Annotated in this window: 49 protein-coding genes (1 of these 49 running past the window's edge); 28 read left to right on the top strand and 21 right to left on the bottom strand. The window is 33.4% G+C overall.

Features of this window, described 5'->3' with window-relative positions:
• The 3 genes from ICJ83_RS15825 to ICJ83_RS15815 all read left to right on the top strand — a co-directional run.
• On the top strand, positions 1 to 889 hold the 3' portion of the coding sequence (locus ICJ83_RS15825; protein ID WP_188231383.1) for an acetyl-CoA C-acyltransferase. It extends 290 nt beyond the left edge of the window; 889 of the gene's 1,179 nt are visible here — the last part of the coding sequence; its start codon lies off the left edge, out of view; it ends in the stop codon at positions 887 to 889.
• 5 nt (positions 890 to 894) lie between these two features.
• Positions 895 to 1,644 carry a C40 family peptidase gene (locus tag ICJ83_RS15820; RefSeq protein WP_188231382.1) on the top strand — a complete coding sequence of 250 codons (750 nt, stop codon included), beginning with the start codon at positions 895 to 897 and terminating at the stop codon, positions 1,642 to 1,644.
• Positions 1,645 to 1,705: 61 nt separating this feature from the next.
• Entirely contained in the window at positions 1,706 to 2,878 is a 1,173-nt protein-coding gene (locus ICJ83_RS15815) for an MFS transporter (RefSeq protein WP_188231381.1), read from the top strand.
• A 9-nt stretch (positions 2,879 to 2,887) separates the two neighbouring features.
• On the opposite strand, the gene ICJ83_RS15810 is transcribed toward ICJ83_RS15815, so the two are convergent.
• Positions 2,888 to 4,465: a BCCT family transporter gene (locus ICJ83_RS15810; RefSeq protein WP_188231380.1), complete on the bottom strand. Its 1,578-nt coding sequence runs from the start codon at positions 4,463 to 4,465 to the stop codon at positions 2,888 to 2,890.
• A 491-nt stretch (positions 4,466 to 4,956) separates the two neighbouring features.
• On the opposite strand from ICJ83_RS15810, the gene ICJ83_RS15805 reads away from it, so the two are divergent.
• Positions 4,957 to 7,005 carry a glycoside hydrolase family 2 protein gene (locus ICJ83_RS15805; RefSeq protein WP_188231379.1) on the top strand — a complete coding sequence of 683 codons (2,049 nt, stop codon included), beginning with the start codon at positions 4,957 to 4,959 and terminating at the stop codon, positions 7,003 to 7,005.
• A complete protein-coding gene (locus ICJ83_RS15800; RefSeq protein WP_223154814.1) occupies positions 6,990 to 8,450 on the top strand; it encodes an alpha-L-fucosidase in 1,461 nt (486 codons plus the stop codon). The genes ICJ83_RS15805 and ICJ83_RS15800 overlap by 16 nt, the downstream gene beginning before the upstream one ends.
• A 71-nt stretch (positions 8,451 to 8,521) precedes the next feature.
• Here the strand turns inward: ICJ83_RS15800 and ICJ83_RS15795 are convergent, their stop codons facing one another.
• The gene (locus tag ICJ83_RS15795) at positions 8,522 to 9,694 is read right to left on the bottom strand and encodes a DUF4998 domain-containing protein (RefSeq protein WP_188231378.1); all 1,173 of its coding nucleotides are present in this window, start codon (positions 9,692 to 9,694) and stop codon (positions 8,522 to 8,524) included.
• Between the two features lie 261 nt (positions 9,695 to 9,955).
• Between ICJ83_RS15795 and ICJ83_RS15790 the strand changes: the two genes are divergently transcribed.
• Together ICJ83_RS15790 and ICJ83_RS15785 are read left to right on the top strand one after the other, a co-directional pair.
• Positions 9,956 to 10,783 (top strand): universal stress protein, encoded by an 828-nt coding sequence (locus ICJ83_RS15790; RefSeq protein ID WP_188231377.1) that lies wholly within the window; start codon positions 9,956 to 9,958, stop codon positions 10,781 to 10,783.
• A gap of 270 nt (positions 10,784 to 11,053) precedes the next feature.
• Positions 11,054 to 11,905: a hypothetical protein gene (locus tag ICJ83_RS15785; RefSeq protein ID WP_188231376.1), complete on the top strand. Its 852-nt coding sequence runs from the start codon at positions 11,054 to 11,056 to the stop codon at positions 11,903 to 11,905.
• Positions 11,906 to 11,911: 6 nt separating this feature from the next.
• Here the strand turns inward: ICJ83_RS15785 and ICJ83_RS15780 are convergent, their stop codons facing one another.
• The 3 genes from ICJ83_RS15780 to ICJ83_RS15770 all read right to left on the bottom strand — a co-directional run bounded on the left by ICJ83_RS15780 (position 11,912) and on the right by ICJ83_RS15770 (position 14,805).
• Positions 11,912 to 12,931 (bottom strand): DUF481 domain-containing protein, encoded by a 1,020-nt coding sequence (locus ICJ83_RS15780; RefSeq protein ID WP_188231387.1) that lies wholly within the window; start codon positions 12,929 to 12,931, stop codon positions 11,912 to 11,914.
• 96 nt (positions 12,932 to 13,027) lie between these two features.
• Complete coding sequence (locus ICJ83_RS15775; RefSeq protein ID WP_188231375.1) at positions 13,028 to 13,726, bottom strand: porin family protein; 699 nt, start codon at positions 13,724 to 13,726, stop codon at positions 13,028 to 13,030.
• Positions 13,723 to 14,805, bottom strand: coding sequence for a hypothetical protein (locus ICJ83_RS15770; RefSeq protein ID WP_223154813.1), 1,083 nt, complete (start codon positions 14,803 to 14,805; stop codon positions 13,723 to 13,725). The genes ICJ83_RS15775 and ICJ83_RS15770 overlap by 4 nt, the downstream gene beginning before the upstream one ends.
• Positions 14,806 to 15,131: 326 nt before the next feature.
• Between ICJ83_RS15770 and ICJ83_RS15765 the strand changes: the two genes are divergently transcribed.
• On the top strand, positions 15,132 to 16,820 hold the full coding sequence (locus ICJ83_RS15765; protein ID WP_188231374.1) for a histidinol-phosphatase HisJ family protein: 1,689 nt from the start codon (positions 15,132 to 15,134) through the stop codon (positions 16,818 to 16,820).
• Between the two features lie 384 nt (positions 16,821 to 17,204).
• Positions 17,205 to 18,335, top strand: coding sequence for a hypothetical protein (locus ICJ83_RS15760; RefSeq protein ID WP_188231373.1), 1,131 nt, complete (start codon positions 17,205 to 17,207; stop codon positions 18,333 to 18,335).
• Positions 18,336 to 18,408: 73 nt separating this feature from the next.
• Here ICJ83_RS15760 and ICJ83_RS15755 read toward each other — a convergent pair whose 3' ends face one another.
• From ICJ83_RS15755 to ICJ83_RS15740, 4 genes are read right to left on the bottom strand one after another with little or no spacing between them, the layout of a single operon-like run.
• A complete protein-coding gene (locus ICJ83_RS15755; protein WP_188231372.1) occupies positions 18,409 to 19,866 on the bottom strand; it encodes a lipopolysaccharide biosynthesis protein in 1,458 nt (485 codons plus the stop codon).
• Position 19,867: 1 nt separating this feature from the next.
• Positions 19,868 to 21,145: a glycosyltransferase family 4 protein gene (locus tag ICJ83_RS15750; RefSeq protein WP_188231371.1), complete on the bottom strand. Its 1,278-nt coding sequence runs from the start codon at positions 21,143 to 21,145 to the stop codon at positions 19,868 to 19,870.
• Positions 21,138 to 23,579 (bottom strand): YfhO family protein, encoded by a 2,442-nt coding sequence (locus ICJ83_RS15745; protein WP_188231370.1) that lies wholly within the window; start codon positions 23,577 to 23,579, stop codon positions 21,138 to 21,140. The genes ICJ83_RS15750 and ICJ83_RS15745 overlap by 8 nt, the downstream gene beginning before the upstream one ends.
• A gap of 31 nt (positions 23,580 to 23,610) precedes the next feature.
• A complete protein-coding gene (locus ICJ83_RS15740) occupies positions 23,611 to 23,892 on the bottom strand; it encodes a DUF4834 family protein (protein ID WP_188231369.1) in 282 nt (93 codons plus the stop codon).
• 245 nt (positions 23,893 to 24,137) lie between these two features.
• Between ICJ83_RS15740 and ICJ83_RS15735 the strand changes: the two genes are divergently transcribed.
• Together ICJ83_RS15735 and ICJ83_RS15730 are read left to right on the top strand one after the other, a co-directional pair.
• Positions 24,138 to 25,139, top strand: coding sequence for a transporter (locus ICJ83_RS15735; RefSeq protein ID WP_188231368.1), 1,002 nt, complete (start codon positions 24,138 to 24,140; stop codon positions 25,137 to 25,139).
• A 23-nt stretch (positions 25,140 to 25,162) separates the two neighbouring features.
• A complete protein-coding gene (locus ICJ83_RS15730; RefSeq protein WP_188231367.1) occupies positions 25,163 to 26,284 on the top strand; it encodes a GTP cyclohydrolase in 1,122 nt (373 codons plus the stop codon).
• A 69-nt stretch (positions 26,285 to 26,353) separates the two neighbouring features.
• On the opposite strand, the gene ICJ83_RS15725 is transcribed toward ICJ83_RS15730, so the two are convergent.
• The 3 genes from ICJ83_RS15725 to ICJ83_RS15715 form a co-directional block, all read right to left on the bottom strand.
• The gene (locus tag ICJ83_RS15725; RefSeq protein WP_188231366.1) at positions 26,354 to 27,613 is read right to left on the bottom strand and encodes an aminotransferase class I/II-fold pyridoxal phosphate-dependent enzyme; all 1,260 of its coding nucleotides are present in this window, start codon (positions 27,611 to 27,613) and stop codon (positions 26,354 to 26,356) included.
• A gap of 256 nt (positions 27,614 to 27,869) precedes the next feature.
• A complete protein-coding gene (locus ICJ83_RS15720) occupies positions 27,870 to 28,910 on the bottom strand; it encodes a PLP-dependent cysteine synthase family protein (RefSeq protein ID WP_188231365.1) in 1,041 nt (346 codons plus the stop codon).
• Between the two features lie 78 nt (positions 28,911 to 28,988).
• A complete protein-coding gene (locus tag ICJ83_RS15715) occupies positions 28,989 to 31,061 on the bottom strand; it encodes a S9 family peptidase (RefSeq protein WP_223154812.1) in 2,073 nt (690 codons plus the stop codon).
• Positions 31,062 to 31,195: 134 nt separating this feature from the next.
• On the opposite strand from ICJ83_RS15715, the gene ICJ83_RS15710 reads away from it, so the two are divergent.
• A complete protein-coding gene (locus ICJ83_RS15710) occupies positions 31,196 to 31,516 on the top strand; it encodes a YbaB/EbfC family nucleoid-associated protein (protein ID WP_188231363.1) in 321 nt (106 codons plus the stop codon).
• 9 nt (positions 31,517 to 31,525) lie between these two features.
• Here ICJ83_RS15710 and ICJ83_RS15705 read toward each other — a convergent pair whose 3' ends face one another.
• Positions 31,526 to 32,542, bottom strand: a complete 1,017-nt coding sequence (locus tag ICJ83_RS15705; RefSeq protein WP_188231362.1) for a threonine aldolase family protein — start codon at positions 32,540 to 32,542, stop codon at positions 31,526 to 31,528.
• 145 nt (positions 32,543 to 32,687) lie between these two features.
• Between ICJ83_RS15705 and prfB the strand changes: the two genes are divergently transcribed.
• From prfB to ICJ83_RS15685, 4 genes are all read left to right on the top strand, one after another.
• A protein-coding gene (prfB, locus tag ICJ83_RS15700) for a peptide chain release factor 2 (RefSeq protein WP_188231361.1) occupies positions 32,688 to 33,798 on the top strand; the annotation gives its coding sequence in 2 pieces (ribosomal slippage) (positions 32,688 to 32,750 and positions 32,752 to 33,798; 1,110 coding nt in all).
• Positions 33,795 to 34,415, top strand: coding sequence for an HAD family hydrolase (locus ICJ83_RS15695; protein WP_188231360.1), 621 nt, complete (start codon positions 33,795 to 33,797; stop codon positions 34,413 to 34,415). Before prfB ends, ICJ83_RS15695 begins: the two co-directional genes overlap by 4 nt.
• Entirely contained in the window at positions 34,412 to 34,753 is a 342-nt protein-coding gene (gene arsC, locus ICJ83_RS15690; protein WP_188231359.1) for an arsenate reductase (glutaredoxin), read from the top strand. Before ICJ83_RS15695 ends, arsC begins: the two co-directional genes overlap by 4 nt.
• A gap of 88 nt (positions 34,754 to 34,841) precedes the next feature.
• Positions 34,842 to 37,376, top strand: a complete 2,535-nt coding sequence (locus ICJ83_RS15685) for an outer membrane beta-barrel family protein (RefSeq protein ID WP_188231358.1) — start codon at positions 34,842 to 34,844, stop codon at positions 37,374 to 37,376.
• Positions 37,377 to 37,463: 87 nt separating this feature from the next.
• Here the strand turns inward: ICJ83_RS15685 and ICJ83_RS15680 are convergent, their stop codons facing one another.
• Positions 37,464 to 37,631, bottom strand: coding sequence for a hypothetical protein (locus ICJ83_RS15680; protein ID WP_188231357.1), 168 nt, complete (start codon positions 37,629 to 37,631; stop codon positions 37,464 to 37,466).
• A gap of 184 nt (positions 37,632 to 37,815) precedes the next feature.
• Positions 37,816 to 38,457 (bottom strand): peroxiredoxin, encoded by a 642-nt coding sequence (locus tag ICJ83_RS15675; RefSeq protein ID WP_188231356.1) that lies wholly within the window; start codon positions 38,455 to 38,457, stop codon positions 37,816 to 37,818.
• Between the two features lie 173 nt (positions 38,458 to 38,630).
• On the opposite strand from ICJ83_RS15675, the gene fumC reads away from it, so the two are divergent.
• Positions 38,631 to 40,028 (top strand): class II fumarate hydratase, encoded by a 1,398-nt coding sequence (fumC, locus tag ICJ83_RS15670; RefSeq protein WP_188231355.1) that lies wholly within the window; start codon positions 38,631 to 38,633, stop codon positions 40,026 to 40,028.
• A 164-nt stretch (positions 40,029 to 40,192) separates the two neighbouring features.
• Here the strand turns inward: fumC and ICJ83_RS15665 are convergent, their stop codons facing one another.
• Positions 40,193 to 40,768 (bottom strand): Crp/Fnr family transcriptional regulator, encoded by a 576-nt coding sequence (locus tag ICJ83_RS15665; protein ID WP_188231354.1) that lies wholly within the window; start codon positions 40,766 to 40,768, stop codon positions 40,193 to 40,195.
• A 386-nt stretch (positions 40,769 to 41,154) separates the two neighbouring features.
• Positions 41,155 to 42,039 carry a chromosome partitioning protein ParA gene (locus ICJ83_RS15660; protein WP_188231353.1) on the bottom strand — a complete coding sequence of 295 codons (885 nt, stop codon included), beginning with the start codon at positions 42,037 to 42,039 and terminating at the stop codon, positions 41,155 to 41,157.
• A 104-nt stretch (positions 42,040 to 42,143) separates the two neighbouring features.
• On the opposite strand from ICJ83_RS15660, the gene ICJ83_RS15655 reads away from it, so the two are divergent.
• A complete protein-coding gene (locus ICJ83_RS15655) occupies positions 42,144 to 43,169 on the top strand; it encodes a formimidoylglutamase (protein WP_188231352.1) in 1,026 nt (341 codons plus the stop codon).
• Between the two features lie 6 nt (positions 43,170 to 43,175).
• Here the strand turns inward: ICJ83_RS15655 and ICJ83_RS15650 are convergent, their stop codons facing one another.
• Positions 43,176 to 43,754 carry an NUDIX domain-containing protein gene (locus ICJ83_RS15650; RefSeq protein WP_188231351.1) on the bottom strand — a complete coding sequence of 193 codons (579 nt, stop codon included), beginning with the start codon at positions 43,752 to 43,754 and terminating at the stop codon, positions 43,176 to 43,178.
• Between the two features lie 326 nt (positions 43,755 to 44,080).
• Here ICJ83_RS15650 and ICJ83_RS17075 point away from each other — a divergent pair, with 326 nt between their 5' ends.
• A complete protein-coding gene (locus tag ICJ83_RS17075; protein WP_262891565.1) occupies positions 44,081 to 44,209 on the top strand; it encodes a hypothetical protein in 129 nt (42 codons plus the stop codon).
• Between the two features lie 125 nt (positions 44,210 to 44,334).
• Here the strand turns inward: ICJ83_RS17075 and ettA are convergent, their stop codons facing one another.
• Entirely contained in the window at positions 44,335 to 46,026 is a 1,692-nt protein-coding gene (ettA, locus tag ICJ83_RS15640; protein ID WP_188231349.1) for an energy-dependent translational throttle protein EttA, read from the bottom strand.
• Complete coding sequence (locus ICJ83_RS15635) at positions 46,026 to 46,208, bottom strand: CAL67264 family membrane protein (RefSeq protein ID WP_188231348.1); 183 nt, start codon at positions 46,206 to 46,208, stop codon at positions 46,026 to 46,028. The genes ettA and ICJ83_RS15635 overlap by 1 nt, the downstream gene beginning before the upstream one ends.
• A gap of 377 nt (positions 46,209 to 46,585) precedes the next feature.
• Here ICJ83_RS15635 and ICJ83_RS15630 point away from each other — a divergent pair, with 377 nt between their 5' ends.
• The 9 genes from ICJ83_RS15630 to ICJ83_RS15590 all read left to right on the top strand — a co-directional run bounded on the left by ICJ83_RS15630 (position 46,586) and on the right by ICJ83_RS15590 (position 56,974).
• Positions 46,586 to 47,191: a tRNA (guanine-N1)-methyltransferase gene (locus tag ICJ83_RS15630; protein WP_188231347.1), complete on the top strand. Its 606-nt coding sequence runs from the start codon at positions 46,586 to 46,588 to the stop codon at positions 47,189 to 47,191.
• A 170-nt stretch (positions 47,192 to 47,361) separates the two neighbouring features.
• Entirely contained in the window at positions 47,362 to 48,039 is a 678-nt protein-coding gene (gene trmD / locus ICJ83_RS15625) for a tRNA (guanosine(37)-N1)-methyltransferase TrmD (protein ID WP_188231346.1), read from the top strand.
• A gap of 215 nt (positions 48,040 to 48,254) precedes the next feature.
• Positions 48,255 to 48,605 (top strand): 50S ribosomal protein L19, encoded by a 351-nt coding sequence (gene rplS, locus ICJ83_RS15620; protein WP_188222437.1) that lies wholly within the window; start codon positions 48,255 to 48,257, stop codon positions 48,603 to 48,605.
• Positions 48,606 to 49,439: 834 nt separating this feature from the next.
• Positions 49,440 to 51,650, top strand: a complete 2,211-nt coding sequence (locus ICJ83_RS15615) for an NADP-dependent isocitrate dehydrogenase (protein WP_188231345.1) — start codon at positions 49,440 to 49,442, stop codon at positions 51,648 to 51,650.
• 140 nt (positions 51,651 to 51,790) lie between these two features.
• Entirely contained in the window at positions 51,791 to 53,035 is a 1,245-nt protein-coding gene (locus ICJ83_RS15610) for an efflux RND transporter periplasmic adaptor subunit (protein WP_188231344.1), read from the top strand.
• Position 53,036: 1 nt separating this feature from the next.
• Positions 53,037 to 54,389 carry an ABC transporter permease gene (locus tag ICJ83_RS15605; protein WP_188231343.1) on the top strand — a complete coding sequence of 451 codons (1,353 nt, stop codon included), beginning with the start codon at positions 53,037 to 53,039 and terminating at the stop codon, positions 54,387 to 54,389.
• Positions 54,390 to 54,439: 50 nt separating this feature from the next.
• Entirely contained in the window at positions 54,440 to 55,903 is a 1,464-nt protein-coding gene (locus tag ICJ83_RS15600) for a TolC family protein (RefSeq protein ID WP_188231342.1), read from the top strand.
• Positions 55,904 to 55,932: 29 nt separating this feature from the next.
• Positions 55,933 to 56,754, top strand: a complete 822-nt coding sequence (murQ, locus tag ICJ83_RS15595; protein WP_188231341.1) for an N-acetylmuramic acid 6-phosphate etherase — start codon at positions 55,933 to 55,935, stop codon at positions 56,752 to 56,754.
• Positions 56,741 to 56,974 carry a DUF6095 family protein gene (locus ICJ83_RS15590; protein WP_188231340.1) on the top strand — a complete coding sequence of 78 codons (234 nt, stop codon included), beginning with the start codon at positions 56,741 to 56,743 and terminating at the stop codon, positions 56,972 to 56,974. Before murQ ends, ICJ83_RS15590 begins: the two co-directional genes overlap by 14 nt.
• 14 nt (positions 56,975 to 56,988) lie before the next feature.
• On the opposite strand, the gene ICJ83_RS15585 is transcribed toward ICJ83_RS15590, so the two are convergent.
• On the bottom strand, positions 56,989 to 57,492 hold the full coding sequence (locus ICJ83_RS15585) for a DinB family protein (protein ID WP_223154811.1): 504 nt from the start codon (positions 57,490 to 57,492) through the stop codon (positions 56,989 to 56,991).
• Positions 57,493 to 57,671 lie beyond the last annotated feature (179 nt).

The raw sequence follows: 57,671 nt of genomic DNA, 5'->3' as shown, positions 1-57,671 counted from the left end.
GCAGGGGGCGCAAGCTATTGCTCTTGGTGATGCTGAAATTGTAGTTGCTGGAGGTATGGAAAACATGAGTTTAATACCGCATTATTTACATGCTCGAACAGGCACTAAATTTGGTCCAGCCAGCTTAGTTGATGGCATGCAAAAAGATGGCTTAGTTGACGCTTACGACCAAAACGCTATGGGCGTTTGCGCCGATGCGTGTGCTATAGAATATAATTTTAGTCGAGAAGAACAAGACGCTTTCGCTATTCAATCTTACAAACGCTCCGCTGAAGCTTGGGATACAGGAAAATTTGATAATGAGGTGGTTCCTGTTGAAGTACCTCAGCGACGCGGAGATGCCATAACCGTATCTAAAGACGAGGAATACACTAATGTAAAACTCGAAAAAATACCACAATTACGTCCAGCTTTTAGTAAAGAAGGAACGGTAACGGCCGCGAACGCTTCAACCATTAACGATGGTGCCGGTGCTGTTATTTTAATGAGCGCAGAAAAAGCAAAGCAGTTAGGCTTAACCCCTTTAGCTACAATAAAGAGTTATGCCGATGCTGCACAGGAGCCAAAATGGTTTACCACAGCACCTGCAAAAGCTTTACCTAAAGCCTTGGAAAAAGCTGGTATTACATTAAAAGATGTTGACTTTTTTGAATTTAATGAAGCGTTTTCTGTTGTTGGCTTGGCCAATATGAAAATTCTTGGTTTAAACGATGCTAATGTTAATGTTAACGGTGGTGCTGTTTCTTTAGGTCATCCTCTTGGGTGTTCTGGAGTTCGAATTATCATTACATTATTAAATGTTTTACAACAAAACGATGCTAAAATTGGTGCAGCCGCTATATGTAACGGCGGCGGAGGTGCATCAGCAATTATCATAGAACGTAATTAAGTTTAATGCAATACGGAATTTGTAATTTAAGCATTGTTCCTTTAAGAAGAGACCCGTCTGATGCCAGCGAATTGGTTACTCAGGTACTATATGGTGACTTTTTTAAAGTCCTAGAACAACGCAAAAACTGGAGTAAAATAAGATTATCTTTCGATAAGTATGAAGGTTGGATCGATAACAAACAATATGTTTCAATATCGGCTACCGATTACAACAATTTACAAAAAGCCCACCCCAGACTTTCTGTTGATTTGGTGGAATTTATTCAAGATCCTAACCATCAATTACATCCCATACTTTTGGGGTCTTCATTAAATGGTTTACCCATATTAAATCACACTCACGACGGAAATACTGTTTCTGGTAAAATGCCAAAAGAACACCTTATTGAAACAGCTTTCTTATATTTAAATTCCCCGTATTTATGGGGAGGCAAAACACCATTTGGCATCGATTGTTCAGGTTTTACTCAAATGGTATATAAACTTAATGGCTATAAATTATTACGAGATGCTTCACAACAGGCTACTCAAGGAGAACCTTTAAGTTTTATTGAAGAAAGTGAACCTGGGGATCTGGCATTTTTCGATAACCAAGAAGGTATCATAACTCATGTTGGCATTATTATGAGCGACAACTACATTATTCATGCGCATGGTAAAGTAAGAATTGACCGTTTGGATCATACAGGTATTTATAATGTCGATAAAAGAATGCATACGCATAAGCTTCGAGTTATAAAGAAAATTATATAAATTACAGATTTGATTACCAACAAATAAAGTTTAAGTTTATGGTTTCGTTATAATTCCTGAAATGAAACCAGTAAAATTTATTTTACCCATTATTGTAATTGCACAGTTTTTTTGCACATCGTTATGGTTTGCAGGAAATGCTGTTTTGGGTGATTTGGTAAAAAGTTTTAATCTTGACACTACTGTAGTCGGCCATTTAACATCAGCTGTGCAATTTGGTTTTATTATTGGCACACTCATATTTGCATTATTTACAGTATCAGATAGATATTCTCCTTCAAAAGTTTTTCTGTTTTGCGCCTTACTAGGGGCGTGTTTTAATTTAGGGACTACTTTAAATGGAAACAGCTTTATAAATATTGTACTTTTTAGATTTTTAACTGGATTTTGTCTTGCCGGAATTTATCCCGTAGGAATGAAAATCGCCGCAGATTATTTCGAAAAAGGACTAGGCAAATCCCTGGGGTTTTTAGTTGGTGCTCTTGTTTTAGGAACCGCATTGCCTCACCTATTAAAAGACTTAACACATGTGTATTCGTGGAGAGTTGTAATGTTATCTACATCATTGTTGTCTGTAATTGGTGGATTACTTATGGTTGTTTTTGTTCCCGACGGTCCTTTTAGAAAACCTGGAACAAAACTGGATTTAACAGCCACATTTAGTGTTTTTAAAAATACAAATTTCCGAGCTGCAGCATTTGGGTATTTTGGCCATATGTGGGAACTTTATACCTTTTGGGCCTTTGTACCATTCATAATTCAAACCTATATTAATATTAATCAAACCACCTCTTTTAATATTTCTTTGATTACCTTTTTTGTTATTGGAATTGGTAGCTTGTCTTGTATAATTGGTGGCTATATTTCTAATAATAAAGGTTCACAATATGTGGCCTTCCATTCCTTACTTTGTTCTGGATTATGTTGTTTGCTTAGCCCCTTCATATTTATGCTAAATGAATATTTATTTATTATCTATCTACTATTCTGGGGCATTGTTGTTATTGCCGACTCCCCACAGTTTTCAACTTTAGTAGCACAAAATACATCTTACGACACTAAGGGTACAGCCCTTACCATTGTTAATTGTATTGGTTTTGCTGTTACCATAATAAGTATTCAATTAGTTAGTAGTTTACAAAACACAATCAATCCAAAATTCATTTATTTAATTTTAATTTTAGGGCCAATACTAGGTTTAATAGCCTTAAAACAGATGCCTAAAAAACATTAAACTTTATTCTTATTCTTCCTCATTATCATCTATATATTTTTCAAATTGTGAGTTTTGAACCCTTGCATTACGTTTTACCTTATTCCTTAAGTTTTTTAATCGTTCTCGACGCAAACCTTTTAATAATGAAAAAGTCATTACCAATAATATTATAGCAAAAGGAAAGGCTGCCAACATAACTGCCGTTTGCAAGGTACCCAGCCCTCCTCCTATTAGTAACGAAATCGCTAATAAACCTTCAATTAATGCCCAAAAAATTCTTGTGCCAACAGGAGCATCTAATTTACCTCCAGTCGTTATAAAATCTACAACCAAGGAGCCACTATCACTCGAAGTCACAAAAAAGCTAATAATAAGTAGAATAGCAATTACACTGAGTATACTACTGAATGGAAAATTCTTCAACATTTCAAACAAAGCTGTTGAAATATCATTGCTTACCGCTCCAGAAATATTTGCAATTTCATTAAGTTCTAAATGGATAGCGGTAGATCCAAAAACGGTAAACCATAAAAATGAAAATAACGTTGGTAAAATAATTACTCCGGTTAAAAACTCTCTAATTGTTCGGCCTCTAGAAATTCGAGCTATAAAAATGCCAACAAAAGGACTCCAGGCTATCCACCAAGCCCAATAAAATATAGTCCAGTTATTTTGCCATTTTGTTTCAGCATAGACTTCGGTAAATGTTCCCAATTCAATTAAATTTTGTGCGTACATGCCAATATTTTCAATAAACGAGTCTAACAGGAACACGGTAGGCCCTATAATTAACATTAAAATCATAAAAATTACGGCTATTCTTATATTTAGCACACTTAATATTTTAACGCCCTTATCTAAGCCAGAAACAATTGAAGCTGTTGCTAGTAGCGTGGTTATTCCTATAAAAATGATTTGAGTTTTTACATTATTATCAATACCAAATAAAAAATTTAACCCAGCGCCTACCTGCTGTGCACCAAAGCCCAACGTGGTAGCCAAACCAAATAAACATGCTATTACGGCTAAAACATCGACAACATGCCCAAAAATACCATGTATTTTTTTACCCAATAAAGGAGCAAACAAAGATCTCACCGTTAGCGGTAACTTTCTATTAAAAGTGAAGAATGCAAACGCCAAAGCAATCATACCATACACCGCCCAAGGGTGCAAACCATAATGTAAAAAGGTAAATTTAAATGCTTGCCTAGCAGCATCTACTTCGTTATTTACCGGTATTGGCGGGGATGCAAAATGCTGAACAGGTTCTGCTACTCCATAAAAAATAAGCCCAATGCCCATTCCTGCAGAAAACAACATGGAATACCAAGCAAAATTACTAAAATCGGGTGAGGCACTTCGTCCACCTAATTTTATTTTACCAAATTTGCTAAAGGCTAATATGATCGCGACAACTAAAAGCGTATTAACTGTAAAAATAAAAAACCACCCTACCTTATCATAAATTAGATTTCTTAATTCTAGAAATACTTCACTTAATGGTTCCCCTAAGATGATTGCCACAGAAACAAACAATAGCACAATTAATGCAGCAGGAATAAATACAGGATAATGAAAATCAAATATTTTATTTTTCTTCAAATAAAATCGTTTTAAGATTAATAAATAATGGTGCTTTTTATGTGAGGACTATCACAAAAAAACATAAGTAAATAAAAGCTGCTTAAGTGACTACTTAAAAAAGAGGTACAGCAATATATAAATTTAAGTAATTTATTAGGGAATAGCAAATACAGACAAAATGGTTGAGTTAAACTTTCCCTATCCCATTTTCTCTATAAGATTATCCGCCATGTTAAACATGTCGGCCGTATGCTAAGACAAAAGCCTACTCTAACCCGGTTTATCTTACTCGTTTGCAATGCTATAAAGAACAGATGCTTTTCGTTATGCGTTTATCATTTAATAATAACAGCATAAGGAAGCAAGCAACATTTATGAATAAGTTGCCCAAAAAGTTCAATAAATTGACCAATTCATCCAACCTTTAAAAATGAATAATTAATACTTTTAACATGGAAAGAAACTAATAACCTAACTAAGTTAAGTAATAATAAATTTTTAATATTAAAATGATTAAATCATTACACTACCTTTTCTTTTTTCTTCTAATATTCAACCTGCAATTTTTAAATGCTCAAGCTCCGGTAAGACAAGAAATTGCAATAAACGAAAACTGGCAATTCGCAAAAGTTACTGAAACCGAAACTGATTCGATGGTAACAGGATGGCAAAATGTTAAGCTTCCACACACATGGAATGACAAGGATATGCAGATGGGTAAAGATTTTTATGAAGGTTATGCCTTTTACAAAAAAAAATTGTTTGCTGATAAAAATTGGTCAAATAAACGAACTTTTATTCGTTTCGAAGGTGCTGGGCAAGTGGCTGAGTTATTTGTTAATGGTCGTTATATTGGTAAACATGAGGGCTCTTATGCGGCTTTTATTTTCGATTTAACCTACGATTTAAACTTTGGTGAAGACAACACAATAGTTGTTAGAGTTAATAATAAGGCATCAAACAAAATTATTCCGGTTAACCATTTCTTATTTGGAATATACGGCGGTATTTATAGACCTGCTTCATTAATTATCACAAATAAAACTAACATTTCTACTACCGACTATACCTCTCCAGGCGTTTATATCTCTCAAAAAAATGTAAGCAAAGAACATGCTTCTATTCACATAAAAACAAAAATAGAAAGTATTGAAAAAAACGTACAGAAAATCACATTAGAAACATCCATTTTAGACACAAAAAACAATTTGATAGAAAAAGAAAAGTCAGACCTTCTACTTTCACCACAAGGAAGAAAAACTTTTAATCAGGAAATTGATATTGAAAATCCTCACCTTTGGCATGGTAAAAAAGATCCTTATTTATATAAAGTTGTTGTGCGCATTAAAGATGAAAATGGAAATCTTATAGACCAGGTTGAACAACCCTTAGGTATTAGAAAATTCGAAATAAGAGGCGGCAAAGGTTTTTATCTTAATAATGAAAAACAAAACATGTATGGTGTATGCAGGCATCAGGACTGGTTTGACTATGGCAATGCCCTTAGTAATTGGCAACATGATAAAGACCTTGAAATCATGAACGAGATGGGAGTTACTACTATTCGCTTTGCGCACTACCAACAATCGGAATACTTATATAGTAAATGTGATAGCATTGGCTTTATTATTTGGGCTGAAATTCCATTTGTTAATCGTATTAGTGGTGAAGAATCTGCAAATGCAAAATTACAAATGGAAGAATTGATTAAGCAGAATTTTAACCACCCTTCCATTTATACATGGGGATTACATAATGAAGTTTATTCTAAAAAACCATCAGATTATGGAGCGGTGTTAACACGTGACTTAAACGACATGGCTAAAAATATAGATCCAGACAGACCAACGGTAAGTGTTAATGGTTACGGTCATATGGATCACCCGATAAACCGAAATGCAGACATACAGGGCATGAATCGTTATTTCGGTTGGTATGAAGGCCATATGGGAGATATAAAAAAATGGGTTGAAGGTTTACAAAAAGAATACCCCAACCATAGTGTTATTTTATCGGAATATGGTGCTGGAGCAAATATAGAGCATCAATTAGAAAAAGCCCCTGAACGTGTTGGATATGGCGACGACTTTTTCCCTGAACAATATGCAACACGCTTTCATGAAACCCAATGGGGAGACATTGCTAATCAGGAATATTTAATCGCTTCGTATGTTTGGAATATGTTTGATTTTGGATTGCCACTTTGGTCCAGAGGAGGTGTTCCTGCAAGAAATCATAAAGGTCTGGTAACTTACGACCGTAAAAACAAAAAAGACTCTTATTTCTGGTACAAAGCAAACTGGAACAAAGAGCCCATGGTTTATATTTCAGACCGAAGAGCCACTACCAGAACATCCTCGATTACCGATATTCATGTTTATTGTAATTCTGAAATCCCCATTCTGAAAATAAATGGGAAAAAGCATAAAAAACAGGAATCAGGTAAAACTGAAGTACATTATATTTTTAAAAACGTTACACTCAAGTCTGGCAAAAATAATATAGAAGTTACATCAGGAAAAACCTTAAAAGACTCGGTAATATGGACTTTAAAATAAAAACACGACTAGGTGGCTTTTTCATTGTAATTTTAAACTTCAACATGGTAATCTCATGCGGACTTAAACCATTAAAAGTTAACGAACCAAAAACGGTTACCGATGCGGTAGGAATAGAAATGAGTAGTACAAATGACTCGATAACCTTAAAATACGGAGCACAATATATCGGCAAACGTCAGGATGCTGAAATGAAAAAGTTCAGGGCAAATAGATTGGGGCAATTCATCCATTGGGGATTATATTCTATACCCGGCGGTGAATGGAATGGAACGACATATCTGGGAGCGGCAGAATGGCTTGCTAATTTTGCAAAAATACCTAATGCAACCTGGGATTCCCTTCAATATCAATTCAATCCTAATAAATTCAATGCCGTGCAATGGGCAAAAATGGCTAAAGCATCAGGTTTTAAATATGTTACAATTACGACAAAACATCATGAAGGTTTTTGTCTTTGGCCAAGTGAATTTACAGAATTTGATATTGAAAACACCCCTTATAAAAAAGACCTGTTAAAAGAATTTGTTGACGCGTATACAGAAGCCGGTATAGACGTTTATTTTTATTATTCAATTCTTGACTGGCATCATAAAGACTGGCGTTACGACATTAAAAACCAAGCTGATAGTCTTGCTTTTTCAAAGTATTTCGAATTTGCTAAAAATCAACTTTTGGAACTTCAACAAAAATACCCTGAGGTTAAAGGCTTTTGGTTTGATGGTACTTGGGACGCCTCCTGGAAAAAAAATGGGAAATATTCATACGACATTCAAAAAGCATTAAAGGAAGTAAACCCAAATGTAATAGTTAACAGTAGGTTGAGAGCCGACGATTTTGGAAGCAGGCATTTCGATTCGAATGGCAATTTGATGGGCGATTACCAGTCTGGCTACGAACGTTATTTACCAGCAAAAAATGACACCTTAATTACTAAGATCGATTGGGAAGCTTGCATGACCATTCCTGTAAACCAATGGGGCTACCACAAGGATTGGAGTTTAAGTCACGTAAAATCTGCTAATGAAATTCTGGAACTTATTGTAAAAACGGTTTCGTTAGGAGGAAATTTTCTTTTAAACTATGGCCCTAAAGGAGATGGAACTTTTCGTAATGAAGAATTAGAAATATCAAATTCTATTGGAAATTGGATGTCTAAATATGCAGATAAAGTTATTTATTATGGCGACTATGCCAATTTAAAACCTCAGGATTGGGGGTATTATGTTAAAAACACAAATAGCGGAAAATTTTATGGAGTCGTTTTTAACCTTCCTCTTTCAAAACTATTAAAAATTGAGCTCCCCAATGGAAAAAAGCTTAAAGTAGTAAATTTTGAAACTGAAAAACTCGAATATCATCATCATGATAAGATGGGATATTTTATTTCATTACCAGAAAACACACCAAATGAACCTTTTATATTTGAGATTTTAATGGAATAACACCAACAAAAAAAAGCAGCTATACTCACATAGCTGCTCTTCCTCACTAAAACTATAAGAACACCAAATTCTTAATTTGCTAAACCTAAGTACCAAGAGGTGATATTACAAAAGAAATTTCCGTTTTGCGTTGCCACCTCTCCTATTGATATATCTGAACTCTCGTCCAATACGAAATCTACGTTATATGTTCCTGGGCCTCCTATGCGTTGGAATCCGATAACTTCACTTGCTGTTTCAACATCTGCAACATTTGGCAAACCACCATTCCCTTTAGTAATAACAAAATATGCTCCATCTGGATTAGTATCATGATTTGTACTCAGCACCTCTATGGTTAATCTGTAATTTGCTGGTTCTGCTGCAATAACCTGATGAATTTTTCCTTCTACAATGTATGGAGACCCCCAGCCTGATTCTAAATTAAAAATATTACCATTCCATTCGTCCCAGCCTCCTAAACCACCATGATTTTTGGCAGCATCGTTGGTTATCCATGGCTCGGCTAAAGTTCCCCATCTACCACTAGTTTCTGATGCGACAAAGGGAATGGCTGCATTTCCTAATACTGGTAACACAAACGGTTTATGGTTAACATATTCGGTATATATGGTATCTAAACTTAAGGGAGAATACACATAATAAGAACGATGTTTCAACGTAGATCCGCTCATAAAATCTATTATATTCAAATCTTCTTGACTAGCATTTATTTCTAATTCAACCTCTTGACCTGTATTATTAGTATAAATTAACTCGGTTCCTAAAATTCCTGTTGTGGCATCTGCAGGCGCAAAGGCTAAACTCAAATTACTATCGAATAAATCACTAAAAACTAATTCTCGATTCTCTAATCCCTCAACAAATGTAGCACCATACACTTCGGTCCCTGCACTTACTAAATCTGAAACCTTTCCTTGAGCATCTACTGTTTTAGCTTCAAAAATGTATAGCTTCTCTTCAAGATTATCTATTTGTACGGAAATTGCCCCATTAGTTACCGGAACGGTTACAGATTCCGCTTGGTTGTTCCAGTAGATTATAACTTCAGACACACTATTGTCATCGATTATGCCTTCAATCAAAACCATGTTTAAACCAGGTCTAACTACAAACGATTTTAAATCTCCTAATGCATCATCATAATTATTTACATCTGGATAATCTTCAGATCCACATGACATCACACCTAAAAAAACAGAAAAGAAGAGTAGTATTAATGCATAATTAAGTTTAATTTTCATTTTTAATTGTTTAGTTGTTGGTAATAGTTGTTATATAAGACATAAAAGTATTCTTAACTTATAGATTTACCATCCTGTAGTATCCTGTGATTATAAAAAATTAGAGCTGACAAACCACAGAATATTAGTTAAATATCATTATTTATTTCACTATTCTTCTTATATTAATATTTAAAATCTTTTTAATGCAGGCATGACAATTGTCATAATTTTTAAGGAGGACTATTTTTAACTTTATACTACATTTAAAACTAATTACTCATGAAACATATATTATTACCAACAGACTTCTCAGACAATGCATGGAATGCCGTTGTTTACGCTCTTAAGCTTTTTGCCGATGAGCCTACCACTTTTTATATTTTAAATTCGGTTACAATCCAATCTGCTTCTTACTCTAGTTTATCAAGTAAACTTATTGAAACCATGAAGGAAGAAGGTAAAAAAGGCTTACAGGAACTAAAAAAACTTACTGAAAGCTGCGATAAGAATGCTAACCATGAATTTAAAATACTGCAAAGCACTGAGGATTTATTAACCTCGATGCGCAAATTGGTTAAGGAGAAAAAAATCGACCTCATAATTATGGGAACAAAAGGTGCTTCAGGGGCTAAAGAATTTTTCTTTGGCAGCAACACCGTTCAAATTGTTAATCATATTCATGATTGTCCTGTTTTAGTTATCCCTGAAAATTCCGATTTTAATGCCATAAAGCAAGTCGCCTTCCCCACAGATTTTAACAGAACTTACAGTGAGACAGAACTTGCTCCTATTAAAGAATTAGCAGATTTGTTTAACGCTAAAATTAGAGTAGTTCATATAAATGTAGAAGAAAAATTAAGCGACAAACAGGAAAGTAATTTAGCCGAGCTTAAAAAGCTTCTAGCTGATTACGACCATAGTTTCCACTGGATGCCTAATTATGCAAATAAGGCCTCTGAAATTAACGATTTTATTAAGGAACTTGATATTGACGCCTTAACTATGGTGAATTACAAACATAGTTTTATTGAGGATATATTAAAAGAACCCGTAATTAAGCGTATCGGGTTTCACCCAACGGTTCCTTTTTTGGTTATCCCAAAATAAAGAGTATTATAATTAATAGTCACGCTTCAATAGCATAAAGCGAACAATACCTAAAAAAATATGTTTGCTTTATGCTTTTTTTTTTATGGAATTAGATTGAAACTACTCTAATTCTAAAAAAAAATAATTGCTAGTTTTCTTGCTATATTTTTTGAATAATTTACCATTTATTCTTTATACTAAACACCGCTCATTAAATGATCAATTTTAGTACATTTATAACGGCATTAGTATGCTTTTTTGTTATTCTCTTTTTAAATTAGGCGTTATATGAACAAATATTTTATTATTGTTGTGGTTTTGTTGGTTAATACAATTTACTCGAGCGCTCAAGATAGCATTGTAAACAAAACATCTCATACAAGACAAGAATTACCGAATTGGTATTCTCATAAATATGAAATTCATGCTGGCGCTTTTTTTCCTTTAAACAATACGCAAGTTAGAGTTGGAAGCACAACGAGTGGAAAGGGCTCTTTATTAGATCTTGAAGACAATTTAGGGTTTTCAAAATATACCACTTCCTTTTATGGAACATTTTCATGGCAGGTTTCGAAACGATCCAGATTCGACTTGAATTATTTCTATTTAAGCCGTTCTTCACGCTACACTATTGATAAGGATATTGTTTTTGGCGAAAACACCTATAATGCCGATGCCCAAATTGAGGCTTTTTTTAATACTCAAATTTTACGATTTTCTTATGGTTATGCTATATTTAATAAACCAAAGTATCAAATAGGGGCTTTAATTGGAACTCATATTTTGTTTGGAAATATTGGATTACGTGCAGAAACCAATGTTGGTTCGGGAGAAATAAAAGACAATTTAGATTTTACGGCACCGCTTCCCGATTTAGGGCTATGGAACAAATTTTTAATTAGTAAAAAATTAGCCCTTTACAGTAATATGAATTACTTATCACTAAAAATAAATAACATTTCAGGAAGAATACTTAGTTACAACGCTTCAGTTTCATATAGTCTTATACCCAATTTAAATTTAAATCTGGGTTATACTGGACTAAACTTTAGAGTAGATATTGAAAAAGAAAGGTTAAACGGATTTTTAAAATGGGGATATAATGGGCCAACCATTACCGCCATGTATTCTTTTAACTAAGTAGCACTATAATTCCCAACCAAAAGTAGCTTGCAACACATAATCGTCCTTAGACGCATCTTGAACTGGCCTGTTATCAAAGTTATAAGTAACTCCAAACTTTACAAAAAAGTCGTATGGCAAATCGTATTTCAAGTCTAGCTTGTAATCTAATCTAAAACGACTACCTTCAGTAATACTAGGATAGGCGATAATATTAGTTAACAAATCGAAATCTTTAACGTCGAATAGATTGAGCTCTAACGATCCAAAAGCCTCTAAACTATTACGTGTTGTATTTAAGTCGTCGTTAAATCTCTCGTTGTTAAGCGCTAAACCGGCAACAGCTCCAAAATACATATAATTGGTATGAATAAAATAACTACCAAATCCCACTCTATTATTAAATCGATATTCAATTTTTTGTTCATCGTTAGCTAAGTATTCTGAATTGAACAAAGCAATCATATCGTTCTTTAAATAATAGGTAAACCTAATATTGGCATCTGTACGGTGTATTTCATTACTACCATCTTGTTTACTTCTCACCGAATTGTAGCTTCCGCTTAATTGCCAATAGTTTGCAGTGTAACCAAACGTACTTCGCACATTTAACTGTCTGAGGTTATTACTTTTAGTCAAGTTAAATCCCACAGATAAAGAGGCATCTAAACGTGACATAAAATTAGATTTTATTGATTTTATAAAAACGATATCGCTTATATTTACAATTATACCTCCTCCAATATCATTTAATTTTACTTTCCCTTTCGCTCCCGCGGACCCAAAAGAGGTATTATGACGGTTTCCATTTTTTAAAGTCACAAGAAACATCTGGTTACCACTTATTTCTGCAACCTCTAGCCAAGTTATCTTAAAGTCTGAATCACTATAATCGGTTTCAATACCTAATACCCCATTTTGCATACTTTTAATTTCGCCGATAATTCGGTTGTTGTTTTTTAAAACTAATGTATCATTTTGAGCGTAGGTATTATGAATTACAAACATTATTAACAGCATAAAAGCACTTTTTAATAATGTCATTAAACGATGCTTGAATTCTACCTTAAAATTAAACTTAACCGGACTCATAATCAACTTTTAAATAAATAAAACAGCTTGAATTAATTACACTTCTTTTTATTTGCCCTTTCTTCCTAACGGAATATTGGCATATACAGCCCATTGCTGGTGATTTTGATTGCCTTCTCCTTTTATTACATCACTAAAACCGCCATAATATCGAACTCCTACTGAAGTTGTTTTTAACGGTGCAATGTAATACCCTATACCTACCTGCCAACCAAAATTCCAGGTATTAACCATATTTTTAATATTTCTTTTTAATTCTAAATCCCCTTCAGCTGTACTCACTTCAAAAACATCTGTAGCCTTAATTCGCATTGAAACTTGCGGTCCTGCCTCAACATAAACTCCAATATTAGTTAAATACTGAATACTAATAGGAATACTTAAATACTTTATCTCTCTGGACACCTTCCCACCTGAATACAAATCATCTAAAGCCTCATCACCTAATGAATATACAGGAATATCTCCTGCGCCTCGGGTGTACTTGGCCAACATCTCGGTTTGTGCCCTAAACTTATCACTTAATTTATAATTAAAGTTTAACCCAAGGTTAAATGAGTTTAAACTACCTGATTCATCTAAATTTGAAATGTCATTCCATGAATAATTTAAATGCACCCCAAAAATTAATTTTTCAGAATTTAAATCGTCTCCAAATATTAACCCTAATAAAATTTGAGACTGCGCCTGATGACTCACTAAAGTGAGTATAACAAACAATAACCCAAGTATTATTTTTTTTATCATTTTTTCTTGAATATAGATTCAAACCTGTAGTTCAACATAATTAAAAATGAAGTACGCTTGCCAAAGGTTCCAATTTCTGTACGTAACTGCCAATGTTTATTGTGCTGGTATTGTGCTCCAAAAACCATGTTCCAACGCTTCGCAAGTTCCTTATCTAATTTATAGGTAATTGTGGAATCACTTACATCAACACCATTTAAATAATCATCCACTCTATCAATAATTTGGTTGGCTATTACTTTTTGTGCTAAAGGAAGCCCATCGGCCCACTCTTCAAGTCGTCCAATAAAATTGTCTTGTAGCTCACCTGCGCCATTAGGAAACAAATCCGCAATATTTATGCTTCCATTTGTATCGCCTTTAATATTTTGATTAAACGCTCCAAACCAAACGGCAATACCGCGATCGGCTCTTCTCGGATTTACAAAATTATGTCCTAAACGAATATCTAAATTACGCGCAGGTACAGGTTCTACCAAGGCATCGACATTAGCGAAATTAAAATTGTTATCTACGACAAAAAATACAGGGCCAAAACCTCCTGCAAACGTAAAACCGAAACCAAAACTAGTTACGTTAAAATGTTGAATGGTTGAAAAATCTACAGGGCGAACCAAAGGAACAGCAGTGGAGCTATTACCCACACCAAAAATAGTATACACATTTAAAAAAGGAAAAACCCACATATCGGGTCTAATAGTAAAGGCCTCTGTGCTAGATTCGACCGTACCAAATTTAATAAATCCACTTAAATCAACTTGTTCAGAATCATTAAAACCAATTAGAGTCCGTTTAATATTAACATCTTGTACTTGCGAGTAATAAGCTGTACTTACCCCATATGTAAATGGTATATCGAACCCTCTTTTGTAAGCCTTTTTTGCCAACAACGGAAATGTATACGGGTAATCCCTATTCTTTAAACTATCGTGATATTTTTTGTGAAATGGGTTGGGTTCTTTTGATGCGTATTGGGCGTAAACTTCATGGTTAAACATTAAAGAAACTATACTTATCGCCAGTATTTTTATAACAATATTTGATTTTACTAAGAAAACCGAAGGTAATTTTAATAGCATAAGCAAGTTGTATTTGTCTACTTAAATCTAAGAAAAAAATCACAAAAGAATAAGTAAAACCATTTATAACTTCATTTTAATAAACAATTTAGAAGTATTTTAAGGACACCATACAAATTATTACGAGTACATTTTGCTTCCTGATAAATAAAAAATCTCCTTATATCTGGTTTGTTAAATTCTTAATAACAATTTTGTTTTTAGCCATTATTACAGGTAAAAAACAGTTGTTTTTGATAAAAATTCAATTCCTTAAAATTAATGTTCAAAATAATTTTTCAATAGCTAAATTTGCCCTTTGAAGCATTTTAAAAGCAATTCGGTTTATGAGAAAACTTAATGAGTTTATATGGGAAACGCACGGTATACATGCGGGTACAGAACAAGACCATGTTAAACATGGTATTGACAAGTTGGAAGATATTATTGATAAGGCTATTGAAGCCAAACACCCAAGTATTACTTTTATTATTCACTCCCCGCGTTTAACAAGTTTTCGTTATACAGCCGAACGTGAAACCAATGTAAAGTTTATTAGAGGAAATCGTTCATATCTAAATTATCCAAAACGTATTGCTAACCTTCGTAAAAAGTATGAAGGACAAATAAATATTAAATATGGCGTAGAATTGGAATGGATGGGACCTGAGTTAGGTTTACAATGGAGCCGATCTAAAATATTTCAAGCCGAAGATGCCGATTACGTTATTGGTTCGGTACATTTTGCTCCTGAAGGCTTACCTTACGACGGATCTAAAGAAGAAGCCATGGAGCTTTTAAAGCTTCGCGGAAGTCTTGAAGCATATTGGGATGGGTATTTTAATGAAATGATTCAAATGATTGAATCCTTCGGAGACATGATTCAAATAATTGGTCATATCGATTTACCCAAATTAAATGTAGATATGCCTGAAGCATTAATAAATTTTGAAACCAGTGCTCACCCGCTAGCTAACAAATTTAGAACGCTTTTAGAGCTTATTGCCGACCGAAATTTAGCTTTAGATGTGAATATGGCGGGTAAATTTAAAGGTGTAGGTGTATATCCTGTACAAAGTATTTTAAGACGTGCCAAAGAATTACAAATTCCAGTTTGTGTAGGTACCGACACGCACCATGTGCGCTACTATGGCCTAAACTTTAAAGAAAGTTTAGAATATATTCAGGAGGCTGGATATGAAAGCTACGTAAGCTATTCTAAATTAATTCCTGAAAACCGTACTATATACGACGATCATGACTTAAAAGTAAAGTATACCGTATTAAATAAAGGTATTGAGCTATTAAACCAGCGATTAGATAGCGAACAACGTCGCATTATTCCCGACTTTTCATTTGGCGGTTCATTTGCTGAGTTTGTTGAGCTTTACAAGGGGTCGACCAGTATGGGAGAATATAATGCTATTAGAATTCGAAAATCAGGAAAGTCTATTACTGTTACCAATGAAATTCCTGAAAAACCAAAAAGAAAGGTAAACGGATTATTCTCTAAACATCTTGATAAACCGGGTGTTATATCGTCCTTATTCAACACATTGGCATCTGAGGGTATTAATGTGGAAACCGCTCGTTTAAAATCTAACAACGATGGCACTGCAGAAGCTTTTTTATCTATTAATGATGAAAATGGTAATGTAAAAACTGCCATTGATTTTATTAACGGAACAGATGCTGGGACTTTTACAAATTTAACTTATAAAGAAGATGCTGAGCTCCCAAAATACCATCGCGAGGGTGTTTACCTTTTAGAGATGGATGGTGTTAAATTAAATTTAGCTTTAAGTGAAAAAGTAATTGTTACTAAGCATCATAATGCGCCAGGGGTACTTCTTATATTACTATCTGCTTTAGCGTCTAAAAATATTAACATTATCGATTTAAGATTAGGAAAACTTAATAACGTAGGGTATTCTGCTTTAGCCGTTAATGGCGATAGTAATACCATTAATAATTTGCTTACTAAGTTAGGTGATCAATATTATGAAGCCAATTTAATTGAATTTCACAGTATGTAAATTTTCACGAAACATAAATATTTATCAAAAACATCTTGGTTGAAATAATTAAGGTGTTTTTTTTTTGCATTTATTTTTTCTCAGAATACGGCATCATTAGAAATGATGAATAGAAGAAAAAACAAAAAGCACGCTTCGAAAAGACGTGCTCAATGCCTCCTATGGTAAAGGATTAATAGCTCATCAAATTTATATATTTTATAATAAACTAAAATACGGAAAACCGTAACATGATATGTTTATTAAAAACGAATCCTAATACCTTCAAATACATTTTAATTTTAACATACTACACATCAATAACTTATACTTATTCATTAAGCTAAAATGTTTTTTGGCACGCTGTTTGTGTTTCATTAAGCGTAACACAAAAAAGATGCAATTATGAAAAAGTTTATATTCTTATTAGCAGGGTTAGCGCTTACAAGCTTTACCACAAATGCAACCACAACCAGCAACACAGAGCAAATAGAAACAACTATTTATAACAGAGGTTATGGTAATTCTTTCATATTTGTTGAAAACGGTATTGAATTTTCTGTTTTTAGAGACGGCCAATTCGATTTTAATATTCTAGGTAACAATACTCAGGTAAACGTTTCTGTAGGATCTCCAAATTTTAATTTTAGTTTTAACTCTGGTTACGACTACAACGCTTATGTTCAGTATGACGAATTTGGTGCTATTGTTCAAATTGAAAATACACCAATTTATTATGATTATTACGGCCGAGTAAGCCGCGTTGGAAATGTAAACATTAATTATAACAATTATGGTTTTGTAACCAGAGTTGGGGGCTTATATGTGCACTACAACCGTTATAACGTATTTTCACATTGCACTGGTTTTATAAATGTTTACAATAGACGTTATGTATACCGTCCATGGCACAGATACTACAGTATTCCTGCTCGTGATTACTGTGTTGTTTATAACAGACCTTACAGACAATATTATAAACCCGTACGTCATAGATATAACAGACCATATTATAACAATCACAGACCAAGAACATCGGTTGCAAACAGACATGGAAATGTAATTAAGCGTAATAGAAATTACGCTACAGTATATCGTAATTCAAGAAATGCTACAGTAAATAGAAATGCAAATAAGTCCTATGCAACCAATAATAACAGAAATAATTATTCACATAGAAATAATGCAGGTAATGGAAGAATTTATAAACCTGATGTAAAACGCAATATTAACAAAAAGAATAACGTTATTACCCGTAACAGTTCGGTTAGAAATAATTCAACAAGAAATTATAAAAATAATCGGATTGTAAATAAACCAAACAACAGTAATCAACGTATATATAGAAGTAACAATTCAAATAATAGAAAATCACCTCAAGTCGTTCAAAGAACTTCAAACAATACAAGAGGTACGCAACATAGAAGCACGAGTGTAAAAAGAAGCTCAAATAATAAACCTGTAGCTTCAAACAGTAGAAATAATCGTGCTAGTAACAATACAAGATCGTCTAATTCAATTCACAGACGTTCATAAAAATTTTTGGTTGGTTAGTTTAGAAATCCCTTCGAAATGTTCGCCCTAAAGCAACTTCGAGGGGTTTTCTTTTTTAGTTAATCTTTATAAAACGATCCAGTAATGACGATATGTTTTCAGATAATTTAAACTTATGAATAATGTAAATATAAACTACAGTGACTAGAGCAGATTTTAAAGTAATATTTACAATGGGATAAAATGGAAAATCCCAAAAATAAAATAACCCAACCCCCAAAACAATAACAATTCCTGTCTTAAACGTATTTGCAGTAAATGGTAATATTCTAAATTTCTTATAAACAAAAAACAATTTTATACTGTTATATAAAAACATAGCTAAGAAAGTGGCAAATGCAGCTCCATTTATTCCAAACAAAGGAATAAAAATAATATTGAGAATAACCATTAATACTACAAGAATAACTCCCAAAAACAGAACAATTCTGTAGTAATCACTATTAAATAAAATAGCGTTATTACTTCCTAAAAGTGCATCGTATAATTTCGCAAGGCTAATAATTAGAACAACAAATAAACCATCACTATATTGTTCCTCTATTATTAAGTACAGTTGATTTATATTAAGAACGATTAATAAAAAAATTAATCCGCTTACTATAAACAGAGTTAATGAGCTTCTTTTAGACAAATCGTCGAGCGATTTAAGATCCTTTTCATTTATATATTTGGCCGATAAAGGCAGAAGTATTTGATGCATTGAACGCAAAGGCACCGCAATTACTGCTGCAATATAAATAGCGACGTTATAATACGCGATCTCACCTATAGGGATATAATACCCCAACATTACTTTATCTACATCCAATAAGACACTTGCTACAGAACCAGCAATAATGATTAAAAAAGAGTACTTAATAATGCTTTGCCAATTATTTAATTTCTTAAAAATTAAAACGGGCCATTTTAAACTGAAGGCGTAAATCTTCATAATGAGCATGCGTATAATATAAACTAAAACAATACCCTGCATGAACTGCTCTATATCAATAACTTTAAAATACAATAAAAAAAGTAACACCATAGTACCTACTCTATGAAACACCTCCTTCATAAAATTGCCAAAAACAGTTTGCATTTGTACTTTAGCCCAAGCAAAGAATACTTCAAAATACGCCAAAGCTACCGCAATGATAAACGTATGCCACAAATAATTTTCTATAATTGAATTTTCTCTTGACAAAAACGAAGCTATACTGTTATAACTAAAATAACCTATTGCACTTAATGGTAGTATTATAATTAACGGAAGAAAAAGCATTAAAGTTAAAAAGCTATTTAGCGATACCCTGGTTTTAAATGTAGAATAAAACTTTACAAGTGTATTGTGAACCCCAAAGGCCATTACAGGCATTATTACATAAGCTAACGAAAGCATATAACCCACCATACCATAATAGGCATCACTCATAAAGTTAGTAAATAAAAACAGGGTGTTTATAGCACCTATAACAAAACCTAAATAGGTGGAAATTACGTTTTTTAAAGATTGTAAAGCTACGACTCCCATTTTAAATGAAATTAGATAACGATTTGGTTAAAGCTTTACGACTATATTTTTGTAATCCTATGGCTTGCACTTTTAACGCATCATCCTTGTAGGCTTTGTAATGCTCGAAAATAACAGATTTTAATGCATTGTAACTGGTGTAATAAAAATAGTGCCCTGTGTTGGTCTCTTTTATTATTTTTTCGACATCCGATTCTTTAGGACCTAATGCAATAATAGGTCGGTCGGACACCATATATTCAAACAGCTTACCAGGAATAATACATTTAGTCTCTTCGGAATCTATTTCAATTAGTAATAATACCTGCGATTGTTTTTGATACTTTATCGCTTTTTCATGAGATACATAACCTAGGTTTTTAATGCAGTTATCTAAACCATAGGAATAAATAGTTTTAAGAACATCTTCACTTATAGCCCCTATTAAGTTTAACTGAAAATCCTTTGCAAATCCATCACTTTCTTTCCTTAAATCCCTTAAAACCCGCCATAACACCTCTGGGTTACGTTTTGAAAGTAATGATCCGATATGGGCAATCGAAAACTTAGTGTCCATTTTTAAATTTTGGACAGACTGGTTATCGTAACCATTAGTAATCACCTGAATTGGCTTTTGGGTTAAGGCTTCAAACTCTGATTTTGTTGTAAAACTGGTTACTATAATTTGATCTGCCTTATTTAAAACTTCTTTCTCTAAAGCCTTATGCCTTTTTTCTGAAGATTTGGTTAGTTTAAGCTGCTTATGATACCCGATTGTTGTCCACGGGTCTCTAAAATCGGCTAACCATTTTACACCTAATGATTCCTTTAATTGTAAGCCTATTAAATGCAAACTATGAGGTGGCCCTGTCGTTATAATGGTTTCAATCGCTTCATTCTTTAAATACTCAGAAAGAAACTTTACCGATGGTTTAACCCAAGCCTTACGTGCATCTGGGATAAAGAAATTACCACGAACAAAAAGCATTAATTTTTCTATAAAACTTTGTTCTTTCTGTGCAGGAATTATGCCTTTACTTATTGACTTCGAAGCTGATTTTGAAAATAAACCTGCTAATTTATAAGGTTCTTTTATAGGTTGCCTTATAATAGCTAATTCATTTGAAACCTCCTTTAACAAACTCTCATCACGAAGTGGATAATTAGGGTTTTCAGGAATATAAACTATTGGTTCAATATCAAATTCTGGTAAATATTTCACAAATTTTAGCCAACGTTGTACTCCCGGGCCACCTGCAGGTGGCCAGTAATAAGTTATTATAAGTACTTTTTTAGGCACTGGTTTCTGATTTATTCTTAAACTCGTAAAATAGCCCTCCAAATAATAGTATGGCAAAAATTATAGAACTTGCCAGAGTGATGCTGCTTCCTGTTTTAACAACATCTGGATCAAATTTAAACTCAATAGTATGCTTTCCTGCGGGAATTTCCATGCCTCGAAGTGTGTAATCTACCCTAATATGAGACGCCTCTTTTCCGTCTATAAAAGTTTTCCACCCATTACCATAATAAATTTCAGAAAAAACTGCGAAGCCTTTATTCTTATTATCTGACTGATATTTTAAATAATTTGGCTGATGCTCTACCAGTTGTATTGTTGCCGTGGAATCTACAACGTAATTTGGAATACCTTTAGTTTTAAAGTGATTACCAAATTCACCAGTATTAAGAACGGCCTGTTTTTTAGTTTCCAATTTCTCCAGAGCACGTATTTCATCATTTGGATGGTCAACAACTTTAAAGCTTTCAATAAACCAGGCATTTCCATTAGCCTCGTCGTTTACATAAGGAAACATTTTACCTTCTTTGTCCTGAGCAATAATGTATTTTGTATTTAATAGGCTTAATACATTCATATTATTCTTAGCCACATAAAATTCAAAAATATCATTGTAGCGTCGTAACTCGGCGGCATTATAACCTGTTAATGAATTATGATAATATGAAGGTTTTGACGGACCAGAAACTAAATCATAGACTCTAAAATGTCCATCGTCTTTTAGAATTTCCTTGTCGATATTATTTGCTGTAAATGGTTTATCAACTTGCCTGGCCGATACAAAATCGTCATTATTTACATAACGTCGGTTAACACCAACCAAATCAAATAAAATCAAAGCGCCAAACGCAACAATTACCCATTGCTTTTTAAGTTTTTCTTTCAGAAATAAATAAACTGCACCTGCGGAAAGTATCACTAATACGAACGTTCTAATGGTGTCATTTGTAAAAAGAGATTTTCTATCTTTTTTTAGGGCATCCACAAAATCGGGGCCGTAATTCTGGCGATAAAAACCATCATTAACACCAACAAAATCGAATAAGGTTGTTTTAAACACCAAAAATAATAAGGCTAAACCTCCGGTAATAGCCGCTGTATACTTTAAAGCTTTAAGTTTTTCTTCTTTGGAATGCTCATCTTTAAATAATTTCACCAATCCGAAAATAGCCAATACAGGAATGCATAATTCTAAAATAACCTGAATAGAAGTTACTGCCCTAAATTTGTTATATAAAGGCACATAATCGATAAAGAAATCGGTTAATAAACTAAAGTTTTTCCCATAAGATAACAGCAGGGAAAATACAGTTCCACCAACCAGCCACCATTTAAGTCGACCTTTGACCAAAAACAAGGCAAAAACGAATAAAAATATAATCACGGCTCCTATATAGGCCGGCGCCTCGACTATGGGTTGGTCACCCCAATAAGTTGGAGCGTTTTTAGAAAAATCTGTAGCATCTTTTACACTCGCCCCCATATTTCTAAGCTGATTATACAGGGCAGAATCTTTGCCGAGGTCTTCACTGTTTCCGCCCCCCATAAATCTGGGAATAAAAAGGTTAAATGTTTCTGCTATACCGTAACTAAATTGCGTAATATAATCTTTATCTAATCCTGTAGCAACTGCTTTTGGAGAACCATCAGGATTAATGGTTAATTCGCTTTTTCCACGCTTACTTTCCTTAACATACTCCTGAGTAGCTAAAATGTTTGTCGCATTCAACGCTATAGATAACATTACAGCCCATATAAGAACGCCTATAGCCTTAATAAAATGAGGTAAGGTTTTATTGTTATAAGCATCTACCAAATAAGCAATTCCTAATATAACAACTAAGAACAGTAAGTAATAGGTCATTTGAAAATGGTTGGAGACCAATTCCAGTCCCATAGCAACAGTGGTTAATAAAAAACCTAATATATACTTACGCTGAAAGGTTAAAATAATTCCACTTAAAACTAGAGGCATATAAGCAATAGCATGGGCTTTACTATTATGTCCAACACCGAGAATTATAATTAAATAGGTAGAAAACCCAAAAGCAAGCGCTCCGAGAGCTGCTAATTTAAAATCGACTTTCATGACAAGCAATAGAATGTAAAAGCCAATAAAATATAGAAATAAATAATCAGCGGGACGCGGTAAAAAGCGCAAAGCTAAATCTAATTCTTTTATATAATTATGAGGATATTTTGCTCCTAGCTGATATGTAGGCATACCGGCAAAAGCACTATCCGTCCAATAAGTTTCTGTGCCTGTTGATTCTCTAAAATCATTTTGCTGTTTGCTCATGCCTATATATTGCATGATGTCGCTCTGAAAAATCTTCTTTCCTTTTAAAACAGGGTTAAAATAAGCTAATGAAACAATAACAAACCCGACAATTACTAATAAATGCGGAAGTACTTTTTTTAATGATAATTGCATGAAAATGGTTTAAAAACAATGAGTGCGAAAATTAGTCAATTTCTTCGTAATCCACGTATTCACCAACGTCTTTATTTGTAGATTTTGTGTTTGGCATTTTATCGATGGTTACTTCACCTTCTTTTTTTGCTGGTTCTTGTTTTCGTTGCTGAAACCCACCAAATTGACCTCCAAATCGTTCTTCAGCCTTTTTTGAAACATATTTTATAAGAAACGGTGTTAATAATCTCGAAATAATTTTTATCCCGTAATACACAAGGATAATTATCAATATCATTCGTATCACCCCGCTAACCGATGCCTGTTGTATCATAAAATTATTTTTAACAAAAATACAATTCTAAATGTTTAAAAAACGTTCAAAAATGATAAAAAAACTATAAAATCTATATATTTGATATACCTAAAGCGGTAACATTACAGCAATCGTTTTATCATATTGATACAGCGAAATTTAAATGCATCATTTTGAAATAAGCTTCATTAATCGCCAAATTTAGAATGGTGTAGCAGGCTAATTCGATCTGACATTTTTAAAATCGAATATAACATTTACAGATGAAACTATTTAAAACCACTTTGTTTATTTCGCTTAGTTTTATGGCCGCCAAAGGCTTTGCCCAATACACCGACGTAATTAACTCAAACCGACCCGGAGCATCCCGAAGCGCTTTTTCAGTCGGCACAAATGTTTTACAATTTGAAGCAGGCCCGTATTATATTAAAGAAAACCGCACACCTTCACCTAAGTATGAAATTTCAGGTTATGGTGTAGACTTTGCTGCGCGTTACGGTCTTTTATGGGAGCAATTAGAATTAAATGTTGAAGGCACCTTCCAAAGTGATACCAAAACATATATTTCTACCATAAGTTCAGATGAAGAACGAGCAAATTTTAAATTTTTATCCGTTGGTGCTAAATATTTAATCTACGATCCCTATAAAAATGAAGTGCGCAATAAAACAAATTTATACAGCTGGAAAGCCAACCATAGTTTTAAATGGAATTCTTTAATTCCGGCTATTTCGGTTTATTTAGGCGCTAATTACGACACGAAAAAAAATCCATTTACCGCTGTAGGTATTGAGGGTTTTAGTCCTAAAGTTATGATTGCTACTCAAAATAATTTTGCAGGTGGATTTGTGTTTATAATGAACTTTATAAAAGATCGCATAGGAACAGACCAGTCAGACTTTCAATATATTTTAACATTAACACATTCGTTTAACCCTAAATGGGTTATTTTTGCAGAAACACAAGGTATAAAAAGCGATTTCTATGCCGACAACTTATTTAGACTAGGAGGCGCATATTTACTAAGCAAAAATTTTCAGTTGGATTCCGCTGTAACACTTAACACTAAAGATACACCTTCGGTTTTTGGTGTTAACTTCGGAATGTCCTACCGGTTAGATTTTCACAAAGATCAAATTGAAAACATCGATAATGGCACCTCTGCTAAAGACGAAGGGAAGCGCCGGGCCCGAAGAAATAAGAATAAGAACAATAACGATTTGATTAACTCAAAACAGAAACGCGAATCCGTAGAATTCAATTAATTCTATATCTTCCACAAAAACTTATGATTACATTAAAAGAAGTTAAAACAAAGAAAGATTTAAAAAACTTTGTAAAGTTTCCATTCAAACTTTATAAAGATTCGAAATATTGGGTTCCCCCTATTATCACAGAGGAAATGAAAACATTTGACCCCAATGAAAACCCTGTTTTTCATGATGCCGAAGCCACTCTTTTCCTTGCCTATAATAATAAAAATGAAGTTGTAGGACGTGTTGCTGCCATGATAAACTGGTTAGAAGTTAAAGGACAAAACGTTAAAAAAATGCGTTTTGGATGGTTCGATTTTATTGATGACCTTGAAGTTTCAAAAACATTACTTAACAAAGTAGAAGACATAGGACGATCTCATGGTCTCGAGTACGCCGAAGGCCCTGTGGGGTTCTCAAACTTAGACAAAGTTGGCGTTATGTACGATGGCTTCGAAACCCGTGCAACTATGGTTACCTGGTACAATCACCCTTACTACATTAAGCATTATGAAGCTTTGAACTATAATGTTGAAAAATCATATTCTGAAAGTAGTTTTTCATTCAAAAATGTTGATCCTAAAGTATTCGTAAAACTCAACGACATCATTACCAGACGTTATCAGTTAAAAGCATTAAACTTCACGAAAACATCTCAGGTTATGCCTTATGTTGATCGCATGTTTGATTTATTTAACGATACCTATGCTAAACTATCGTCTTTCGTTGCGGTTACCGACATTCAAAAAGAATATTTTAAAAAGAAATTCATAGGATTTGTTAATCCGGAGTACATTAAATTCGTAGTAGATAAGGACGATAATTTAATAGCCTTTGCAGTTGTTTTACCATCGTTTGCCGAAGCCTTACAAAAAGCAAAAGGAAAATTATTTCCATTTGGGTTTTCGCATATTTTAAGAGCTAAAAAGAACAGTAAAAGCGCTATTTTTTATTTAATAGGTGTTCATCCAGATTATCAAAATAAAGGTGTTCATGCCCTTATTTTTAATGAATTTTACGATACATTTAAAGAAAAAGGTGTTGAAACTTGTGTAAGAACTCCTGAGTTAGACGACAATGTGGCTATTAGACAAATCTGGAAACATTTTGATGCTACCGTCTACGCCAAAAGACGAACTTACAGAAAAAACATATAAATAACATATCTATATAAAAAAACACCGCTATTTTTAGCGGTGTTTTTTTATATAAATTGAATAGTACTATTACTCACCCATTGCAGCTACAACCGAAGCTGATAAACGTTTGTAAGTACCGTTTTCTAATCGTTCTCTAATACCATCAAAAGCATCCAGAGTAATTCTAACATCTTCTAAAGTATGTGTTGCCGTAGGAATTAATCTCAATAATATTAATCCTTTTGGAATTACTGGGTAAACAACTATTGAACAGAAAATACCGAAATTCTCTCTTAAATCTTTCACTAAAGCCATAGCCTCAGGAATACTTCCCTTTAAATACACCGGAGTTACACAACTTTGCGTTGTTCCTATATCAAAACCTCTATCTTTTAATCCTGATTGTAATGCTCTTACATTTTCCCAAAGTTTATCTTTTAACTCTGGCATTGTTTTAAGCATTTCCAAACGCTTTCTGGCTCCTACAACTAATTGCATTTGTAATGACTTCGCAAACATTTGAGAACGAAGATTATACTTTAGATAATCTATAATTTCTTGGTCGGCAGCAATAAAAGCTCCGGTACCGGCCATAGATTTAGCAAAAGTAGCAAAATACACATCGATGTCGTCTTGCACACCTTGCTCTTCACCTGCTCCTGCTCCTGTTTTCCCCAAGGTTCCAAAACCGTGAGCGTCATCAACTAAAAATCTAAAATTATATTTCTTTTTAAGCGCAGCAATTTCTTTTAATTTACCTTGCTCACCTCTCATACCAAAAACACCTTCAGAGATTACTAAAATACCTCCTCCGGTTTGTTCTGCCATTTTAGTGGCACGCTCAAGATTTTTTTCTAAACTTTCTACGTCATTATGCTTATAAGTAAAGCGTTTACCCATGTGTAAACGAACTCCGTCAATAATACAGGCATGTGCATCTACATCGTAAACAATAATATCGTCTTTAGAAACTAAAGCATCTATTGTAGACACCATTCCTTGATATCCAAAGTTTAATAAATAAGCCGCTTCTTTATTTACAAATTCTGCTAACTCCTTTTGAAGCAACTCGTGAAGATCTGTATGGCCAGACATCATTCTGGCTCCCATTGGATAAGCTGAACCGTACTCTACACCAGCCTCTCCATCTACTTTACGAATTTCAGGATGGTTTGCTAACCCTAAATAATCGTTGATACTCCAGGTTATTACTTCCTTCCCTTGAAATTTCATTCTATTAGAAATTTGACCTTCTAATTTTGGAAAAACAAAATAGCCCTCAGCTTGAGACGCCCATTTACCTAATGGACCTTTGTCTTTATAAATTTTTTCAAATAAATCCTTCATTTATAATAAATCTTATTGCTATTAATTTAAGCTTTAACTATTAACCCGAAATGGCTTTTATCAGGAAACACAAGGCTTAACCTGTATTATAGCCTGTTAAAAGAAAGCTTTATCGTTCTTAGTTAGCTGCTGCAAAATTAAATATTTAAATTCTTTGTACATAATTTTTAACGTTCAATTATTTACAAAAAAAAGAAAGAGATGATTTCTTGTTTATTAAACAATCATCATCTCTCTATATCTGTTATTTCGGCACTTATTTTACGTACTGAATATTTTCTACAGCAACTTCGTTTTTACTATCAAAAAACCCTTGATCCTGCATCCATTTATCACTGTACACTTTACTCATATATCGCGAACCGTGATCTGGAAAAATTACAACTATTTTATCTCCTTTCTTAAACTCTCCTCTTTCATCCAGCTGTTTTATTGCTTGCATTGCTGCGCCCGATGTATAACCAGAAAACAATCCTTCGGTTCTTGCTAGTTCCCTTGCGGTATGTGCACTTTCTTCGTCAGTAACTTTAACAAAATCATCAATTATATCGAAATCGGTAGCTCCTGGGATTAAATTTTTTCCCAACCCTTCAATACGATATGGGTAAATTTCCTTCTCATCGAACTCACGAGTTTCATGATATTTTTTTATAACCGACCCAAAAGCATCTACGCCAATTACTTTTATATTAGGATTTTGTTCTTTTAAATATCGAGCCGTTCCCGAAATGGTTCCTCCGGTACCGCTACATGCCACAAGGTGGGTTATCTTACCTTCGGTTTGCTTCCAAATTTCTGGCCCCGTAGAATCGTAGTGTGCATCAATATTTAATTCATTAAAATACTGATTAATATAAATAGAGCCTGGTTTTTCTTTATGAATACGCTTGGCAACCTCGTAGTATGATCTGGGGTCGTCGGCAGGAACATGAGCTGGGCACACATAAACTTTAGCCCCCATTGTTCTTAACATGTCTATTTTATCTGGTGAAGATTTAGAACTTACAGCTAAAATGCACTCATACCCTTTAATGATACTTACCATGGCTATACTGAACCCGGTATTACCCGAGGTTGTTTCAATAATAGTATCGCCTGGTTTTAAAATACCTTTCTTTTCTGCTTGTTCAATAATGTATAAAGCTGTTCTATCCTTAGAAGAGTGCCCGGGATTAAAAGATTCTACTTTTGCGTAGAAATCCCCTTTAAAATTCGAGACAATTCTATTTAGCTTGATAAGGGGCGTATTACCCACTAAATCTAATACATTATCGAAAACCTGATTTGTGTTTTTCATAAATGCTATTTATAAGCTACGGTAATATTAGTAAAAATATTTGCAACCTAAAACCTGACAAAAATAAGTTTTTTTTTTTTACTGACCATAACTTGCTTCCAAATCTAGTAAAAACGCGTACTCTAATGCTACTTCTTTTAAGCTTTCAAAACGTCCTGACGCTCCTCCATGACCTGCATCCATATCAGTTTGAAGTAATAAAATATTATTATCTTTTTTTAGTTCTCTGAGCTTTGCGACCCATTTTGCTGGCTCCCAATATTGCACTTGTGAATCGTGTAATCCTGTTGTCACTAAAACATTTGGATAATACTTTTCTTCTACATTATCGTATGGTGAATACAATTTCATATAATCGTAATACGCTTTCTCATTCGGGTTTCCCCATTCATCGTACTCGCCTGTTGTTAAGGGAATTGTTTCATCAAGCATGGTCGTTACAACATCAACGAATGGTACAGCGGCAATTACGCCATGGTAAAGTTCTGGATTCATATTCATTACAGCCCCCATTAACAATCCTCCGGCAGAACCGCCATAGGCGTATAAATGTTTTTCTGAAGTATAATTTTGCTGGATTAAATATTTAGAGCAATCTATAAAATCATAAAACGTATTTAGTTTGGTCTGCAGTTTGCCTGTTTCATACCAATTTCGACCTAAATATTCGCCGCCTCTAATATGTGCTATAGCATAAATGAAGCCCCTATCTAACAAACTTAAACGTACTGAAGAAAACGAAGGATCTATAGTATGCCCATAAGAACCGTAAGCATATTGTAATAACGGACTTGTGCCATCCAGTTTTGTTCCTTTTTTATAAACTAACGAAATTGGTATTTTCACCCCATCTCGAGCGGTCGCCCATACGCGCTTAGATTCGTAATTTTCTTTTTTAAATGTTCCTCCTAAAACCTCTTGTTCCTTTTTAATTTGCTTAGTTTTAGTTATAAAATTATAATCAATTACCGCACTTGGCGCAGTTAAACCATTAAAACCATAACGCAACACATCACTATCAAAATCGGGGTTATTTCCTATATATGTTGTATAGGTTTCACTTTCAAATGGCAAATAATAATCTTCTTTACCATTCCAACTCATTATTCTTAAATTATTTAGACCGTTTTCTCGTTCGTTAACAACCAAATAATCTTTAAATATTTCAATATCCTCTAACAGAACATTTTCTCTGTGTGGAATAACATCCTCCCAGTTTTCGATAGTAGTAGCTCCTTCAGGCGTCTTTAATAACTTAAAATTAGTAGCACCCTCATTATTGGCTATGATATAAAAATAATCGTTGTAATGAGCGATACTATACTCCAAATCGCTCTGACGTTCTTGAAAAACTTTAAACTCTCCATCCGGATTATCGGCATTAAGTATTCGGTACTCTGACGATAAAGTACTCGACGAACCTATTACGATATATTTTCTGGATTTGGTTTTATAAACAAAAGTGTTAAACGTATCATCTGCTTCATAAAAAACCTCTTCATCGGTTTTTGCATGATTATGTAATTTATGTTTCATTATCTTGTTAGAACGTAATGTTACTTCATCTTTTACACAGTAAAACAAAGTTTTGTTATCGCTTGCCCAAGTACTACTACTAGTCGTATTTTCAATTTTATCAGGATAAATTTCTCCCGTCATCAGATTTTTTATCTGAATCGTATATTGACGACGCCCTACCGTGTCAATTGAAAAACTAGCCATGGAATTATCGGGACTTATAGAAATACTACCCAAATTGAAAAACGAATGTCCTTTGGCCATCTCATTACAATCGAACAGAATTTCTTCAACTGCATCTAGAGTATCTTTTTTTCTTGCATATACCGGATAATCCTTACCTTTTTCATAACGTGTTATATACCAATACCCATTTAATTTATAAGGCACTGTAGTATCATCTTCCTTAATGCGCCCCTTCATTTCTTCAAACAGCTCCTGTTGAAACTCTTCAGTATGCGCCATTATGGCTTTGGTATACTCATTCTCAGCATTCAAATAGGCTAAAACCTCTGGATTTTCTCTTTCGTTCAACCAATAATAATTATCAACTCGAACATCACCATGCTTTACCAGTTGCTTAGGTTTTATCGTTGCTTTTGGCGGTGTTATTAAAACTTTTCCCTCTGTCATCTTCGCTTGTTTTTTACACGAGGTCGCAAAAATAACGCTAATGATTAAAAAAATACCTAAGTTTTTCATTTTTCAGAAAATTTCATCTCATTTATATACTGAATAACTACATTTGTAGCAAAAAATTACACACTATGTTTGGAGATATGATGAATATGATGGGTAAACTGAAAGAGGCCCAGAAAAAAGTTGAAGAAACAAAGAAACGTTTGGATACCGTTTTAGTTGATGCGGCTAGTAACGATAATAAACTTAAAATTACACTTACGGCCAATAGAACTATAAAATCTATTGAAATAGATGATGAATTATTAATCGACAAAGAACAACTTGAAGATTATCTGGTCCTTACACTTAACAAAGCCATTGAAAAAGCGACTCAGGTAAACGAAACCGAATTAGCTGCTGTTGCTAAAGAAGGCATGCCTAATATTCCAGGCATGGATTTATTTTAATAATTCAAACTAAAAAGTTTTAAGTAAACTCAAAACTTTTTCATGCATATATTGGGTGTAATCGAGGTGAGTTACCATACGTAACTTACCTCCTCCCATGGCAATAATAAAAATGTGGTTCGCCGCTAATTTCTTAATAAAAGTTTCTGCGTAGGCTTTTTCATTTAATTCAAAAATCACAATATTAGTTTCAATAGGTTCTACTGTTTTTACTTCTGGCAAGTGACTTAATGCTTTTCCTAGTTCCTTAGCCCTGATATGGTCTTCGGCTAATCGTTCTATGTTATGATCTAAAGCATATAATCCAGCTGCTGCTAAATAACCTATTTGCCGCATATTACCTCCAAACACCTTTCGAATCCGCAATGCTTCTTTCATTATTTCGGTATCACCAATTAAAACGGAACCAACCGGACATCCTAAACCTTTACTTAAACATACCGAAATGGTATCAAAAATATCACCATACTGCTTAGGTGTTTGATTGGTTTTAACCAAGGCATGCCATAAGCGAGCGCCATCCAAATGGTAACCTAAACCTTTAGCTTTACAAATTTGCTTTATCTTTTTAAGTTCTTTGAAATCCCAACATGCTCCACCTCCTTTATTGGTGGTGTTTTCGACTTCAACTAAACTGGTTTTAGCATAATAATAGTCTTCTGGGTTAATGGCATCCAAAACCTGATTTGCATTAAACATCCCTCGGTCACCATCAATTAATTTACACGACACACCACTATTAAATGAAGCACCACCAGATTCATAATTATAAATATGAGCATATTTATCGCAAATAACCTGTTCTCCTGGCTTAGTATGCAATTTTATAGCGGTTTGGTTAGCCATAGTGCCACTTGGAAAAAACAATGCGTCAGATTTTCCAAACATTTTTGCGAGTCGGTTTTCTAAGAGAGTTACAGTGGCATCCTCACGAAATACATCATCTCCAACCTGGGCATTCATCATAGCTTCAAGCATTGCTTTACTTGGTTTTGTTACCGTGTCGCTACGTAAATCTATTTTCATTTTTTTATACTTACGAATTTTGATTATTTGAGTAAAACTATAAAAATAAGTCAATAAATATTTTCTGCTCTTTCTTTTAATTTTAATTTTGTTGAAACCAAAAAGCCAATAATTGGCATTTGACAAATCATAACGGTATAAATACATGATAACTTCCGATCAAATTAAAGATCTAAACACCCGCCTTGACAAACTAAGGCACTATCTTTGACTTAGATAGAAAACTTATTGAAATTCAAAACGAAGAAGAAAAGACTTTCGACCCCAATTTCTGGAATGACCCCAAAAGTGCCGAAGCCACAATGAAATCGCTTCGTGTGAAGAAAAAATGGGTTGAAGATTATAATACGATAAAAACTCTTATTGAAGACTTAGACGTGCTCTATGAGTTTTATAAAGAAGGTGAAAGTTCTGAAGATGACGTTCAAAAGCAATACGAAAAAGCTTCTACTTTACTTGAAGATACTGAATTTAAAAACATGCTTTCGGATGAAGGTGACAGCCTAAGTGCCGTACTTCAAATTACGGCTGGTGCTGGTGGTACCGAAAGCTGTGACTGGGCTAGCATGCTTATGCGTATGTACCTTATGTATGCCGAAAAAAGTGGATTTAAAGTAAAAGAATTAAACTTTCAAGAAGGTGATGTTGCTGGTATTAAAACGGTGACTCTAGAAATTGAAGGGGATTTTGCTTTTGGATGGCTTAAAGGTGAAAACGGAGTACACCGATTAGTTCGTATCTCCCCTTTCGACAGTAACGCCAAGCGCCATACTAGCTTTGCTTCAGTTTATGTATATCCATTAGTCGATGATAGTATTGAAATAGAAATCAACCCAGCCGATATTGAAATTACAACGGCACGATCAAGTGGTGCAGGTGGACAAAATGTAAATAAAGTCGAAACCAAAGTACAGCTTACTCACAAACCAACAGGCATTCAAATATCTTGTTCTGAAACGCGTTCGCAACATGACAATCGTGCTCGAGCCATGCAAATGCTTAAATCACAACTTTATGAGATAGAATTGCAAAAGCAAATGGCTCAACGTGAAGATATAGAAGCCAGTAAAATGAAAATTGAATGGGGTAGTCAGATTCGTAATTATGTGATGCAACCTTATAAATTGGTTAAAGATGTAAGAACGGGTCATGAAACCAGTAATGTAGATGCTGTAATGGACGGGAATATAAGTCCTTTCTTAAAAGCCTATTTAATGATGATGGGGCAGCAAGTAGAAGATGATAACACGTTATGATTTACATAGATACTATAATTTTCGATTTAGGCGGTGTACTAATCGACTGGAACCCAGAATACGTTTTTTTAAAAGCTTTTAACGGTGACAAGGAAAAAACAAAATGGTTTTTAGAAAATATTTGTACAAGCGACTGGAACGAAAATCAGGATGCAGGGTACCCCTTAGCCCAAGCTACTGAGGATTTGGTCTTAAAATTTCCAGAATACGAAACTTATATTCGTTTGTTTTATGGGAACTGGGAAGACATGCTAGGCGGTGCCATTTCAGGAACCGTATCTGTACTAAAACAACTAATCGAATCAAAGAAATACAAAATTGTTGCATTAACTAATTGGAGTAGCGAAACCTTTCCTATTGCACAAAAAAGATTTGATTTTTTAGATTGGTTTGAAGGCATTGTGGTCTCGGGCGATGAAAAAACAAGAAAGCCTTTTAAAGAGATTTATAACACAACCCTGAATCGGTACAATATAAAACCAGAACAGGCCATTTTTATAGATGACAATAAAAGAAATATAGAAGCTGCCAAAGCCTTAAAAATTAACGGTATTCAATTTAAAAATCCTGAACAATTAATTGAAGATTTAAAAACCTTTAACATACACATCTCATGATAAAAATATATCACAACAACCGATGCAGCAAGTCACGTATGGGCGTTCATTTTTTAGAAGATATGGGTAAAGAATTCGAAATAGTAAAATACCTAGAAAATGTACCTTCTGAAAAAGAATTAACAGAAATCATAAAACTTTTAGGTATTTCCCCTATAGAATTGGTTCGGAAAAATGAAGCTATTTGGAAATCTGATTATAAAGGAAAAGAACTTAGTGATGCCGATATCATAAAAGCTATGGTAAAAAACCCAAAACTTATAGAGCGTCCCATAGTAATAAATGATACTAAAGCTGTAATTGGGCGACCCACAGAAAAAATAGCTGAAATTCTATAGTTGGCACTGGCTATTATTAACTTTATTTTAACAGATATCGGCTAAACTAATGTGTTCTTTTGTGGTCTAAAAAAACAAAAACTCCTTTATGGCCATCAAATATATTATATCAACCCTAATGACATTAGGGTTAATTTCTTCTATTTATGCACAACCTAAAAGTGTCGATCCCTCTGATAAAAACATTATTGTTTCGGGTAAGGTAATCGATAAAACTATGAATTATCCACTAGAATACGCTACCATTGCTTTTTTTAGTAAGGCTGAAAATAAAATTGTAGACGGGGGTATTACTGATGCAGAAGGCAAATTTAGCATACCTATTCCTAAAGGTATTTATGATATTTCAATTGAATATATCTCCTATAAAAAAGTTACTTTAAAAAATAAGAATTTAACAAAAAACGAAAATCTAGGAGTAATAGGTTTAACCGAAGATTTAGAAGCTTTAGACGAAGTTGAAGTGATTGCTGAACGAACCACGGTAGAAATTAAGCTGGATAAGAAAATATATAATATTGGAAAGGATTTAACCACTGCTGGAGGCACCGTAAGCGATGCCCTAAATAATGTCCCTTCCGTATCAGTTGATGTAGAAGGAGGAATTAGCTTAAGAGGAAACGAAAACGTCCGTATTTTAATTAATGGAAAACCATCGGCAATGGCTGGCTTTGGCGATACTAATATTTTTAGTCAATTACCAGCCGAAGCGATTGAACGGGTTGAAGTAATCACTTCCCCTTCTGCAAGATACGATGCCGAAGGTACTGCTGGAATATTAAATATTATTTTAAGACAAAAAGAAACCCTAGGGTTTAACGGGTCTTTTAATTTAACCCTTGGAACACCAGATAATGCAGGGATTTCAGCTAATTTAAATTACAGAACAGAAAAATATAATTTATTTACAAATTTAGGCTACCGCTATTCTGCTCCACCTAGAACAAGTTACAGCGACAGCAAATATTCTGAAACTGATGCCGGAATACCAGAATACGAAAGAATTATTGAAGATCAGAATGTAGACCGCATAAACAGAAACTACAATGCCAATTTAGGAATGGAGTATTTTATATCCGATAAAACTTCAGTAACCGGTAGTTTGTTTTACAACTTCGGTAATGACGATGATTTGTCAATTAATGTAAGTGATCGATATAACGGCGGTAATATTGTTGAAAAAACAATACGTAATGAACGCGAAGGTGAAGATGATAAAAGATACCAGTTAGCCTTAAATTATATTACTAAATTTAATGATGATGGACATCAGTTAACTGCCGATTTACAATATGAAAATGACTTTGAAGATAAATTAACTTTAATAGATGAAAATTACGAGTTTACTGATAAAGTGAATCCTGATCCGTTTCAAAACGAAAATGTATTTACAACCGAAGACCAAAACGAATACTTAATACAAACCGATTATGTGCTTCCTATAAATGAAAATGCGAGATTTGAAGCGGGGTATAGAGGTAATTTTAGTAATAAAATAACAGATTATATTCTCGAGCAGGAAGATATTAGTGATGGAAGCTATTTTATTAATGATACTTTGACCAATGTATTCGACTATACTCAAAATGTAAACGCCGTATACACTCAATATGGTACTAAGTTTGGTGAATTTTCATTCCTTTTGGGACTTCGCTTAGAAAATACACAAATAAAAGGAAACATAGATTCACGATTAACCGAAGAAGAGCTTCAAAGTGCTTTTGGTTATCCAATAGACACCGACTTTAATAATAATTATTTAGGACTATTCCCAACCGTTAATTTAATTTACAATTTATCGGGAGATAGTGAAGATTCTGAAGAAAACGTATCATTTGGATATAACCGACGTATTAACAGACCTAATAGTTGGTATATTAATCCGTTTCCATCACGTTCCAGTCGTACAACCGTTTTTCAAGGGAATCCAAATTTAGATCCAGCTTTCGCTAGCGCATTCGACATTGGTTACTTAAAGCGCTGGGATAAACTTACCTTAACCTCTTCGGTGTATTACCAGCACGAAACCGAATCGTTCGAATTTATTCAAGAAAACACGGGTTACTTTACCTCTGATGGCATCCAAATTACAAGAAGAATACCTATAAACTTATCGACTAACATAAGAACAGGTGGTGAAGTTGGGATTATGTATAACCCTGAAAAGTGGTTACGAATCAATTCTAGCTTTAACTTTTTCCAGTTTGAAAAAGATGGAGAGTTTAATGGCATAGATTATAGTGCTAAAAACACGAGTTGGTTTGCTCGTTTTAGTAGTAAAGTAACATTGCCTTCAGACATCGATTGGCAAACTAATATGAACTATCGAGGAGCGAACGCCACTGCCCAAGGAGAAACAAAAGGTATCTTCTCGTTAGATATTGCATTAAGTAAAGACCTTTTCAATAATAATGCAACGGTTTCATTAAATGCCAGAGATCTGTTAAATTCAAGAAAATATCGTACTGTAAGATTTACAGAAGGCATAGAGACTTATGGTGAGTTCCAATGGAGACAACGTCAAATTAATTTATCTTTAATTTACAGATTTAATCAACAGAAAAAACGTGAGCGACCAAACCAAGGTGGTGGTATGGACGATGATGATATGGGAGGTTTTTAAAAAATTAACCCAACAGCCAATAAAAAAGGGGAGACTAAATTTAGTCTCCCCTTTTTTATTCTATTTATTAAAACTATGTCTCGTTTATTAACGCTTAGCTTTTTTTTCTTCTCTAATTTCTTTAATTCTTTCAATTAAAGCTCCCCCAATCCAGTAAGGAATTACGAAAGTTAATAAGAAAATCATTAACCAAAACCCTATGGTTAAAATGGTTAAGAATGCTAAAAATCCTAAATATTGGTCAAAATCGAACATAATTATCAAGTGTCTTTAAAAAATATGTAGCAAAGATAATATAAAGCTTTTTGTAATACAATATGAAACTAAAAATTATTAACAGACTTTTTAAGAAAATAATTCTTGTTTTACCTTAAGATTGTACTAAGCTACTGTTATTCAATAAAAACAATTAATTCTATTTATTAAGTGTTAATCCTAATTAATCTAAATTTGGTTGCGGGGTCATCCTTAAATAGGGTTTTACCTCTTTATGCCCTTTTGGAAATAAATCAGGTATTTCTTCATTTGTAATAGCAGGAGAAATCACAACATCTTCACCGTTTTTCCAGTTTGCAGGTGTCGCGACCTTATGATAAGCCGTTAATTGCAAACTATCAATAACCCTTAAAAGTTCTTCAAAGTTTCTTCCTGTTGATGCAGGATACGTAATAATCAATTTCACCTTCTTATCATCTCCAATCACAAAAACCGAACGAACGGTGAATTTTTCACTAGCATTTGGATGAATCATATCATATAATTCAGATACTTTTCGGTCTTCATCAGCGATAATTGGAAAATTTACTGTTGTGTTTTGCGTTTCGTTAATATCGTTTACCCAACCTTTGTGGGATTCTAAACCATCCACACTTAATGCTACAACTTTTACGTTACGCTTTGCAAATTCCTCTTTATATTTCGCCACCGTTCCCAATTCTGTAGTACAAACCGGAGTATAATCAGCTGGATGTGAAAATAATATACCCCAACTATCACCTAACCATTCATGAAAATTAATATCACCTTCAGTAGACTTTGCCGTAAAGTTAGGGGCTTCATCTCCTAATCTTATTGTTGCCATAATTAAAATTATTTACAGTTTAATTCCTACTAAATTAATCAATTTAATAGATTTTAAAGAATAAATTCAATATATATTTTCAAGATGAAAAAAAATTAATAAATCTACCTTTTATCATACATTAAAACCTACTAAAAAGTTAACTTTGTTACTTTAATCAAATCATTATTACGATGAGTTTTAGAATAGAAAAAGATACCATGGGCGAGGTTAAAGTGCCTGCCGATAAACTTTGGGGCGCACAAACTGAGCGCTCTCGAAACAATTTTAAAATAGGGCCTGTGGCATCTATGCCATTAGAGATTGTTTACGGGTTTGCCTACTTAAAAAAAGCTGCGGCTTTTACTAACTGCGAACTGGGTGTATTACCCATTGAAAAACGCGATTTAATCGCTGCCGTTTGCGATGAAATATTAGATGGAAAACACGACGATCAGTTTCCTTTAGTTATTTGGCAAACCGGTTCGGGGACCCAAAGTAATATGAATGTTAATGAGGTTATTGCTAATAGAGCTCAGCAGTTAGCGGGTAAAGTTATAGGCGAAGGTGATAAAGTAATTCAACCAAACGACGATGTAAATAAGTCACAATCATCAAACGACACATTCCCTACAGGGATGCATATTGCAGCCTACAAAAAAATTGTAGAAGTTACTATTCCTGGTGTAAAACAATTACGAGATACACTTCAAAAAAAATCTGAAGCTTTTAAAAACGTTGTTAAAATTGGTCGTACGCACTTAATGGATGCTACACCATTAACTTTAGGTCAAGAGCTATCTGGTTATGTTGCACAACTAAATCACGGATTAAATGCTCTGGAAAACACTTTGCCTCATTTAAGCGAATTAGCTTTAGGTGGTACTGCGGTTGGTACAGGATTAAATACACCTAAAGGATATAGTAAGCGTGTTGCTGAATATATCGCCCAATTTACCAAATTACCTTTTGTAACGGCTCCTAATAAATTTGAAGCACTTGCGGCTCATGATGCGTTAGTTGAGACTCATGGAGCTTTAAAGCAATTAGCTGTTTCGTTAAATAAAATTGCCAACGATATTAGACTAATGGCTTCTGGTCCAAGAAGTGGTATTGGTGAAATAATTATTCCGGCAAACGAACCAGGGAGTTCAATTATGCCAGGGAAAGTAAACCCAACACAGTGTGAAGCTTTAACTATGGTTTGCGCTCAGGTAATGGGTAACGATGTTGCTGTTTCGGTTGGCGGTTTACAGGGACATTACGAATTAAATGTATTCAAACCTGTAATGGCTGCAAATGTTTTACAATCGGCTCAATTAATTGGTGATGCCTGCGTAAGTTTTGAAGAAAATTGCGCTGTAGGTATAGAACCCAACCACGATGTAATTAAAAAATTACTAAATAATTCGTTAATGCTGGTAACGGCTTTAAATACAAAAATTGGATATTACAAAGCTGCTGAAATTGCAAATACAGCACATAAAAACGGCACAACTTTAAAAGAAGAGGCAATTAATTTAGGGTATGTATCTGCTGAAGACTATGATGAGTGGGTAAAACCTGAAGATATGGTTGGAAGTTTAAAATAACATCCTCCTTAAATTTATTTTCATAAAAAAACAGGTAAAATATTTTACCTGTTTTTTTTTAAGTTGGTTAGCTATTAATCTTCCTTAGTTAGTTTAGTTAGTTCTTTACCGAAGGAAGTTATGCCAAATATATCATTATACATCTTTCCATCAATTAACAAATGTTAATTCTTTTCATTTTTTTTTCTAATCCTACTTAATTGTACTGGAGTAATACCTAAATACGACGCTATATGATATTGAGGAATAAGCTTATCTACGTTCGGAATTTGTTTCTGTAACTCTTCGTAGCGATCTTTGGCCTCGAGCGAAATCAAGTCAACCAAACGTTTCTCATACAACATATAAAAACGTTGTAATATTTTATTGTAAAGTTTACTTACCGACAAATTGGTCTCTGCCAGTTTCATAACTTTTATAAAATCAATTTCCCGAATTTCACAATCGGAAAGTGCTTCAAAAACAAATTGAGAAGGTTCATTTTTCATTAAAGCGGTTAATGAACCAAAAAAACTATTGGATAGATAAAAACTTTTATTGAATTCTTTACCAGCTTCCGTACATAAATAGCAGCGCACCAAACCGTTCAACAACAAATATACTTTATTTGGTGTTTCGTTAAGTTTAACTAGTTGTGTACCTGATTTTACCGTTTTTAATTCAGATACATTTATTAGGGCTTTAAATGTTTCATCGGAAATATCAGTTATTGCATTTAAAATCTCTTCTTCTACTTGCATACGATCTTAATTATGTTTTTATAAAAGACTTATTAGTAGGGTTAAAATGAACAGATGCATTAAAATGAAATCAAAGGAACTTTTTATTATTAAAACCGCTTACTATTTATAAGATTGACATAACAAAGCGTAGGTGGTTTTTATGTGCTATTAATTTTCCTAAGGTGATACAGTTGCTCTGTAATGGCCTCAAAGTTAATCGTAAAATTGTATAACACAAAAAATAAATAGGTATTTAGGTATAATGATATTTTTCTTCTGTAAAACAAATTGAAAGCAAAAAAACCTCAGGCTTTTACCTGAGGTTTCTAATTTCGGGGCTCTATATTTACAGCAATATCGAAATCTTATTTATTAATGAATGGCTTTTAACCATTTTCATTAAATTATTGAAGTATAAATTCGGAAGTAGCCACTAAATCTTTTTCATTATAAACATTTACGATATAACGTCCTTTGTCGAAATCATTATCGTTTTTTGGAGCAATAAATTCGCATACATTTAAATTCGCATTTTCGTAATTAAATTTACTAATCACACTATAATTTAAAGTAACATCATCGAATTGCACTTGCTCATTTAAACCTATAATATTATTTTTAGGATCAACTACCTGTACGTAAAGCTCTTGATCGCCAGATTGAACTAATTTATTTTTAGCTACAATAAAACAAACTCTAATTTTATCACTTCGACGCGCACGTTCGGTAGGAATTACTTTTCCTGAAGTTCTAACTATAACACCAGATGCTTTTAAATCTACAGCCGACAACACCGCGGCATCTGAAACAACTTCTGCTAAAGCTGTATTTTGAATTAACAACGAATCGTTAAACATGGTACGCTCTTCTAAACGAACACGTGTACTATCTAAAGATGTTGCTAAATAGGCATTTTGAACTTTTAACGAATCGTTTTGGGCTAATAGAACATCCATTTCCTTTTGTAACGATATATATTTTTGTTTGTATCGCCATAAGCTTTTTACGTTTGTTTCAGATATCTTTAAAGAATCTATTAAACCTTGAATACGTGCATGAGCTTCTACTAAATTTTGGTTGGCAACCTCATTTTCACCGATAGCTTCTTTATACTGGTCGGCCATAAGGCTTAACTCGTCCATTACTTTTTGTTTTTCCTCTGTTAAGTCCTTTTGAACTTTAGAGCTTTCCTGATAAAGATTCATTGAGTAGAATGCTGTTCCTAAAAATAGAACAACTGCAATCCCTAACGCAACCTTCAGTCCGATACTAGTTTTGTTGTTTTCCATAATTGCTTGTTTTTAATGATTAAAAAATCTAGGTTTTTATTTTGTTGGTTATAATGCCATAAATAAATAATGATGTAATTTAGTTTCAAAATTTATTTACTCACATGGATAAACTTACTTTATTTGATAAAAATAGTTTAAATAAACTTTTAAACAAACGTTCGGGCGAATCCAAGTTTGGTCAGGATGTTAAATACTTAACCAGCATTTCCAATATATACGAGCAACTTAAAAGTTTGGATGTCAAGTATGTAATTATTGGCTTACCCGAGGATGTAGGAGTATTTGCTAATCATGGTAAAACAGGAACTTCAAAAACGTGGGAAATTGCCTTAAAAACCTTATTAAACATACAAAGTAACGAGTTTACATCGGCAGATAAAGTATTAATTTTAGGGCATTTAAACTTTTCTGAAGAATTAAAACAACTGGATAAATTAATTCCAACCAAAACTAAACATATTGTAGCGGCCAGAAATCTGGTGAAAGACATTGATAAACATGTGGTGTTTTTAGTAAACCAAATTGTTCTTGCAGGCAAAACACCTATCATTATAGGTGGAGGACATAATAATGCATATGGCAATTTAAAAGGTACAAGTTTGGCTTTAAAAAAACCTGTAAATGCTATAAATCTCGATGCACATTCCGATTTCAGAGCTGAAGAAGGTAGACATAGCGGAAATGGATTTAGTTATGCCTTTAACGAAGGTTTTTTGAACAATTATTTTGTATTTGGTTTGCAAAGAAATTATACTTCTAAAAATCTTTTTAAGTCATTAAACAAATTAGACACCGTCCAATACATCACTTTTGAAGATTTAGAAGTATTGCAAAAAATAAAATTTTCTACAGCAATGAAACAAGGTTTAGAGTTTGTTTCCCATTCAGCATTTGGAATCGAAATAGATTGCGACACCATTGAAAACGTTCCGAGTAGCGCCATGACCCCTAGTGGTTTTTCGGTAAATAAAGCGAGGCGATTTGTTAGTTATTTCGGAAAACACAAAAATGCCGCTTATTTACATATCTGCGAAGCTGCACCAACTTCAAAGTCAGCAACACAGGTTGGTAAACTTATTGCCTTTTTAATTACCGATTTTATTTATGCTCAAAACCATTTAAAATAAATTAAATCATTCCATCAGCTTATGAATTAAGGCATATTGCAGAAGCACTATCGTTCTCGTATCATGAATTTTTCCTGAATTTAACATCTCAATAGCTTTGGAGAAAGGAAGTTCTAATACTTCAATATCTTCATGCTCACTAGCTAATCCGCCACCGCTGTTAACTTTCATATTTTCGGTATATTCACCAATAAAAAAATGCATTTTTTCAGTCATAACACCAGGAGAAGAATAAGCTTCATATACTTTTTTTACCGAATGTAACCTATATCCTACCTCCTCTTCTGTTTCTCGAATAATACAATCTTCAGGATTATCTTTATCCAGCATCCCTGCACAAATTTCAACCAAAAAGCCATCGGCATTATCGTTTAAAAAAGTAGGCATTCTAAATTGCTTAGTTAAAATAACCGTTTGCTTTTCCCTATTATACAACAATATTCCGGCACCGTCGCCGCGGTCATAAACTTCACGCATTTGGGTAACCCATTCTCCAGAACGCATTAAATACTTAAATACAAATTTATTAAGCACATAATAGTTATTGGAGAGCAGCGTCTTTTTAATATCTTTTACTGGTTTCATATATTTATTTTATAATTTCTAAAATTAATAAAAGTTGATATTTAAAAAGTAAGACTTTGTTCGTAGACTATTTTTTATTTTAAAGCTATAGGTTTCAAGTTTTGCGTACCAATTTAAATAGTACAAGTCCTACAATAAGACGTTTAATAATTTCATTTTTAACTTTTTAATAAATAAAATATATTATATTTGATAATCGTTAAATCATAATAGAGCATCATATTATGCTGCCTTTAATATTTATGGTATTTATGCTTTTACTCAGCCAACTAAACATTCTAACGGTACTAATTATCGTTGTTATATTTTTCACTATACTCTTATTTTTGGGAATTAGGAAATCCTATAAACTTAAAAAAGAAAATGAACGTCTCGATAAGATAAGCGAAGAGATGGCTCGAAAGGAAGAAAAATATAAAGATTTTACCGAAGGCCATATGTACAATAATAACTAGAACAATTATGTTAACGCTACTTTTAGTTTTGAATACTTGATGATTTAAGTGAAATAATTTACAAAATAACTATCACTTTATAGAATATAAAAAAGCCTGCTTTAAGCAGGCTTTTTTATATTTTGCTAGCGAACTAGTTTTTTATATTTAATGCGTTTTGGGGTTAAATCACCTCCTAAACGTTTTTTCTTATTTTCTTCATATTCACTAAAACTTCCCTCAAAGAAATACACTTGTGAATCTCCTTCAAAAGCCAAAATGTGGGTACAAATTCTATCAAGGAACCAACGGTCGTGAGAAATCACTACAGCACATCCGGCAAAATTTTCTAAACCTTCTTCAAGAGCTCGCAATGTATTCACATCAAGATCGTTCGTAGGCTCATCCAGTAATAGAACATTTCCTTCTTCTTTTAGTGTCATAGCCAAGTGTAAACGGTTTCGCTCTCCTCCTGATAGCAACTTCACTTTTTTATTTTGTTCTCCTCCAGAAAAATTAAAACGGCTTAAATACGCTCTTGAGTTCACCTCTTTTCCTCCCATTAAAACCAACTCCTGTTCATCGCTAAAATTTTGCCAAATAGTTTTCTCTGGGTCTATATTCGAGTGGCTCTGGTCTACATAAGCAATCTTAGCCGTGTCACCTACCTTAAACTCGCCTTTGTCAGGAGTTTCTTCACCCATAATCATTCTGAAAATGGTTGTTTTACCAGCACCATTTGGACCGATAACTCCAACAATTCCGGCTTGTGGCAAGTTAAAGTTTAAGTCTTCGTATAGTAATTTATCGTCATAGCCTTTACTAACGCCAACGGCTTCAATAACGTTTGTTCCTAAACGAGGGCCATTAGGGATATAAATCTCCAATTTCTCATCCAGTTGTTTCTGGTCTTGACTTAATAATTTATCGTAATTCTTTAATCTCGCTTTTTGTTTCGTTTGACGCCCTTTCGCTCCTTGCCTCACCCATTCTAACTCGCGCTCTAATGTTTTCTGACGTTTAGAAGCGGATTTACTTTCCTGAGCTAATCGTTTTGCTTTTTGGTCTAACCACGAAGAATAATTTCCTTTCCATGGAATGCCTTCGCCTCGGTCTAATTCTAAAATCCAACCAGCTACGTTATCTAAAAAGTATCTATCGTGCGTTACAGCTATTACAGTTCCTTTATATTGTGCCAAATGTTGCTCTAACCAGTGTACAGACTCAGCATCCAAATGGTTAGTAGGCTCGTCGAGTAATAATACATCCGGTTCTTGTAATAACAATCGGCATAAAGCTACACGGCGACGTTCACCACCAGAAAGTACACTAATTTTCTTATCACCATCTGGTGTACGAAGCGCATCCATAGCGATTTCCAATTTGGTATCTAACTCCCAGGCATTAGAAGCATCAATCTGGTCTTGTAATGCTGCCTGTCGATTCATTAGTTTTTCCATCTTGTCGGGATCACTATACACTTCTTCCAAGCCGAACATGTCGTTTATCTTATTGTATTCATCGAGAATCGCAACCGTTTCAGCAGCTCCTTCTTTTACAATTTCCATAACGGTTTTTTCTTCGTCCAACTGAGGTTCCTGCTCTAAGTATCCAACCGAATAATCCTGCAAAAAGGTTACATCGCCTTGATAATTTTTGTCTAAGCCTGCAATTATTTTCAGTAAAGTAGACTTACCAGAGCCATTTAAACCGAGAATCCCGATTTTGGCTCCATAAAAAAAGCTTAAATAAATATTTTTTAAAACTGGTGTGTTAGCACCTTGAAATGTCTTGGTTAAACCAGACATAGAAAAGATTACTTTCTTATCGTCACTCATTATACTCTTCCTTTTAATGCGTTAAAAACCCAAGCAATTGCAAAAAAACCTATCCCTACCGATGCAAAGCCCCAGCCCGCAACATCATCATACCTAAAAGCTCCAAGCGCTATAAGTCCAAGTCCAACAAAAATCATAATCCAAGTTGCCCATGATAACACGGTATTTTTATTCATTGCCATAATTAATTTAATTCTTTTTAGGGCGCATCCTTGTTTGTTAACAAGGTCAGGCTTTTTGCTATATCTCTCAACTTTGTTGTGAGGATGCCGCTTCAATCCTTTGCGCGAGGTTACAAAAGACAAATATCGTACATTTAACAGGAATTGTAAAGCATATAATTTAATATTCTTTCAACACGAAGTATTAAATCATTTTATTACAATTAATTAAGTAAAGGGTATTGATATAAAATTTTCAAAAATTAAAACATCTAAATTAAATTTACTATCGTATATTGTCAAAAGCCTCACCCCGTGAGGCTTTTTGTTAATTTTATCTTTAACAGTAAACAATATTTTATAATTTAGTAACCCAAAAAAATAAAATTTCTCCCAAAATGAACAAAATCAAGTATTTAGCTGTTTTAACCTTTTTATTTACCGTGTCTGTGTTTGCTCAAACTGAAAACGCAGAGGAAGACAAATTATCATTAAACAGCGGTACCATTGATAATCAATTTGAATATGTAATACAGCGTTCTAACAACTACCAAGATTACAAGGTCGTAAAAAAAGTGTGGCTGTATGCTTTGAAAGCCCATACTATGGATACGCTAAACGCGGCACACAAAAATCTAAACGATACAAAAGCTGTTGTTAATGCACAAGCGAAAGAAATTGAAGATTTAAAAGCTAATTTATCCGACACACAAAACACACTGAATGCTACCAACTTAGAAAAAGATAGTATGTCTTTGTTTGGTATGCAAATGAGTAAAAGTAGTTATAATGTACTTATGTGGTCTATTATTGCTGGATTATTTGCGTTGTTACTCTTATTTATTTACAAGTTTAAAAACAGTAACGTTGTAACGACACAGGCTAAACAGGCGCTATCCGATATTGAAGAAGAATTTGAGGAACACAGAAAGATTGCCTTGGAGCGTGAGCAAAAAGTAAGACGTCAGCTTCAGGATGAAATTAATAAGCATAAAAAGATTTAAAAAAATAGGGCAACAAAAAAGAGACACTCCTTATTTAAATGTAAAATTAAAAAGAAAAGCGAAGTTAAAACTTCGCTTTTCTTTTTTATAAGAATTTATATTAAACAGTTATCTAACCATTTATAAAACTATTTTTATTCGATTATCTTTGCACATCCAAAAAAAACATCATGCGCATAGATATTATAACCGTATTACCAGAATTATTAAAAAGTCCGTTTGAAGCATCCATTCTAAAACGTGCCATCCAGGCAAATTTGGTAGAAGTTCATTTTCATAATTTACGAGATTATACAACAGATAATTACAAAAGTGTAGACGATTACCAATTTGGTGGAGGAGCTGGTATGGTAATGATGATAGAACCTATCGATAAATGTATTTCGGCACTTAAAGCCGAACGCCATTACGATGAGATTATTTACATGACGCCAGATGGTGAAACATTAAAACAAGGTATAGCAAACCAACTGTCGCTAAAAGAGAACATTATTATTCTATGCGGACATTATAAAGGTGTCGATCAGCGTGTACGAGACCATTTCATTACCCGCGAAATATCTATAGGCGATTATGTACTATCAGGAGGCGAATTAGGAGCTGCTGTATTATGTGATGCAGTAATAAGATTAATTCCTGGAGTTTTAGGGAATGAAACGTCTGCTTTAACGGACTCATTTCAGGATAATTTATTAGCCCCTCCTATTTACACTAAACCTAGAGAATATAAAGGATGGAAAGTCCCTGAGTTACTATTTAGCGGGAACCTCCCTGAGATTGAAAAATGGCGTGAAGCTGAAGCATTCAAAAGAACAAAAGAAAGGCGTCCAGACCTTTTAGACGAATAAAACATTGTGTTAAGGATAGTAGCGGCATCCTTTTGTATAACAAAAGATATAGCGAATAGCCTGACCCGAAAGGTAACACCTTAAAAAAGGAAAAAAACTTTTCATATTATACTTTTAACTGTTAACTTTTTAATTATCTTTGCACCCTGTTTCGGGTTAACCTCTGGCGAAAATCGCGTATGTTGTTCTGAATTAACTATTTAAAATTTAAAGATATGGAATCTTTAGTAAAATTTGTACAAGACGAGTTTGTAGCAAAAAAAGACTTTCCAGAGTTTGGAGCTGGAGATACAATTACTGTGTATTACGAAATTAAAGAGGGTAACAAAACACGTACTCAGTTCTTTAGAGGTGTTGTAATACAAAGAAGAGGTTCAGGAAGTTCTGAAACCTTTACAATTAGAAAAATGTCAGGTACTATAGGTGTGGAGCGTATCTTCCCTATTAACTTACCAGCATTACAAAAAATTGAAGTAAATAAACGTGGTAAAGTACGTAGAGCTAGAATTTTCTACTTTAGAGGACTTACCGGTAAGAAAGCAAGAATTAAGGAAAGTAGACACTAAAAGCGCCTTAATTTCAATAAAAAAAGCCTTGATCATAGTCAAGGCTTTTTTTATGAACAATTGTTAATAACACCTGTTTATAAACCGTTGAAATATAAACAGTTAAAAAAATTGCATTTCCGAGAATTTTACCGTATTTTAGCTAAAGCTTATAAGAATTGATTAGCCATTCAAAGCAATCATAGCCTTATAAACTAAATAAGATAACGTTCACATTAATAATTGTTTTTTGAGATTTTGACGAATCATGTGTAAGCATGTTCTTAAAAAATCATGATATTATTTAAAACTAATTAGAAATAAATAGTTATTAAATAGTTGAAAGTCTAAACAAAACCACGATTTTAAAACAATCATGAGGTTGTTAAAAGACAATGCTTAAAAAAGCTTATCGTATAAGTAAAATGTAGAAAGCATCAAGAAAAACAATTTCACGGAGCATTTTAGTAATAGGTCAATACATTTTGAAAATTACAGAAAAATGTTTCATTAAAATAGTTGCTCTTAAATTGTAAAGGTTTAATGAAAATTTGAACTGATTTAGTGAAACTCTAATTGTTTAAGTTGTACTATTTTAAGAAAGCCATGTCAGAGTAGATTAAAATCTGCAGTGATATGGCTTTTGTTTTTTTAGTAACTACTTATATTAATTAATAATATCTTACTGACTTAGCTGTTTTTTAAACTTATCTAAAAACTTAAGCTATAAATACTTTTTGTTTAAACGATTAAACATTTATACTAATCTATTTTTGTATATTCGCAAATTGAAAAAAATAGCATTTTTTCGATTTCGTTAAACTAAATATCATTTAAAAATAAATCACTCAAGTAATGTCTAATATTATTTATACAAAAACCGATGAAGCTCCTGCTTTAGCTACACACTCATTTTTACCTATTGTTAAAGCATTCGTAAAATCTTCAGGTATTAATATTGAGACTAAAGATATCTCTTTAGCTGCAAGAATTTTAGCTGTATTTCCAGATTTTTTAAAGGAAGAACAACAAGTTTCAGACGATTTAGCACTACTAGGTGAATTAGCTAAGAAACCAGAGGCAAACATTATTAAATTGCCAAATATAAGTGCCTCTATTCCACAATTAAAAGCTGCAATTAAAGAATTACAGTCTCAGGGGTATGCGTTACCAAGTTATCCTGACGAACCTGCAAATGACGCTGAAAAAGACGTTAAAGCACGTTATGACAAAGTAAAAGGAAGTGCGGTTAATCCTGTTTTGCGTGAAGGTAATTCAGATCGACGCGCTCCAAAAGCCGTTAAAAATTATGCTAAAAACAATCCGCATTCAATGGGTGTTTGGACTAAAGATTCTAAAACGCACGTGGCAACAATGCAATCAGGCGATTTTGCTCACAACGAAAAATCTTTAACCTCTCCAGAAGCCACTTCAATAAAAATAGTTCATACCGATACTAATGGTAACGAATCTATTTTAAAAGATAGCTTTGACATTCAAAAAGGTGAAATTATAGATGCCACCGTTATGAATAAAAAAGCTTTAATTACCTTTTTTGAAAAACAAGTAGCAGATGCTAAGGAAAATGGTGTTTTGTTTTCATTACACATGAAAGCAACCATGATGAAAGTCAGTGATCCAATTATTTTTGGTCATGCCGTAAAGATTTTCTTTAAGGATGTATTTGCAAAACATGGTGAAGTTTTAGAAGAAATTGGAGTTGATGTAAATAGTGGTTTTGGAAATTTAGTAGAAAAATTACAAGAATTACCAGAAGATAAGCGTAACACCATTCAGGCTGATATCGACCATGTATTTGCTAATGGTCCTGGATTAGCTATGGTAAATAGTGATAAAGGAATAACTAATTTACATGTACCTAGTGACGTTATTATTGACGCTTCTATGCCGGCAATGATTCGTACTTCTGGTCAAATGTGGAATGCCGAAGGAAAATTACAAGACACAAAGGCTGTTATTCCAGATAGTAGTTATGCTGGTGTTTATGCTGCTACTATAGATTTCTGTAAAGAAAATGGTGCTTTTGACCCTACAACTATGGGAACGGTTCCTAATGTTGGATTAATGGCTCAAAAAGCAGAAGAATATGGATCTCATGATAAAACTTTTGAAATTCCATCGAATGGAAAAGTAACGGTAATTGATGCTAACGGTAACACATTATTAGAGCATTCTGTTGAGGAAGGCGATATTTGGAGAATGTGTCAAACTAAAGATGCTCCTGTTCAAGATTGGGTTAAATTAGCTGTAACACGAGCTAGAGCCTCAGAAACTCCCGCTGTTTTCTGGTTAGATGAAAATAGGGCTCATGATGCTGAATTAATTAAAAAAGTAAACACTTATTTAAAAGATCATGATACTACTGGATTAGATTTAAGAATTTTAGCACCCGTAGATGCAACCATATTTACATGTCAAAGGCTTAAAGAAGGTTTAGACACCATTTCTGTTTCAGGAAACGTATTACGTGATTATTTAACAGACCTATTCCCTATTTTAGAAGTAGGTACTAGTGCAAAAATGTTATCTATTGTACCATTAATGAATGGTGGTGGATTATTTGAAACAGGTGCTGGAGGTTCTGCCCCTAAACACGTACAACAATTGTTAGAAGAAAATCATTTACGTTGGGATTCTTTAGGTGAGTTTTTAGCTCTTGCCGTTTCTTTAGAGCATTTCAGTGAAGTAAACAATAATGGAAAGGCTAAAATTTTAGGTGAAACCTTGGATGATGCAACCAGTACTTTGCTTGAAAACAAAAAAGGACCATCAAGAAAAGCTGGCGAATTAGATAATAGAGGTAGTCACTTTTACTTAGCTTTATATTGGGCTCAAGAATTAGCCAAACAAACCAAAGATGCTGATTTAAAAGCAGAGTTCGAACCTATTGCCAAGAGTTTAGCTGATAATGAAGAGGCTATAATTAAAGAATTAACCGATATTCAGGGTAAATCTGTGTCTATAGGTGGTTATTACGAGCCAAATGAGGATTTAACAAATCAGGTGATGCGTCCTAGTGGGACATTAAATAGTATTCTTGCTTAATTAGTAAATTAGGCCAATGTAACCATAATGTTAGTTATAAATACTTCTTATGATGTAAGAATTTACAAAATAATTAACATTATTTTCTGTTATAAGATAATATATTGTACTAATAAACCTATTTCATCTATCAATAAACTATGAATATTAAAAAATTAACCTTTTGGAGCTCCATCATTTTAATTCCTATTTTGATTTATATATTTTTTTTAAAAAATGAAAGTGACATCATTTCTATAACTGCTAATGTTAGCAAAGGCTCTTTTATAGATGAAGTTATTATATCTGGTGAAGCCCAATCAACTAGTTCCAAACAAATAAACGGTCCTAGTGATGCCAGACGATTTGGTATTTACAATATAAAAATTCAAGATTTAGTTCCTGAAGGAACAGTTGTTAAAAAAGGAGGTTATATTGGACAATTAGATGTTTCTGAACTTAATGGAAAAATTCTTGATGCTCAACTTAATTTAGAAAAAGCAGAATCAAAATATACGCAACAACAACTGGATACTACACTAACTCTGAAACAAGAACGTAATGCTATTAAAGATTTACTTTTTGAAATAGAAGAAACTAAACTTGAATTAAATCAATCAAAATACGAAGCTCCAGCAGTTATAAGGCAATTAGAGATAACGTTAGAAAAATCTCAAAGAAATTTAAAAGGGAAAAACGAAGACTACGCGATAAAGAAAAGACAGGCAAATGCCAAAATGGTTGAAGTTGGTACTGAAGTTTCAAAAATAAGAAAACAAATCGATGAACTTTTGGCACTTCAAAAAGAATTTACCATCTACTCTGATGAACCTGGAATGGTTACTTATATTAAAGAATGGAATGGCAGTAAAAAACAAGTTGGAGCTACCATTTCACCTTGGAAACCAGCAATTGCAAGTCTACCAGATTTATCCAAAATGGAATCAAAAACATACAGCAACGAAGTTGATGTTAGAAAAATCAAAAAAGGCTTACCGGTAAAAATTGGTTTCGATGCCTTTCCTGATATCGAATTAGAAGGTGTCGTTACAGAGGTTGCTAATGTTGGTGAAACCAAACGCGGATCTGATATCAAATTATTTCAGGTTTTAATAAAGCTAAACGACACAAACAAAAATATCAGACCAGGCATGACTACATCTAACCGTATTTTAACAAATCAAGAAGATAACGTATTAATGATGCCTTTGGAGGCTGTTTTTTTAAAAGATTCTATTAGTTATGCTTATGTGAAATCTGGTTTATCAATAGAGAAACAAGAGGTTAATCTTGGAGAATCAAACAACGAGGTGGTTATTATAAAAAAAGGATTAAAAGAAAATGATGTGGTTTACCTTAATAAACCCGAAGGGCTCGAAGAAAAAAGTATTAAACGACTAAAGTAACATGATAAATAAAATACTTTTTGAAAAGCTAAAGTCTAATTTTAATGAAGCCTTTTGGTTTATTAAAACCAATAAAATCAGGACTTTTTTAACGGCTCTAGGCATTATTTTCGGTGTTGCCTCGGTAATTACTATGCTAGCTATTGGTAACGGAGCTGAAAAAGAGATTTTATCGCAGCTTGAACTCGTTGGAGTAAATAACATTGTTATTTCCGCTATTCCAGACGAAAAAAAAGAAGATGAAAATGAAACAGAAGAAGAAAATCAAAAAAATGAAACAAAACGATTTTCAAAAGGCTTAGATTTACTAGATGCTGCAAGTATAAAAAAACGTATTTCTAATGTTCGTTTGGTAAGTCCCGAAATTATTTTAAGTACATATGTTATAAATAATGGGAAGCAAAATCCTGTAAAATTAATAGGTGTTTCCCCTGCCTTTTTTAAAACTTCCAATCTTGAATTAAGAAATGGAAAATACTTTTCCAAGCATCAATTAAATAAAGCGTTGCCTATTTGTATTATAGGTGAAAAAGTTGAAAAAAAATTGTTCACAGGAGAAAGTGGTCTGGGAAAATTCATAAAAGTAAAAGATGTTTGGTTGCAAATTATAGGAATTATTGAAGAAAAATTTATATCGGATAAAGCACAGGAAAACTTAGGTATTAGAGATGTAAACGAAGATATATACATTCCAACCAGTACATTTTTAGTCAGGTATCGCGATCGCAAAATCATAGCAGACAATATATATGCGAGTAGAACTAATCCGAACGAACCAAAAGTAAAAACATATCGCGGAAACTACCACCAAATTGATAAACTAACCGTTCAAGTTTCCAATTCTAACGAATTAAAAGCTACTGCCGAAGTGTTAAGTAAAATGCTAAAAAGAAGACATAACGACGTTTTAGATTTTGAAATTACTATTCCCATCCAACTACTTAAACAACAACAAAAAACAAAACAAATATTTAATATAGTTCTAAGTATCATCGCAGGTATTTCATTACTTATAGGTGGTATTGGCATTATGAATATTATGCTCGCATCTGTTTTAGAACGTACTAAAGAAATAGGCATAATTCGTGCTATTGGAGCTACCGAAGAAGATGTTGTTTTACAATTTTTATCTGAATCAATATTAATCAGCGTAGGTGGCGGTGTTCTTGGAATCATATTAGGCATTATTGGCGCTTATGTTATAGAAATATTCTCTGGTATTGAAACCGTTTTGTCCTGGTCGTCTATTTTAGTTTCTTTTTTTATTGCTGTCCTTGTTGGACTGTTCTTCGGAATTTTCCCAGCCAAATCAGCAGCAAGAAAACGACCTATAGAAGCATTACGTACCGAATAAATACATAACCGAGTACCTACAAATTATTCATCAATCAAAACTATCGTTAAATGAAAAAATTCCTTTTCATAATTATTTTACTCAACACCAGTTTGGTTGTCGTGGGGCAATCTAAACAAATAACACTAAAAGAGGCTATAGAAATTGCGAAAAAACAATCGCCCGATTACAAAACAAATATTAACAGAAATCAAGGTAGTTACTGGAGATTCAGAAACTACAAAGCAAGCTTTCTACCTCAGTTTAGAATTGATGCTACACTACCAGAATATAACAATTCCATAAGAAGGATTACTAACGACAATGGCCAAGATACCTATGTAAATCAAAACCAATTAATTGTAAATAGTTCCCTAGGCATATCACAAAACATCCCTTATACAGGTGGTAGGATTTCTGTTTTTTCAAATATCGAACGTATTGAGTTGTTTGGTTTAAATGACAATATTGGCTACTCAGTTATTCCTTTTTCCATAAATTATTACCAAAACTCATTATTATACAACCCTTTTAAATGGCAACGTGAAATAGAACCCTTGATGTTTGAAGAATCGAAACGTGAGTTTATTGAAACAATGGAGGAAATTGCTGTTACAACCTGCAATCAATATTTTAGCTTATTAAAAGCACAAATGCAGTTAGAAATTGCTAAAAAAAATGTTGCTAATCAAGATACGCTTTATCAAATTTCTTTAGGACGTTTTAAAATGGGTAAAATAGCGGAAAATGAACTATTACAAATGGAACTTACACTTTTAAACTCGAAAAATACGGTAACCACTAATACCATCGACTTAAAAAGAGCGTCTCAAAATCTGTCTAGATACTTAGAAATTGAGAATGAAAACATAATACTAGATGTTCCAGAAAAGCTTCCTTTGTTTGATGTTGATGTTAAAAAAGCTCTGGAAGAAGCGCAATCTAATAGAAAAGCCGTTGTAGCCTTTAGAAGAAAACGATTAGAAGCTGAAAGAGAACTTGCTAGAGCAAAAGGAACAAATAAGGTAGAAATGAGTTTAAATGCAAATTTTGGAATATCAAATAATGCCAACGATTTCAATACATTATTTAATAATTATAATAAACAACAAAATGTATCACTAACACTTTCTGTTCCAATTTTTGACTGGGGTGTATCGAAATCACGAAGAAAAATGGCTGAAGCAGATTTAGAACTAGTCAATAATAATGTAGAGCAAGAAAAACAAGCCTTCGAGCAAGAAATATATTTACATGTGTTAAATTGGAGTAATCAACGAGATTTTCTTTACACTGCAGAGAAAGCAAAAGAAGTAGCTACCAAACGCTATGAAATATCAAACAAACGCTATGTTTTAGGAAAAATAACCATTACCGATTTAAATATTGCTTTACAAGAAAAAGATAAAGCTGTACTTCAATATCTCAATTCACTTGAGAAATTTTGGCGAGATTATTATATATTAAGACAACTTACCCTTTATGATTTTATTAAAAATGAAAAAATTAAAGTTGAAGATCTTATTTATGATTAAAAACGCCAATTAATGTTTATTTTTGGCTTATGAATTTTACCAAGATAACAGAACAGGACTCTAATTATAACCATCTGGAAAAGATGAGCGTAAACGAACTGTTAAGTAATATTAATAATGAGGACAAATCTGTAGCATTTGCCGTTGAAAAAACACTGCCTAGCATTGAAAAATTAGTCAATATAGTTATCCAAAAATTAAAAGATGGAGGTCGTTTGTTTTATATTGGAGCTGGCACTAGTGGTCGATTAGGTATTTTAGATGCCTCGGAATGTCCCCCTACTTTTGGAGTTCCTTACGACTTAGTTATAGGCCTAATAGCCGGAGGTGATATTGCTATACGAAAAGCTGTAGAATTTGCTGAAGACTCCGAAAATCAAGGCTGGAAAGATTTACAAAGTTATAATATTACAAACAAGGATGTTGTTATTGGAATTGCAGCTTCTGGTACTACACCATATGTGATTGCTGCACTAAAATCATGCAACGAAAATGACATCATTACCGGATGCATTACTTGTAATGCAGGTAGCCCTTTATCAGAAGCAGCCCTATACCCAATTGAAGTTGTTGTTGGTCCCGAATTTATTACTGGAAGCTCAAGAATGAAAGCTGGTACAGCTCAAAAAATGGTTCTAAACATGATAACGACATCTACCATGATTCAATTAGGACGTATTAAAGGTAATAAAATGGTAGATATGCAATTGAGCAACAACAAACTTGTAGATCGGGGTACCAAAATGATTATGTCTGAACTTAATGTTAATGAAGCTAAGGCGAAACAACTTTTAACCACGTATAAAAGCGTAAGAGAAGCAATAAAAAATTATAACAATGCAAACAAATAACCGAACGGATAAAAAAAGACTTTTTCAAGGAATTAAAACATTAGCCTTTGCTGTAATGAGTCTATTTATGGGACCTATTTTATTTACTGTTGCAGAAAGCGACCCCGATAATAAATATCACACCCCGTTATTAATTATAGCAATATTGATTTGTGTATTTGCTGTGTTTCTAGTGTTTAAAGGTATAAAGACCATTATGTCAAGTATGTTTCGAAAATAGTTCCTATAACTTATTTATGCTCTTGGCGTAGTAGCGTTATATCCAAACTCCAAATCATTAATTGAAATTTTCATACCGTTTAATATATAATTTATAATAGCATAATGATGAATGGTATGACTATTAGCTTGTGCTAGTAACGCTCCTATGGTATAAGGAATCTCAATATTCCCTTCTCCTAAATTATCAACAACAATTATTTCTTGATTAGTATTTACTCTAAAATTACGAAGCTTATTATTTAATTCATATAAATAATTTATTGCATCACTACAATGTTGCTCAACCAATGGGTTTCTGCTTCGCGTTGTTAAGTCAATTTTATTATTTCTCAATTTAAAAATACAGTCATAAAAATCTAAAATATGTCTTACATGCTTTCCTATTGATGAGAAATATGGAGGGATTGATGTATTGCTTAACTGTTCATCCGTTAAATTAAATAGGATTACTTCAGCTTTCTTGAGGGACTTTAAAGTAGGTTCTATTAGGCTATTCATGGTACCTAATGTACTCAATTTATTTAATAAATAAAATACTAGTTTATCTTCTTTATAATATCCTCTTGCCTCATAAACAAATAAAGCCTTTATCGTATTAAGGATAAAGGCTTTATTTGTATTGTAATAGTGACCAGGCTGGGGCTCGAACCCAGGACCCTTTCATTAAAAGTGAAATGCTCTACCAACTGAGCTAC

The sequence above is a fragment of the Aestuariibaculum sediminum genome, assembly GCF_014596945.1.
GTDB lineage: Bacteria > Bacteroidota > Bacteroidia > Flavobacteriales > Flavobacteriaceae > Aestuariibaculum > Aestuariibaculum sediminum.
Note: the sequence above shows the minus strand (reverse complement) of the source record. Positions and strands in the feature narration are given on the sequence as shown.

What these genes read in the sequence shown, in the direction of transcription:
- ICJ83_RS15820 (WP_188231382.1), top strand. Translation starts at nt 895, where the DNA reads ATGCAATACGGAATTTGTAATTTAAGCATTGTTCCTTTAAGAAGAGAC.
- ICJ83_RS15815 (WP_188231381.1), top strand. Translation starts at nt 1,706, where the DNA reads ATGAAACCAGTAAAATTTATTTTACCCATTATTGTAATTGCACAGTTT.
- ICJ83_RS15805 (WP_188231379.1), top strand. Translation starts at nt 4,957, where the DNA reads ATGATTAAATCATTACACTACCTTTTCTTTTTTCTTCTAATATTCAAC.
- ICJ83_RS15800 (WP_223154814.1), top strand. Translation starts at nt 6,990, where the DNA reads ATGGACTTTAAAATAAAAACACGACTAGGTGGCTTTTTCATTGTAATT.
- ICJ83_RS15795 (WP_188231378.1), bottom strand. Translation starts at nt 9,694, where the DNA reads ATGAAAATTAAACTTAATTATGCATTAATACTACTCTTCTTTTCTGTT.
- ICJ83_RS15790 (WP_188231377.1), top strand. Translation starts at nt 9,956, where the DNA reads ATGAAACATATATTATTACCAACAGACTTCTCAGACAATGCATGGAAT.
- ICJ83_RS15785 (WP_188231376.1), top strand. Translation starts at nt 11,054, where the DNA reads ATGAACAAATATTTTATTATTGTTGTGGTTTTGTTGGTTAATACAATT.
- ICJ83_RS15780 (WP_188231387.1), bottom strand. Translation starts at nt 12,931, where the DNA reads ATGACATTATTAAAAAGTGCTTTTATGCTGTTAATAATGTTTGTAATT.
- ICJ83_RS15775 (WP_188231375.1), bottom strand. Translation starts at nt 13,726, where the DNA reads ATGATAAAAAAAATAATACTTGGGTTATTGTTTGTTATACTCACTTTA.
- ICJ83_RS15770 (WP_223154813.1), bottom strand. Translation starts at nt 14,805, where the DNA reads ATGCTATTAAAATTACCTTCGGTTTTCTTAGTAAAATCAAATATTGTT.
- ICJ83_RS15765 (WP_188231374.1), top strand. Translation starts at nt 15,132, where the DNA reads ATGAGAAAACTTAATGAGTTTATATGGGAAACGCACGGTATACATGCG.
- ICJ83_RS15760 (WP_188231373.1), top strand. Translation starts at nt 17,205, where the DNA reads ATGAAAAAGTTTATATTCTTATTAGCAGGGTTAGCGCTTACAAGCTTT.
- ICJ83_RS15755 (WP_188231372.1), bottom strand. Translation starts at nt 19,866, where the DNA reads ATGGGAGTCGTAGCTTTACAATCTTTAAAAAACGTAATTTCCACCTAT.
- ICJ83_RS15745 (WP_188231370.1), bottom strand. Translation starts at nt 23,579, where the DNA reads ATGCAATTATCATTAAAAAAAGTACTTCCGCATTTATTAGTAATTGTC.
- ICJ83_RS15740 (WP_188231369.1), bottom strand. Translation starts at nt 23,892, where the DNA reads ATGATACAACAGGCATCGGTTAGCGGGGTGATACGAATGATATTGATA.
- ICJ83_RS15735 (WP_188231368.1), top strand. Translation starts at nt 24,138, where the DNA reads ATGAAACTATTTAAAACCACTTTGTTTATTTCGCTTAGTTTTATGGCC.
- ICJ83_RS15730 (WP_188231367.1), top strand. Translation starts at nt 25,163, where the DNA reads ATGATTACATTAAAAGAAGTTAAAACAAAGAAAGATTTAAAAAACTTT.
- ICJ83_RS15725 (WP_188231366.1), bottom strand. Translation starts at nt 27,613, where the DNA reads ATGAAGGATTTATTTGAAAAAATTTATAAAGACAAAGGTCCATTAGGT.
- ICJ83_RS15720 (WP_188231365.1), bottom strand. Translation starts at nt 28,910, where the DNA reads ATGAAAAACACAAATCAGGTTTTCGATAATGTATTAGATTTAGTGGGT.
- ICJ83_RS15715 (WP_223154812.1), bottom strand. Translation starts at nt 31,061, where the DNA reads ATGACAGAGGGAAAAGTTTTAATAACACCGCCAAAAGCAACGATAAAA.
- ICJ83_RS15710 (WP_188231363.1), top strand. Translation starts at nt 31,196, where the DNA reads ATGTTTGGAGATATGATGAATATGATGGGTAAACTGAAAGAGGCCCAG.
- ICJ83_RS15705 (WP_188231362.1), bottom strand. Translation starts at nt 32,542, where the DNA reads ATGAAAATAGATTTACGTAGCGACACGGTAACAAAACCAAGTAAAGCA.
- ICJ83_RS15695 (WP_188231360.1), top strand. Translation starts at nt 33,795, where the DNA reads ATGATTTACATAGATACTATAATTTTCGATTTAGGCGGTGTACTAATC.
- arsC (WP_188231359.1), top strand. Translation starts at nt 34,412, where the DNA reads ATGATAAAAATATATCACAACAACCGATGCAGCAAGTCACGTATGGGC.
- ICJ83_RS15685 (WP_188231358.1), top strand. Translation starts at nt 34,842, where the DNA reads ATGGCCATCAAATATATTATATCAACCCTAATGACATTAGGGTTAATT.
- ICJ83_RS15680 (WP_188231357.1), bottom strand. Translation starts at nt 37,631, where the DNA reads ATGTTCGATTTTGACCAATATTTAGGATTTTTAGCATTCTTAACCATT.
- ICJ83_RS15675 (WP_188231356.1), bottom strand. Translation starts at nt 38,457, where the DNA reads ATGGCAACAATAAGATTAGGAGATGAAGCCCCTAACTTTACGGCAAAG.
- fumC (WP_188231355.1), top strand. Translation starts at nt 38,631, where the DNA reads ATGAGTTTTAGAATAGAAAAAGATACCATGGGCGAGGTTAAAGTGCCT.
- ICJ83_RS15665 (WP_188231354.1), bottom strand. Translation starts at nt 40,768, where the DNA reads ATGCAAGTAGAAGAAGAGATTTTAAATGCAATAACTGATATTTCCGAT.
- ICJ83_RS15660 (WP_188231353.1), bottom strand. Translation starts at nt 42,039, where the DNA reads ATGGAAAACAACAAAACTAGTATCGGACTGAAGGTTGCGTTAGGGATT.
- ICJ83_RS15655 (WP_188231352.1), top strand. Translation starts at nt 42,144, where the DNA reads ATGGATAAACTTACTTTATTTGATAAAAATAGTTTAAATAAACTTTTA.
- ICJ83_RS15650 (WP_188231351.1), bottom strand. Translation starts at nt 43,754, where the DNA reads ATGAAACCAGTAAAAGATATTAAAAAGACGCTGCTCTCCAATAACTAT.
- ettA (WP_188231349.1), bottom strand. Translation starts at nt 46,026, where the DNA reads ATGAGTGACGATAAGAAAGTAATCTTTTCTATGTCTGGTTTAACCAAG.
- ICJ83_RS15635 (WP_188231348.1), bottom strand. Translation starts at nt 46,208, where the DNA reads ATGGCAATGAATAAAAATACCGTGTTATCATGGGCAACTTGGATTATG.
- ICJ83_RS15630 (WP_188231347.1), top strand. Translation starts at nt 46,586, where the DNA reads ATGAACAAAATCAAGTATTTAGCTGTTTTAACCTTTTTATTTACCGTG.
- trmD (WP_188231346.1), top strand. Translation starts at nt 47,362, where the DNA reads ATGCGCATAGATATTATAACCGTATTACCAGAATTATTAAAAAGTCCG.
- rplS (WP_188222437.1), top strand. Translation starts at nt 48,255, where the DNA reads ATGGAATCTTTAGTAAAATTTGTACAAGACGAGTTTGTAGCAAAAAAA.
- ICJ83_RS15615 (WP_188231345.1), top strand. Translation starts at nt 49,440, where the DNA reads ATGTCTAATATTATTTATACAAAAACCGATGAAGCTCCTGCTTTAGCT.
- ICJ83_RS15610 (WP_188231344.1), top strand. Translation starts at nt 51,791, where the DNA reads ATGAATATTAAAAAATTAACCTTTTGGAGCTCCATCATTTTAATTCCT.
- ICJ83_RS15605 (WP_188231343.1), top strand. Translation starts at nt 53,037, where the DNA reads ATGATAAATAAAATACTTTTTGAAAAGCTAAAGTCTAATTTTAATGAA.
- ICJ83_RS15600 (WP_188231342.1), top strand. Translation starts at nt 54,440, where the DNA reads ATGAAAAAATTCCTTTTCATAATTATTTTACTCAACACCAGTTTGGTT.
- murQ (WP_188231341.1), top strand. Translation starts at nt 55,933, where the DNA reads ATGAATTTTACCAAGATAACAGAACAGGACTCTAATTATAACCATCTG.
- ICJ83_RS15590 (WP_188231340.1), top strand. Translation starts at nt 56,741, where the DNA reads ATGCAAACAAATAACCGAACGGATAAAAAAAGACTTTTTCAAGGAATT.